The sequence below is a fragment of the Dechloromonas sp. ARDL1 genome (genome assembly GCF_051122455.1).
GTDB lineage: Bacteria > Pseudomonadota > Gammaproteobacteria > Burkholderiales > Rhodocyclaceae > Azonexus.
The window spans coordinates 3,826,743-3,881,471 of sequence record NZ_CP168939.1 but is presented as its reverse complement, the minus strand read 5'-3'; the positions used below and the strand labels follow the sequence as shown (position 1 = coordinate 3,881,471).

The window sequence follows — 54,729 nt, the reverse complement described above, 5'->3', positions numbered from 1 at the left end:
GGCCATCGGCGCATTGCTCTCGCTATACGCGGCCAGACGCCTGCTGCGGCCGCTGTCGGGTATCGTCCAGCGGGCACACCAGGTTGCCCTAGCAGGCTGCTGAAATACCGCCCTGCAACTGCAGACGGTGGCATGGAACGGAGTCGTTTTTCGTAAGGCGAAGCGGATTTTCGGTCGTTCGCACGTGTTTTACAGGGATTCCGAGGTGTTTTCCTATCATATTGCCCCCAGCGGACGGATTGCTCCCAAGGAGCGCATGCGCGTCAGGTTGTAGGCGGCCATGGTCAGCACGAACAACTGATCGACCTTCTCCAGTCCGCGCACCATCACCTGGCGTATCGGCCCAATGAACTTGGCCCAGCCGAATCCCTGTTCGATGAGTTTGCGCTTTTGCTGGGAGATCGCGTAACCGTCACTGCCGGCAATGTCGTCCGGCACGGCAGAACGGCGATGGCTGGTGTTCTGCGCCACATGGGGAATGACATTCAGTTCGATGAGTGCCGCAATGAATTCCTGGGCATCGTAGCCCTTGTCCGCGCCGAGGGTGATTTCAGCCGTTTCGCCGGCGACTTGGCGGGCATCGGCGATCAGGGCCTTGGCAACTTCCCGCTCGGCATAGCCATCGGCCGTGGTCACGACCGCACTGGCAATGAGTCCGTGGCGGTTGTCGCTCAAGGTGTGTCCCATGTAGCGCAACTCACTGGCGGTATTGCCCTTGCGGTACAGTCGGGCATCCGGGTCGGTACGTGAGGCGTGGGTGTCATTGCTGCGTGACTGGCCCTTGAAATTGCCGCCGCCTTCATCATCTCCGCCGTCCTTGCGCAGGAAACTCTTGTGTCCCGCCCAAGCCTGGATGAGCGTGCCGTCGACACTGAAATGTTCGCCTGATAGCCAGTTCTGCTTCTCGGCAATGGCCAGTACCGCATTGAAGAGTTCGATCACGGCATCGTGGGCAATCAGGCGTTCGCGATTCTTGGTGAAGACGGTGGGCACCCAGACTGCATCGTCCATCGATAGGCCGATGAACCAGCGAAAGAGCAGGTTGTACTGGGTCTGCTCCATCAATTGCCGTTCCGAGCGAATGCTGTAGAAGATTTGCAGCAGCATGGCACGCAGGAGTTTCTCCGGGGCAATGCTGGGGCGACCGCCTTTGACGTCGGCGGCATACATGCCGCTGAGCAGGGGTTCGATATCCTTGAGCGCCCGATTCACCATCGCCCGGATCGGCCGCAACGGGTGCTGCGCCGGCACAAAGTCGTCCAGGCGACGCATCGTAAACAAACTCTCGGTGAAGGTGTCGGCTCCGCGCATGATCCGCTTTGTGCTCTCGGTAATCTCGGTGAATCTCTATAACGATCAAACCCGCTGTTTCGTCGACAGGATGGGGAAGTATTTCAGCAGCCTGCTAGGACAAACGGCCAAACAGTGGCCACGGGGACGGATCGTGGAATTCAACCGACTCTCTTCCGACATCGGCCACATGGCCGACGCCATCCTGACCCGCGAACAGGAGCTGCGCGACCTTAATACCCAGCTCGAGGCGCGCGTCACCGAACGTACCGTGGCCCTGTCCAAGGCCAAGGAAACCGCGGAGCAGGCCAATCGTGCCAAGAGCATCTTCCTGGCCAACATGAGTCATGAAATCCGCACTCCGCTCAATGCCATCAACGGCATGGCACTGCTGATCCGGCGTGCCGGGCTGGCTCCGGAGCAGAGCGGCCGCCTCGGCAAGCTGGAAGCCGCCAGCGAACATCTGCTCGAAGTCATCAACATGGTGCTCGACCTCTCCAAGATCGAGGCCGGCAAGCTGGTGCTGGAGGAAACGGCATTCGAACCCGCCACGCTCTTCGAGAACATCCGCTCCATGCTGCACGAGCGCGTGCTCAAAAAACACCTGCAACTGACCTGCACCTTGCCCGACAACCTACCGGTGCATCTGATCGGCGACCAGACACGCCTGCAGCAATGCCTGCTCAACTATGCGTCGAATGCCGTGAAATTCACCGAGCAGGGTAGCGTGGCCTTGCGCATGCGCGTTGAGGCGGACGAGGCCGAACACGTCACCCTGCGTTTCGAGGTCGAGGATACCGGCATCGGCATCGCACCCGATGCCCAGGCACGTCTGTTCAATGCCTTCGAGCAGGCTGACGGCTCGACTACCCGCAAATATGGCGGCACCGGCCTGGGGCTCGCCATTACCGCCCACATCGCCACGGCGATGGGCGGTGAGGTGGGCGTCCGTAGCGAACCCGGGAAAGGCAGTATCTTCTGGTTCACCGCCCGCCTCAAGAAATCGCCCGACGCTGCCTTGCCCGACACGGCACATCCCGATGATTGCGAAGCCTTGCTGCGCCAGATGTATTCCGGAAGACCCATCCTGCTGGTGGAAGATGAACCGGTTAACCGCGAAGTCGCCCAGATCCTCCTCGAAGATATCGGTTTCCGCGTGGACACCGCCGAAAACGGGGTCGAGGCGGTGCGGATGGCCGGCGAACGCCGCTACGACCTGATCCTGATGGATATGCAGATGCCCGAAATGGACGGCCTCGAAGCAACCCGCCGCATCCGGGCGCTACCCGCCGGTAGCGACGTGCAGATCATCGCCATGACCGCCAACGCCTTCGCAGAAGACCGGGAGCACTGCCTGGCGGCCGGCATGAACCACTTCGCCACCAAGCCCATCGACCCGGCGGTCTTTCTCAAGCTGCTGCTGACCAGCCTGTCACAGCCACGCCCCCGCTCGCCGGAACAGGCCAACGCCTGAGCGCCCACACCCCAAAACCCCTCGCCTATAATGCGGGTCTGCACAGGAGACCCGCATGAGCTATTTCCAACACCACGTTTTTTTCTGCACCAACCAGCGCGAAGGCGGCGAGCAATGCTGCAACAACCTGGGCGGTTCCGACCTGTTCGCCTACGCCAAGGACCGCGTCGGCGCGCTGAAAAAGAACGGCCCCGGCGCCATCCGCATCAACAAGGCTGGCTGTCTCGGTCGCTGCGACAACGGCCCGGTAATGGTCGTCTATCCCGAGGAGACGTGGTACTCGTTCATCGACAAGGAAGATGTCGAGGAAATCATTCAGGAACACCTGATCGGCGGCAAGGTCGTCGACCGTTTGAAGATCTGACACCATGAAAGCCCCTGAAGAGAAACTCCTGATCGATGGCCCCGCAGGCAAGATCGAGGTCATCATGGAACGGCCGGATGCCCCCAAGGGCATCGCGCTGGTCGCCCACCCGCATCCGCTTGGCGGCGGGGCCAATACCAACAAGGTGGCCTACACCCTGGCACGCACCTTCGTCAGCCTCGGCTATGCGTCCTTCCGCCCGAATTTCCGCGGCGTCGGCGGTACCGACGGCGTGCATGACGAAGGCGTCGGCGAAACCGACGACCTGCTCGCCGTGCTCGACGAAGCCAGGCGCCGCTGCGGCAACCTGCCGGTCGTCCTTACCGGCTTCTCCTTCGGCGCCTATTGCCAGAGCCGGGTCGCCAAACGCCTCAAGGAAGCCGGCCACCCGGCCCAGCGCCTGGTGCTGGTCGGCACGGCGGCTGGCTACGTGGAAAGCACCCGCCACTACGACACCGAGGCCGTGCCGCACGACACCATCGTCATCCACGGCTCCGACGATACGCTGGTCCCCTTGAGCAACGTCTTCGAATGGGCCTTGCCGCTGGATCTGCCGGTAGTCGTGGTGCCCGGCGCCGATCACTTCTTCCACCGCCGCCTGCACGTTATCCGCGACATCATCACCCAAGCGTGGCGACACTAGACGTCCGCGACCTGCGCAAGGCCTACGGCGATCAGGAGGTGGTCGCCGGCCTCTCCTTCGCCGTCGATGCCGGAACCTGCTTCGGCCTGCTTGGCCCGAACGGCGCTGGCAAGACCACCACGCTACGCCTCTGTCTTGGTCTGACCGCCCCCGCCGGCGGCAGCATCGCCCTGAATGGCTACCCGATCCCCGCCCAAGCGCAGCAGGCGAGGGCACGGGTCGGTGTCGTACCGCAATTCGACAACCTCGACCCCGATTTCAGCTGCGCCGAGAACCTGCTCGTCTTCGGTCGCTACTTTGGCATGAAGGATGCGGATATCCGCAGCCGTATTCCGCAACTGCTCGAGTTCGCCGGCCTCGGCAACAAGGCCGACGCCCGCATCGCCACACTCTCCGGCGGCATGAAACGGCGGCTGACCCTGGCTCGGGCACTGGTCAACGACCCCGATATCGTCTTTCTCGACGAACCGACCACCGGTCTCGACCCGCAGGCCCGCCACCTGATCTGGGACCGCTTGAAACAGCTCAAGTCCGCCGGCAAGACGCTGATCCTGACCACCCATTTCATGGACGAAGCCGAGCGCCTGTGCGACTCACTGATTGTCATCGACCATGGCCGCAAGATCGCCGAAGGTAGTCCGCGCACCCTGATCGCCGAACACATCGAGCCGCAGGTCGTCGAAGTCTTCGACGAAGCGCGCGGCCAGTTGCCGCCCTTCGTCGAGCGCCATCGTGGTCTGTGCGAACGAGTCGAAACCAGCGGCGAAACCGCCTTCTTCTACTGCCGCGATCCGCGCCCCTTGCTTGCCCAACTGGCCGAGGTCGACGGCCTGCGCTACGTACACCGCGCCTCCAACCTCGAAGACGTCTTCATCAAATTGACCGGCCGCGAGTTGCGCGACTGAGCACCAAGCAAAATTAGAATAGAAGACTTATCGAATATTGATGAATATCAATATTCGAGCATCAGGGAGGCCTAATATTCCTTCAAGGATCCGTCGTCTGCGGGGCGAGCGGATTCCTGAGCCCACCGGCTCTTAACAGGGGGAATCATGAAACTGATCAAGCAAGCACTGGTCGTGATCGCCGCTCTGGCGCTCACGGGACCGGCCATGTCCAGCAATGACCCGGCCGCATCGCAACCAACACCCTAGTTGCTCAAGTCGACCGCCGACCACAGCAAGTTCAAGGAGCTCCAGCAGGGGTTTTCCTCGGGCCCGGAAGTCACCAAGACCTGCCTGGGCTGCCACACCGAAGCCGCCAAGCAGATACACCTGACCCAGCACTGGAAGTGGGAGTACCGCAATCCGGACACCCAGCAGTTGCTCGGCAAGAAGCACGTGGTGAACAATTTCTGCACCTCGGTGACCTCGAATTACAAGGCCTGTGCCAGTTGCCACATCGGCTACAACACCGACGGACCGAAATTCGACCTGACCTCGGAAAGCAATGTCGACTGTCTGGTCTGCCATGACCAGACCGGCAAGTACAAGAAACCCTCCGGCTTCGCCGGCAACCCGGTGACCAAGGACACCGAGTTCCCGCCCGGATCCGGCAAGATCGTCCGCGGCATCAACCTGAGCGAAATCGCGCAGAAGGTCGGCCCGACCAAGCGGTCGACCTGCGGCGCCTGCCACTTCTACGGTGGCGGCGGCGACGGCGTCAAGCACGGCGACCTCGACAGCTCTCTGGAAAAGCCGGAAAAGGCGCTCGACGTGCACATGGCGGCAGATGGCCTTAACTTCACCTGCGCCACCTGCCACATGACCAAGGGCCACCAGGTTCCGGGCAGCCGCTATGCGCCGACCGCCCAGGACAAGGAGGGCGCCCACATGCGCGGCAAGGCCGACGGCAGCAATCCGACAACCTGCCAAGCCTGCCACGGCCAGACACCGCACAAGAAAACGGCGAAGCTGAACGACCACACCGACAAGCTGGCCTGCCAGACCTGTCACATCCCGGCCTTCGCCCGTGGCGACCTGCCGACCAAGATGTCCTGGGACTGGTCCACCGCCGGCAAGCGCGACAAGAACGGCAAGCCGCTGGTCATCAAGAACGACGAAGGCCACGACATCTACCTCGGCATCAAGGGCGACTTCGTCTATGAAGACAACGTCAAGCCCGAGTACTACTGGTTCAACGGCACCGTCAAATACACCCTGGCCGACGACAAGATCGACAAGGCCAACCAGCCGGTGTGGATCAGCAAGTTCGAAGGCAGCGCCAGCGACGGCAAGTCGATGATCTGGCCGGTGAAGCTCTTCCGCGGCAAGCAGCCCTTCGATGCCGAGAACAAGACGCTGACCATCAACCATTTGGCCGGCCAGGACGACGATGCCTATTGGAAGAACATGAACTGGGACCGTGCCATCGCCGCCGGCATGGCCGCCGCCGGCAAGCCGTATTCGGGCAAGTACGACTTCATCGAAACCGCTGCGATGTGGCCGATCACCCACATGGTCGCACCGAAGGACAAGGCCGTCGGTTGTGCCGAATGCCATACCAGCAACGGTCGCCTGGAAAAGGTGGACGGCATCTACATCCCGGGCCGCAGCCGCGACCACCTCGGCCTGCTCGACACCGCCGGCTGGGCACTGGTCGGACTGACCGTTCTGGGCGTAGCCGGACATGGCATCGGCCGCATCGCCGCGTCGAAGAAGCAATAAGGGGAACAACATGGCACGCGTATACGTATTCAAGCGTTTCGAACGCTTCTGGCACTGGGCTCAAGCCGCCCTGATCATCACCATGCTGCTCACCGGCTTCGAGGTGCATGGCAGCTACCAGCTGTTCGGCTGGGAAAAGGCCGCCGAAACCCATACCACGGCTGCCTGGCTGCTCATGGGCCTGTGGGTCTTCGCCATCTTCTGGCATTTCACTACCGGCGAATGGCGCCAGTACATCCCCACCACGAACAAGATGCTCGATGTCGCGTTGTTCTACGCCTTCGGGATCTTCAAGGGCGAGCATCACCCCTACCTGAAGACAAAAAACCGCAAGCACAACCCCTTGCAGCGAGTCGCCTACCTCGGCGTCAAGCTGTTCATCAACCCGCTGATCTGGATCACCGGATTGTTCTATCTGTTCTACAACCAGCTCGGCGCCGCCGGTTTCGACGGGCTGAGCCTGGGCGCCATCGCCCTGGCGCACACCTTCGCCGCCTTCCTGCTGCTGCTCTTCCTGATCGTCCACGTCTATCTGGGCACCGCCGGTCACACGCCGACCGCCCACTTCAAGGCCATGGTCACCGGCTGGGACGACGATGTCCACGAAGAAACCCAGCCCGCCAAGGCGCAATAAGAACTCGTTTCAGGGAGATCACCCATCATGACTCACGCAAAAACCACACGCCGCCTACTCGCCACGCTGGTTGCCGGCCTGTTCATTCCGCTGGGCGCCCAAGCCACCGATGCTGAACTGCTCAAAAAGGTCGAGGCAATGGCCAAGGAAATCGAGACCCTCAGGGCACTGGTCCAGGCCAACCAGGAAACCAGCAAGCAGGCTGCCGCGGCAGTCAGCGACATCAAGGAAAAGGTGCAGAAGAATGAGGACAGGGCGCTCGACAAGTGGCTGACGGTCGGCGGCGACTATCAGTTCCGCGTCGACAGCCTACGCGGAGAAACCAAGCCCTTCACCGATGTCCAGGGTACCTTCCAGGCCGCCCAAACCTCGGCGATGAGTAGCGGCGTACCGCCGCTGGGAACGCTGATGGGCTTCTCGCAGAACATGGCTGCCGTTCAGACTTACCAGCAGGCGCGGGCCTTCATGAGCAACCCGGGCAACCAGGCCATCATGGGCGGCCTGAACAATTTCGCCGCCTCCGTTCCCGCCTACAAGCCTGAGAACGCCACGCTGTACACCAATCGCTTCGGACTCGACCTGAACGCCAAGGCAACACAGGACGTCTCGGTCACCGCCCGCCTGCTGATGTACAAGACCTTCGGCGCCAACGACGACAGCGCCATCACCAACGGCGGCGCAACGCCCTTCTTCGCCGACCGGGTGGGGGTCTTCGACGGCACGCTCGGCCACATCCCGTCGAGCAGCTATCTCAATGTCGACCGTGTCTATGCGACGTGGAACAACATTGCCGATCAGGATATCTGGTTCTCCGTCGGACGCCGCCCGTCCACCCACGGCGCACCGAGCAACCTGCGCAGCAACACCCCGCGTCCGGGTACTGGCGGCACGCCCGCCCTGCTGGTCGATTACGCCTTCGACGGCATGACCGTCGGCTGGGCACCGGACATCGATGCGCTCCCCGGCGCCTACGCCAAGCTCTGCTATGGCCGGGGCTACGAGGCCGGCTTCAGTAGAGCGCTCACCAACTCGCTGGAAGATACCGATATGATCGGCATCTCGCTGGTTCCCATCGACACCGATGCGCTGCGCGTCTGGGCCCAGTACAACCGCGGCATGAACATCTTCGACGCGCCGAAGATGGCCAACACCTACTTCGGCACGACGATGCCCAAGACCAATCTGGGCGATATCGACTGGTACGGCCTCGGCGCCATGGGCACGATCAAGCGTGTCGGGCCGGGCGAACTGAACTGGTTTGCCGATGTTGGCCTGAGCATCACCCACCCGAACGACAAGGTGTCGTCGCAGTTCGGCTTCCAAGGCCTGATGACCGGCGCTTTCTTCAATCCGGAAGCACCGACCAGCAAGACCGGCAACGCTCTCTACCTCGGCTTGCGCTATGACCTGCCGTCGAAGACCAAGCTCGGTTTCGAATACAACCATGGCTCGAAGAACTGGATCACCTTCGCCCCGGCCTCTGGCGATTCGTGGACCTCCAAGGTCGGTACCCGCGGCAACGTCTATGAGATCTACGCCATCCAGGAGCTCGACAGCAAGCCGATCTCTTCGCGCTTCGCCAAGTCCTTTTTCCGCCTCGGCTTCCAGTACTACGACTTCCAATACACCGGCAGCAACAACTGGGTCGGCGCCCCGGTCCGCCTTTCCGACGTCAACGGCAACATGATGACCACCGCGCCGCTATCCAAGGCCTACAACGCCTATGCCACCTTCGAAGTGAAATTCTGACATCTCGCCAAACAGGAGCACACCATGCGCACCCAATTCACTCAACTGCTTGTTTCCCTGGCCCTGGCCGCCACCGCACTGACCGTTTCCCCGCCAGCCCTGGCCGACGACGTGAAGATGGTCGGTGTCGTGACCAAGATCAAGATGGCGGGCGACGGCAAGTCTGCCCAGGCCACCCTGAAGGACGTCAAGTCGGGCGAATCCGTCACCATCAACATCACCGATGACGAAACGCTCGACAAGTTCAAGGACAAGCGCATCCAGGACGGCGACGAAATCCGCGCCAAGTTCGACAACAACGGCAACAAGAGTAAGTCGTTCAAGAAAACAGCCGGCTGCTAAGGCCTCATCCCGCTATCGCCGCCGAGCGTGGCCAGACACTACGCTCATCGGCGGCATATGCCGTCCCGCTCCCCAACGGAGGCCGGACGGATTGGCGTGCCTGCATTTTCGTGGGGCAATGACCAAGCAAGACCCTGTTGCGTGTATGACCAACGGCATATAATCGCAGGCTCATGACCTTGACCGAGCCACGCGTGGAAGAACGCCAGAACAAGCCGGCCGCCGATGCCGTCGAATCCCGGATGAAGATCGAACTTCGGGATATCGGCATTCCGCCACGTCCACTCATCCTGACCCAGATCGAACAGGAGACGGCCAAGGACGACCCCGATTTCATCTACCTGGCCAAGCTCCTCGGTCAGGATGTCGCGCTGTCGGCCGGTGTGATCAAGATCGCCAATTCGCCATTTTTCTCTTTCGGCAAAAAGGTACCCACCGTCCAGGAAGCCCTGCTCGTCCTCGGATTGAAACAGGTGCTGAGAACCATTGCCGGCTTGTCCCTGCAGCAGGTGTTCAAACACGTTCCGAACATGGACCGCTTCTGGGATGCCTCGGCAACGACAGCCAACGTCTCGGCCATGCTGGTCAGACAAATTGGCAACGGGATCGGCATACGCCCCGAAGATGCCCATACCTTCGCGCTATTCCGCGACTGCGGCATCCCGATGCTGATGATCCCTTTCCCGGAATACCGCGACATCCTGATCAAGGCCAATCACGAGGAAACGGCGAGTTTCACCGCTGTCGAGGAAGAAGCCATCGGTCTCAACCATGCCGCGCTCGGCGCCCAACTCGCCGAAGACTGGTTGCTGCCCGAGGAAACCTGCCAGGCCATCCGCCATCACCATGACCGCAGCGCCCTCGAAGGTGAATTGGCGCTGACCGAGCGTACCCGCCACCTGATCGCGGTTGCCCAGCTGGCCGAATACCTGATCCAGCAAAAGACGTCCCAGTCGCAGACCTGCGAATGGGTGAAGCTGGGCGATGCCTGCCTCCACTGCCTGAATCTGGGGCAGGAACAACTGCCCGAACTGGCCCGCACCTGCGTACCGGAAGCAGCCGGCTGAAAGGCGCTTGCCGGCAGCCATCCCGGCGCTGTCACAAAGCATTACGCGCGGCGGGGCATTGCGCCTCTAGAATGGCACTTCCTCTTGTTGCCTGTTTGCTACCCATTACCGAATAGCCAAGCAAACCCGATGCACGCCACCTTGCCCGCCCATCGCCCAAGCCTGACCGGCTTCCTGCCGGTGTGGCAACGCAATTTCCTCGTCTGGCGCAAGCTGGCGCTGCCGTCGATTCTTGGCAACCTGGCCGATCCGCTGATCTACATGCTTGGCCTGGGCTACGGCCTGGGTGCCATGCTGCCGACGATCGAGGGGCAACCCTACGTCGCCTTCCTGGCCGCCGGCACCGTTTGCGCCTCGACCATGAATGCCGCCACCTTCGAAGCCCTGTATTCGGCGTTTTCCCGAATGCACGTGCAAAAGACCTGGGACGCCATTCTCAACACGCCGCTCGGCCTCGCCGACGTGGTCGCCGGCGAACTGTTCTGGGCGGCAACCAAATCGCTGTTCTCCGGCGCCGCCATCCTCGTCGTCATCACCGCCATGGGGCTTACCAACGGCCCGCTGATGCTGTGGGCACTGCCGGCCATCGTCCTCACCGGCCTCGCCTTCGCTGCGCTGGGCCTGATCTGGAACGCACTGGCGCCGAGCTACGACTTTTTCATGTACTACTTCACGCTGTTCATCACCCCGATGACACTGATTTCCGGCGTTTTCTTCCCGACTGACCAGCTCCCCGCCTGGCTGGCCGCCATCGGCGGCTGGCTGCCGCTGGCCCAGGGGGTGGCGCTGGTTCGTCCGCTGCTCGCCGGCCAGGTACCCGCCGATGCCCTGATCCACGTCATGGCGCTCGTCGCGACTGCGGCGGTAGCCTTCGCCATCGCCCTGCATCTGACCCGCCGCCGACTCCTCAAATAGAATTTCCCCATGGAAACACTGACCGTCATCACCAACTGCCCCGACGAGGAAACCGCCAACGCCATCGCGCTGGCCATCGTCGAGGAAAAGCTCGCCGCCTGCGTGAATATCCTGCCGCGCGTGCAATCCATCTACCGCTGGCAGGGCAGCGTCGAGTCGGCGGCCGAGATTCCGCTGCTGATCAAGACGACCGCCGACAACTACCCGGCCCTCGAAGCCCGGATCACGACCCTGCATCCCTACGATGTGCCGGAAATCATCGCCCTGCCGATCGCCCGCGGCCTGCCGGCCTATTTGAACTGGGTAGCCACCGAGACGCTCCAATGACCATGCGTATTGTCCTCTTCCTGTTTTCCCTGCTCGTTTCGCTGGCTCATGCCGAAGAGTTCCTCGATCCCGCCGTCGCCTTCAAACCGTCGGTACGCGCCCTCGACGGGCAGACCCTGGAAGTCCGCTACGACATCGCCAAGGGCTACTACCTCTATCGCGACAAGTTCCGCTTCGTCATCGACGGCGATGCCGCCAAGGCGGGGTCGGCGATCTACCCCAAGGGCAAGGAAAAGGATGACGACACCTTCGGCAAGGTCGAGGTCTATTACAAGTCGGTCGCCATCCGCGTGCCGGTCGAGCGCAGCGCCTCGGGGCCGCTGACGCTGAATCTCAAGGTCACGTCACAAGGTTGCGCAGACGCCGGCGTCTGCTACCCGCCGCAAACCCAGCCGCTCAGTGTCCAGCTGCCCGATCCGGCCACCACGCCGAGCGCGGCGGCCGCCGCCGAAGCCGGGGAGGGCGACGAAAGCGGGATGATCGCCGCCACCCTCAAGAACGCCGGCTTCTGGGCCATTCTCGCCTTCTTCTTCGTCGCCGGCCTCGGCCTGTCGCTGACGCCCTGTGTCTTCCCGATGATTCCCATCCTCTCCGGGATCATTGCCGGGCAGGGTCACAAGGCGTCGCACGCTCGCGGCTTCGCGCTGGCGCTGGCCTACGTGCTGGGCATGGCAGTCACCTACGCCGCCGCCGGGGTCGCCGCCGGCCTGACCGGTACGCTGATTTCCAGCGCCCTGCAGAATGCCTGGGTGCTCGGCGGCTTCGCGCTGGTCTTCGTGGTGCTGTCGTTCTCGATGTTCGGCTTCTACGAACTGCAGTTGCCCACCGCGCTGCAAAGCAAGCTGTCGGAAGAGTCCGGCCACCTGCAGGGCGGACGCGGAGTCGGCGTTTTCCTGATGGGCGCGCTGTCGGCGCTGATCGTCGGTCCCTGCGTTGCCGCACCGCTAGCCGGTGCGCTGCTCTATATCGGGCAGACCGGCGATGCCGTGCTCGGCGGCACCGCGCTGTTCGTCATGGCGCTCGGCATGGGCGCGCCGCTGATCGCCGTCGGCGTGGCCGGCGGTTCACTGCTACCCAAGACCGGGCCGTGGATGGAAGGCGTCAAGAAGGCGTTCGGCGTGCTGCTGCTGGCGACCGCCGTCTGGCTGGTGTCGCCGGTCGTACCGCCGGTCGTCCCCATGCTCGGCTGGGCGCTGCTGCTCATCGTGCCGGCCATCTACCTGCATGCCCTCGACCCGCTGCCACCGCACGCCAAGGGCTGGCAACGCTTCTGGAAAGGTATCGGCATCGTCATGCTGCTCACCGGCGCGGCCCTGCTGATCGGCGCCCTGGCCGGCAGCCGCGATCCGCTGCAGCCGCTGGCCGGCCTGCGCGGCACCGCGGTCGCCGCCGAAACCAAGCACCTGCCTTTCACGCGCGTCACCTCGGTGGCTGACCTGGAGGCGAAAATCGCCGCCGCCGGCAAACCGGTCATGCTCGATTTCTATGCCGACTGGTGCGTGTCGTGCAAGGAAATGGAGAAATTCACCTTCTCCGACCCGACCGTCCAGGCAAGACTGGCGGCGTACACCCTGCTGCAGGCCGACGTGACCGCCAATTCGGATGACGACAAGGCCTTGCTGGCCCGCTTTGACTTGTTCGGCCCGCCCGGCATCATCTTTTTCGATGCCGAGGGCCGGGAAAACAAGGCCGTTCGCGTTGTCGGCTTCCAAAATGCTGAGTACTTCGTGAAATCGCTGCAGAAAACCGGCGCTGCCGGCTAGATTCGGCGCTCCGGCGCCGTACGTAAGGCGTGGTACAAACCCGCCAGACCGAAAATCACGCCGACCACGGTACCGGCCAGTACATCGAGGACGACATGCTGGCGCGTGGCGACGGTCGACCACAGGATGGCCAGGCAATGCAGCCAGCTCAGCCAGCGCACGAATGGCGGTGCACCGACGCAGTCGAATATCCGCCCCAGCCAGACCGCAGCGAATACCGCCGAGGCGACATGCAGCGACGGGCAGGCGTTGCCGCCGGTATCGACATCCTTGATGACTGCCATTTCCGGATACAGCCGCCAGTCGATGCCGGCTGGCGGCACGCCGGTGGGCAATAACCAGAAAATGCCCAGGCAAAGCAGGCACATCAGCGCCATCCACGCCCCAAATGCCAACATGGCGCGGATATCCTTCATGAAAGCGACTGGCAGCGAGACATAGACCCAGAGCGAGGCATAGAACGGAAAAGCCAGCGAGGTGACCGGTATCGCGGTATCGAGCCAGGTCAGCGGCATCACCGTAACCGGGCTCAGCGGGTTGCGCAGAACGGCGAAATAGGCCCAGAAAAAGACGATCATGAATGCCGCCGTGCCCAATGCCTTGAGCGGCCACAGGGTATACATCCGGGCGGCTATCTGGCGATACCAGGGCGATTCGCGAAACAGTTGCATCGGTGGCTCGGCGGCGGTCGGGAAGGGGGAAGTGCGGCAGTATGGTAGCAAATCGAACGCCCAATCGCCGGACCCATCGACAAAACCCGACATACCGGGGCAAGTCTTTGGAAAACATGGGCTTTCGGCTAAAATTGCCGACCTATGGATTCCATTGGCCTGATTCGCGAATTTCTCAAAGACCGCCTTGGCGTCGAGCCCGACACCGTCGTGCCGGAAGCGCCTTTGGCCGACCTCGGCGTCGACTCGCTGATGATGCTTGAACTGATGTTCGAATTCGAAGATCAATTCAACATCAAGCTCTCCAGCGACCTGAAGACGCCCCAGACCGTCGGCGAAATGGTCGCCCTCATGGACGGCCTGATCGCCAGCCAAAAGAACTGAGCCATGACGGAACGGCGGGTTGCAATCACTGGCCTCGGGCTGGTCAGTCCTTATGGCGGCGACCTCGCCGATTTCTTCGCCCGCCTGAGTGCCGGCGAATCGGCCATCCGCTACCTGCTGACCGACGACCTGCCGCGTCCGCTCTCCATTCCCTTCGTCAGTTGCCCCGCCTTCGACCCGGACGCCGCCCTCGGCAAACCCCTGGCCTCGATGATGGACCGCTTCGCCCAGCTCGGCATGGCCGCCGCGTTCAGCGCCTGGGATGATGCCGGCCTGCCGCGCAAGCGCGACGATGATGCCGAATCGCGCGACACCTGGGGTGTCTCCTGGGGCACCGCGCTGGGCGGCACGCTGGCCTATGAGAAGGGCTACCGCGAACTGTGGCAGAAGGGCCGCGAGCGCCTGTCGCCGCTCGCCGTCGTGCTCGGCATGAACAACGCCGCCAATGCCCACATCTCGATCCAGCTTGGCCTCGGCGGCATCAGCATGAGCCACACGGTGGCCTGCGCCTCGTCGGCCATCGCCATCGGCGAAGCGTTCCGCCGCGTGCGTTCGGGCGAAGCAACGATCATGGTCACCGGCGGCTCCGACGTCCCGCAGGCCTACGGTGTCGCCCGCGCCTGGGAAGCCCTGCGCGTCATGGCGCCTGGCGATGCCGATACCTCCCCGGCGGCCTGCCGCCCATTCGCCGCCGACCGCCGCGGCCTGGTACTGGGCGAGGGCGGTGCATCGCTGGTACTCGAGGACTGGGATCACGCCGTCGCCCGCGGCGCCCGCATCCACGGCGAAATCGTCGGCTACGGCACGAGCTGCGACCACAGCCACCTGGTTCGCCCGGAAGTCGAAGGCCAGGTCCGCGCCCTGAAGCTGACGCTGGCCGATGCCGGATTGACGCCCGACGACATCGACCACATCAACGCCCACGGCACGGCAACGACCGAAGGCGACCCGGTCGAGGTCGGCGCGCTGAAGGCGGTGTTCGGCGAGCGCGCCGGGCAACTGGCGGTCAGCGCCACCAAGTCCATGCACGGCCACCTGCTGGGTGCCGCCGGCGCCATCGAGGCCATTGCCACCGTGCTCGCCCTGCGCGAGCAGGTCGTCCCGCCGACGGCCAATCTGGAAAGCAACCTCGATCCGGCCTGCGTCGGCGTCGACCATGTGACTGCCGGCCGCCGGCAGTCTCTGCGCATCGCGCTCTCCAATTCCTTCGCCTTTGGCGGCAGCAACGCGGTTCTCGCCTTCCGCGCCATCGCCCCGTAAATTCCCGGAAGTTCCGTCATGTCGCAAGCAGCCATCGAAGCCCTGTTGCCGGAAGTCGCCGAATTGATCGTTTCGGCCCTCAATCTCGACATCGCCCCAGCCGAAATCGAGGCCGATGCGCCGCTGTTCGGCGATGGGCTGGGTCTCGACTCGATCGACGTCCTCGAAATCGCGCTGGTCATTTCCAAGAAATACGGCATCCAGCTCAAGTCGGACAACGAAGACAACGTCCGTATCTTCTCGTCGCTGCGCGCCCTGACCGCCTACATCGTCAGCCAGCGAACCCAATGACCCTCACCCCGGTCCAGCTGCTGCGCGGCCTGGCCGTGGTCGTCTTTCTCATCGCCTGGGCACTGCTCGCCCATTACGGCACCGCCGGTGACAGTTCGCCGGATTTGTCCGTCCTCCTCGGCGTATCGCCGATCATTGCGGCGGTTGGCCTGCTGCTTTGGCGCACCCGGCACCCGCTGCTGGCCGGTGGTGGCAACCTGCTGCTGCTCGGCAGCCTGATCTGGCTGTGGCCGACCCTGCGCCAGAACGTCCCGCTGGTCTTTTTCATCCAGCACCTCGGCACCAATCTGGCGCTCGCCACGCTGTTCGGGCGCAGCCTGCTGGGGGATGGCGAGGCGCTGATCACCCAACTGGCCCGTGCGGTGTACCACGGCAAAATTTCCGAGCGAAAACGCGTTTACACCCGCCGCGCCACGCTGGCCTGGACGCTGTTCTTCCTGGGCAACGCGTTCATTTCCGCCATCCTGTGGCTACTCGCTCCGCAGGCTGCATGGTCGGTCTTTGCCAACCTGCTGTCCTTCCCGCTGCTCGTCTGCATGTTCGTCGCTGAACACATCTGGCGGCTCTGCGCGCTGCCGCCGGAAGAACGCCCGAGCATCGCCCAGGTCGTCAGCGCCTATCGCCTGCACAGCAAACAAAGCCCGCCGCCGGCCAACCCCTCATGAATGCCGTTCCGCTACTCGTGCATGGCGATTCGGCTGCCGTGTTCGCCTGGCGCCCGGATGGACCGGTGACGGTCGGCGATTATCTGGCCGATGTCCGCGCCCTGGCCGCGCGACTTCCCGCCACCGGCTATCTGCTCAACCTGTGCCACGACCGCTACCGCTTTGCCGTCGGTTTCGCCGCCGGCCTGCTGCGCGGCATGACCAGCCTGCAGCCGTCGTCGCAGTCGCCGGAAACCTTCCGCCGCCTGCAGGACGAATATCCTGACCTGATCGCGCTGTGCGACAGCGACACCGACGTACCCGACCTGCCGCGCTTTGCCTTCCCCAGCCTCGACAGGGCTGCGAAAACGCCGTTCGCCGAAGGCATCCCGTCGATTCCGGCCGATCATCCGGCGGCGATCCTGTTCACCTCCGGCTCGACCGGCCAGCCACAGGCACAACGCAAAACCTGGGGCAAGCTGGCGCAGAACGGCCGGGCGGAAGCCGTCGCCCTGGGGCTCGCCATCAAACCGCATGTCCTGGTCGGTACCGTCCCGGTTCAGCACAGCTACGGCTTCGAATCGACCTTCCTGCTGGCCCTGCACGGTGGCTGCGCCTTCTGGGCCGGCAAGCCCTTCTACCCGCAGGACATCGCCAGCGCACTGGCTGCCGTGCCGCAGCCCCGCCTACTGGTGACCACCCCCTTTCACCTGTCGGCGCTGCTCGCGTCGGGCATCGAACTACCGGCCATCGACATCCTGCTCTCGGCCACCGCGCCACTGTCCACAACGCTGGCCGCCGAGGCCGAAGCCCGCACCGGGGCGCCGATGCTGGAAATCTACGGCTCCACCGAATCCGGCCAGTTGGCCAGCCGGCGCACCACCGACGGCGCGGCGTGGACGCTGTTGCCCGGCGTGCGCCTGGAACAGGCGGGCGACGAAACGGCAGCCTGCGACGGCCACGTCGAGGGCCGCATCGTACTCTCCGACGTCATCGAGCTGCTGCCTGACAATCGTTTCCTGCTCCATGGCCGCCACGCCGACCTGATCAACATCGCCGGCAAACGCACCTCGCTGGCCTACCTCAACCACCAGCTCGGCGCCGTACCCGGCGTTGTCGATGGCGCCTTCTTCCTGCCCGACGAGGAAGGCCCGGACGGCATCACCCGCCTGACCGCCTTCGTCGTCGCCCCCGGCCTGACGGCCCGCCAGATCACCGTGGCGCTGCGCGAACGCATCGAGGCCATCTTCCTGCCCCGGCCGCTGGTACTGGTCGATGCATTGCCGCGCAACAGCACCGGCAAGCTGCCACGCGGCGACCTGCAGGCGCTATACGCCGAAAAGGTGGAAAGGGCAGGGCATGGCCGAGGCTGAATTCCACTGGACCGTGCCGGCCGACCACCCGGCTTTTCCCGGCCATTTCCCCGGACGCCCCATCGTGCCCGGCGTCGTGCTGCTCGACCGCGCCATCCTGTTCGCCGAGGAAATGCTCGGCCGCCCGGGCCTGGCCTGGCAGATCGGCAATGCCAAATTCTTCAGCCCGGTCGCCCCGGAGGAAGCGCTTACTTTCGCCTTGGTACAAAAACCGAGCGGCGCGATTGCCCTCGCGGTACGCGCAACGAATCGCGAGGTCGCGACCGGCAGCCTGACGCCACCCGTGCCATGAGCCAGGACAAACCGACCGAAGCCGAGTGGCGGCGCCAGCAGGAACGCAGCAACCTGGCCATCCTCAAGCTGATGGTGTGGATTTCGCTGACCTTCGGCCGCGCCGTCGGTCGCATCGTGCTGCACGGCATCGCCGCCTACTTCGTGCTGTTTTCGCCCAAGGCCCGCCGCTTCAGCCGCCATTACCTGCACCGGGCGCTGGGCCGCTGGGCCGAATGGTCGGACGGCATCCGCCATGTCTTTTCCTTCGCGAGCACCATCCACGACCGCATCTACCTGCTCAACGACCGCTTCGACTTGTTCGACATCGAGGTGATCGGCGCCGAAGCGGTTACCGAGGCGGCCCGCAGCCATCCCGGCGCGCTGCTCATCGGCGCCCACCTCGGCAGCTTCGAAGTGCTGCGCGCCGTCGGGCGAGGCCGGGAGGGGCTGCCGGTGGCGATGCTGATGTACGAGGAAAACGCCCGCAAGCTCAACGCCACGCTGGAAGCGATCAACCCGGCCGCCAGCCGGGATGTCATCCCGCTTGGCCGCATGGATTCGATGCTGCAGGCCCGCGACAAGCTCGACGCCGGCTACGCGGTGGGCATGCTGGCCGACCGCAGCCTGAGCGACGATGCGACCGTCGATTGCGACTTCCTCGGCCAGCCCGCGCCCTTTCCGCTCGGCCCGTGGCGCATGGCCGCCATGCTGCGCCGGCCGGTCTTCTTCATGACCGGGCTCTACCTGGGCGGCAACCGCTACCGGCTGCACTTCGAGCCGCTGGCCGATTTCACGCAGACGCCGCGCGCCGAACGCGACGCCGCGATCCGCGTCGCCATGCAGCATTACGCCGACCGTTTGACGCATTATTGCCGTTCGGCCCCGTACAACTGGTTCAACTTCTTCGATTTCTGGCAGAAAAAATGACCAAGCGCCTACTCGCCTGCCTGCTATACCTCGCCGTCGCGCTGCCGGCCAGCGCCGCCTTCGACATCGCCCAATTGATGGGCGACCTCGCCAAGCACAAGGGCGGCCGCGCCAAGTTCGTCGAAAGGAAATACCTCGCCATTCTCGACAAGCCCGTGGTGTCGACCGGGGAAATGACCTACACCGCGCCGGACCGCCTGGAAAAGCGCACGCTGACGCCGAAGGTGGAAACCCTGCTCCTCGACAAGGACATCCTGTCGATCGAGCGCGACAAGCAGAAACTGAGCATCAACCTCGCCAACCAGCCCGAAGCGCTGGCCTTCGTGGACAGCATACGCGGCACGCTGTCCGGCAACCGGGCAGCGCTGGAGAAAAACTACGCCCTGCATCTGGCCGGCAACTCGGACAAGTGGGTGCTCACACTCCTGCCCAGCGACCAGAAAATCGCCAGCATGGTCCAGCGCATCACGGTGACCGGCAACAAGAACCAGGTGCGCATCATCGAATACCTGCAGGCCGACGGCGACCGCGCAGTGCTCAATATCGACCCCGTCGATCCCGGTAGCGGCAAATGACCCGTCCAGCCGGCCGCGCGCTCGCCCTGTGGTTGCTGGCCATGCTGGCCGGCGCCGTCATTGTCTGGAACAGCCGCTTCTCGGCCGACATGTCTTTCTTCCTGCCGGCCAAGCCAAGCGCCGAGCAGCAGGTTCTGGTCGACCAATTGAAGGAAGGCGTCGTCTCGCGCCTGCTGATGGTCGCCATCGCCGGTGGCGACGCGGCCGACCGTGCGACGGCCTCGCGCGCGCTGCGCGCCCGTCTGGAAAAATTGCCGGAATTCGTCTCGATCCAGAACGGCGAAGCCGGCAGCACGGACGCCGACCGCGACTACCTGTTCAAGCACCGTTACCTGCTCAGCCCGGCCGTCACGCCCGAGCGCTTCACGGTCGATGGCCTGCGCCAGGCCGTCGGCGACAGCATCGACCTGCTCGCCTCGCCGGCCGGCATGATGCTCAAGCCGCTGCTGCCGCGCGACCCGACCGGCGAACTGGTCGCGCTGCTTGCCGGCCTCAACACCGGCGCCCAGCCCAACGTCCGCGACGGCGTATGGGCCTCGCGCGACGGCGAACGCGCCATGCTGCTGATCCAGACCGCCGCCCTCGGCTCCGACACCGACGGCCAGGAACGCGCCATCGGCCTGATCCATAGCCAGTTCGCCGAAGCGGCAGCGGATGGTCGGTTGAGCCTGCAACTCTCCGGCCCCGGCCTTTTCGCGGTCAAATCACGAGCGACGATCAAGCACGAGGTCAGCCTGTTATCCACGCTCAGCACCGTCGCCATCGTCGCCGTGCTGTTCTTCGTCTACCGTTCGCTGCGCCTGATGACCCTCGGCCTGCTGCCGGTTGTCAGCGGTGCGCTGGCCGGCGTGGTGGCGGTCAGCCTCGCCTACGGCACCGTCTTCGGCATCACCGTCGGCTTCGGCTCGGCCTTGATCGGCGAGGCCGTCGATTACTCGATCTATTACTTCGTGCAATCCGGCCGGCTCGGCGTCGATCACTGGCGCGCCCGTTTCTGGCCGACCATCCGCCTCGGCGTGCTGACCTCGGCCTGCGGCTTCGGCGCGCTGCTTTTCTCCGGCTTCCCTGGCCTCGCCCAACTCGGCCTTTACTCGCTGAGCGGCGTTGTCGTCGCTGCGCTGGTCACCCGCTTCATCCTGCCGCCGCTGGCCGGCAGCAACCTGGGCATGCGCGACCTGAGCCACATCGGCCCCCGTCTGAAGCGCGGTGTCGCCCTCCTGCAGGGGCTGCGCTGGCCCATCCTGATGTTGTCGCTGGCCGCGGCCGTCCTGCTCACGGTCAATCGCGAGCGCCTGTGGCACCCCAACCTGTCGGCGCTGAGCACGGTCAGCGCGGCCGACGGCGAAATCGACCAAGCCTTGCGCGCCGACATCTCGGCACCCGACGCCCGCTACATGGCGGTAATCACCGCACCCGACCGCGAATCGGCGCTACAGGCTGCCGAGCGGGCGGGGCAGAAGCTCGACCGGCTGATCGCGGAAGGGGTCATCGGCGGCTACGACAGCCCGGCCCGCTTCCTGCCCAGCGAAGCCATGCAGGCCAGCCGCCGCGCCAGCCTGCCGCCCCCGGACGCGTTGCAGGCACGCCTGCAGACGGCATTGACCGACTCGCCGCTGGCCGCCAACAAGCTCGCCGGCTTCCTCGACGATGTCGAAACCACCCGCCGCCAGGGCCAGGTCAGTCGCGAATCGCTGAACGGCACCGCCCTCGCGCTGGTTGTCGATTCGCTGCTGGTCCAGCGCCCGGCTGGCTGGAGCGTGCTGCTGCCGCTGCGCCCGCCGGGAGGCGACAAGGGCGTCGATATCGCCATCGAACCGGTGCGTGCCGCGCTGGCCGGCTCCGGCGCGCTCTTCGTCGACATGAAGAACGAATTCGACACGCTGTACAACGATTACCTGCACGAAGCCACGCTGCTGTCGCTGGCCGGCTTCGTCGCCATCGTCGGCCTGCTCGCCGTCACGCTGCGCTCGCCGCGCCGCCTGGCCCGGCTGCTGCTGCCACTGCTGCTCTCGGTCGTGCTCGTCATCGCCGGCTTGCACCTGGCCGGTCAGCAACTGCATCTGTTGCACCTGATCGGCATGCTGCTGATCGTTGCCGTCGGCTCCAACTACGCGCTGTTTTTCGACGATGCCAGCCAGTCGGCCCGAGGCTTCGAGGATTTCGACGACGCCACGCTGGTCTCGATGGCCGTCGCCAACCTGACCACCGCCATCGGCTTCGGCACGCTCGCCCTGTCCAAGGTGCCGGTGCTGCACGCCGTCGGCATCACGGTCGGGCCGGGCGCGATCCTCGCGCTGCTGCTCTCGGCTTGCTTTGTCAGCCGGAAGGGCGAGGCATGACGGCGCCCGTTTCACGTGGAACCACGGCATGACTGAAGGTTTGCGCACAGTCCGCCGCCACCGTGGCGCCGACACACTGCTCGTCATGCTACCCGGCGCCTACATGACGGCCGAGGATTATGCAGCCCGCTTCTTTCCGCTGCTCGACCAGCGCGCTCTCGCGCTCGATGTGCTTGCAGTCGATCTCGGCCTCGATGCCGTCTCGGCCGGCGACGCCTTGCCGGCCGTTCGCGACCAGATTCTCCGCCCGGCACGTCAGACTTATCGGTGGGTCTGGCTTGGCGGCATCTCGCTCGGCGGCCTGTTGGCGCTGAGCCTCGCCGCCGACCACCGCGAGGCCATCGACGGCCTGTGCCTGATCGCGCCCTACCCGGGCAGCCGGCTGACGACCAACGCCATCGCCCGTGCCGGCGGCCTCGATGCCTGGCAACCCACGGCGGAGCAACTGGACGACCCGGAATACCGGGTCTACAACTGGCTCAAGGCACCGCCGGCCGGTCTGCCCAGCTTCGTCGGCTACGCCAGCGAAGACCGCTTCGCCGACGGCATGCGCGCCATTGCCGAACGCTTTCCGCCCACGGCACGCCGCACCGTCCCCGGCAACCACGACTGGCCGGCCTGGTGCGAATTGTGGGAATATTTTCTGGATTCCGGCCTTGTTTCCGCCTAATTCCACCTGACCATGCCGCCCCCCTGGAAGCCCACTCCCGCCATCCGCGCCACGCTGGCCATCCACGCCGGTGCCGCGGTCGGCTGCCTGCTGGCCCCGGCATTCTGGCCCTGGGCGCTCGGTGCGCTGGTCATCAATCACGCGGTAATCACCACCGCCGGCCTGCTGCCGCGCTCGACGCTGCTCGGCCCCAACCTGACCCGCTTGCCGCCCGCGGCCATCGCCCACCGCGAGGTGGCGATCACCATCGACGACGGCCCCGATCCCGAAGTCACGCCGCAGGTGCTCGATCTGCTCGACGCCGCCGGCGCCAAGGCCACCTTCTTCTGCATCGGCTGGCGCGCCCGCGAAAACCCGGCGCTGTGCCGGGAAATCGTCACCCGGGGCCACCAGGTCGAAAACCACGGCGACAGCCATTCCAAGGCCTTCGCCTTCTTCGGCCCCCGGCGCATGCAAGCCGACATCGCCGCCGGGCAGGCGACCCTGGCCGATATCACCGGCCGCACACCGCGCTACTTCCGCGCCACGGCCGGCCTGCGCAACCCCTTCCTCGACCCCGTGCTGCACCGCCTCGGCATCAAGCTCGCCGCCTGGACGCGCCGCCCCTACGACACCCGCTGCGGCGACCCGGATACCGTCCTCACCCGCCTGACCCGCGGCCTGGCCCCCGGCGACATCCTGCTCATGCATGACGGCCACGCCGCCCGCACGGCGGACGGCCAAGCAGTTATCCTCGCCGTCTTGCCACGCCTGCTCGCCACGCTGCACGAACAAAACCTCAACCCCGTCACGCTGAACGACGCCACCACATGACCAAGCGTTTCCTGAGAACCCTGCTCGACGACGCCAGCCGCCCATTCATCGGCGGCGGCCATTTCGCCTACCGCTACGCGCGCGGCAAACTCTCCTCCGACAGCATCTTCCGCGAAATCCTCAAGCGCGGCCTGTTGCCCGCCGAAGGCCGCTACCTCGACCTCGGTTGCGGCCAGGGCAGCCTGTTCGCCTGGCTGCTCGCCGCCCGCAAGCTCTACGAGGCCGGCCACTGGCCCAAGGACTGGCCGGCCGCGCCGAAACCCCTGCACCTGCGCGGCATCGAGCTGATGCAGAAAGACGTGGACCGCGCCGCCCGGGCCTTCGGTACCGACCACCCGGTTGTCCACATCGAGCAGGGCGACATGACCCGGGCCGACTTCGGCCAGGTTGACGTCATCACCATCCTCGACGCCCTGCATTACTTCGACCACGCCCACCAGAAGGACGTGCTCAAGCGCATCCGCGCCGCATTGCCGCCGGGCGGCCTGTTCCTGACCCGCGTCGGCGACGCCTCGGCCGGCCTGCCGTATCACATCTGCAACTGGGTCGACCACGCCGTCACCTTCGTACGCGGCCACCGCCTGCCACGCCTCTACTGCCGGCCCCTCGCCGAATGGGTCGCGCTGCTGCAAAGCCTCGGTTTCACGGTCGAGAGCGACCCGATGAACGAAGGCAAGCCCTTCGCCAACGTCATGCTGGTTTGCCGCGTTCCCGGCTGACGCCACGCCATGTTCCCCGCCTATCGCCTCGCGCTCCCGGCTGTTGCGTTGCTCGCCACCCTGGCCGGCTGCTCGACCTTCGACGAAGGCGAGGGCGATGGCCCGGCACTACCGCCCGACATGGCCCGCCGCGCCGACGGCAAGACCGCCACCGCCTGGCCCACCTCACTGGGCGACGCCGAAGTCCGCAAGCGCATCGCCCAGTTGCTGCCCGGCTACGTGAAAGACAGGGCGGGCTGGGCCGAAGACCTGCATACCGCCTTCAAGACGCTGGCTGTGCCGCACGCCGCGCAGACCTACTGCAGCGTCATGGCCGTCATTGAGCAGGAATCGAGCTTCCAGGCCGACCCGGTGGTGCCCGGCCTGCCCGGCATCGTACGCAAGGAGCTGGAAACGCGGGCCGGACGCTACGGCGTACCGTCGCTGATCATCACCGCCGCGCTGAGCAAGAGTTCGCCCGACGGCAAGAGCTACAACGAGCGCATCGATGCCCTGAAAACCGAAAAGCAGCTCAACACCCTGTTCGAAGACATGATCGGCGAGCTGCCCTTCGGTCGCCAGCTGTTCGCCGACTACAACCCGGTACGCACCGGCGGCCCGATGCAGGTCAGCATCGAATTCGCCAACCAGCACGTCAAGGAACGCAACTACCCGTACCCGATCGCCCGGAAGCTGCGCGACGAGGTGTTCACCCGGCGTGGCGGCGTCTACTTCGGCAGCGCCATCCTGCTCGATTACGAAGTCCCCTACGACCAGGTCGTCTATCGCTTCGCCGACTTCAACGCCGGCCGCTACAGCAGCCGCAACGCTGCCTTCCAGCTGGCGCTCGCCCGCATCAGTGGCAAGCCGCTGGCGCCGGATGGCGACCTGCTGCGCTACGAAAACGGCCTGCCGGCCAACGTCGCGAGCAGTGTCGAGGATGCCGCGCTGAGCATCGCCTACAAGCTGGACATGAGCCGCCCGCAGATTCGCCGCGACCTGCTGCTGGAAAAGACCGCTTCCTTCAGCCGCAGCCCGCTATTCACCCGCGTCTTCGAACTCGCCGACAAGCAGGGCAAGCCCATGCCCCGCCAGGCCATGCCGCAGATCGACCTGAAAAGCCCGAAGATCACCCGCAAGCTGACCACCGAATGGTTCGCCAAGCGGGTGGAAGGCCGCTACAAAACCTGCCTGGCACGCGGCGCGTCGTAGGGCAGGCTGCTCCGCCGCGAGCGCCTCAGCGGCTCGGAACGGCCGCCTCGATCTTTCGGCGGTCCAGATACCTCTCGAAAGTACTGAACGAGGCCGTCACCTCGGGGTTGGACATCAGCTCCTGCATCGCCAGCCCGCCCAGCGCGCGAAACGCCGTCTGCATGGCCACCTGCCCCTCGTTCCGTATCGCGGCCTGCGCCTGCTTCGCACAATCTTCGCTCAGCAAGCGGGTAACCAGCACCCCCATGGTATTCGACGTCTGGTCGCGCACCTTGTCCGTCACCACGGCAAACTCGCGAATCTCCGGGTGCGTCGACATGGCCGCGAACACCCACTTGGCGAGGTTCTTGCGGTCCTTGCCGCTGGTGTTGTCGGTCAGGCAGCTGGTCAGCGCAACGGCATCCGGGCCGGCCAGCGCGGGCAGGGTGGTGAAGAGCGTGCATAAGGCAATGGCGAGGGATTTTTTGTTCATGGTGTCGTAAAAGTAAGGAAAAAAGAATCAGGCAGACGGCAGCACACTCGTAGCGTTAACGATGGGCTCCAGGAATAGGGGCCGTTTCGCCAAACCAGGTTTTCCCACAGCCTCAAGGCCCGGTGGACTCATGGATTGGGTCTCATGGCTTGGAGGATGCCTGGAGCGCCAGGGCCAGATACTCGCGCACATGCTTCCCTACGATATCCCCGGCCGACAAAAGCTTGATATGGCGGCGCAACTTGCCTTCACCCTCAAGCACCCTGTATTCGTCCGGCAAGGATGCGCCCGCGCCAAACTCCAGCGAAACGTGCCTGGCGTAGGAGAAAACGCCACAGAAAGGCTGCCCCGCTGAAGCAAACAAGATACCGCCATACTTCACCTCCTCGGAGATGGAAGGCGCCAAACCCAGGATAATTTCCCGTAGCGACTGAACCAGCTCGAATCGGGCTTGATCGAGGAAGCGTATGTCTTCGAGAAGGTTGGCGATGCGCTCGGCAGGCATGGCGTCAGGACTTGTAGTATGGCTTGAACTCGGCGCTGGGCTCTCGCTCCGAGTAAATGTAGAGAACAACGCCATTGGGGTCCTGGACGGCGAAGCCACGATCGCCCCACGGGTGGTCTTAGAGTGGCATGACCGGAACCAGCCCCGCTGCGGTAAGCAATAGGAACTCGGCATCGACATCGGGTACGCTGAAGCTGTACGTCAAGCCGACAGGATTGCAGGCCGGCTGATCCGGCTGTGGCGCCATGAACTGAAGCGATGCGCCTTTTCCAAATTCGAGGTTGACGTACCAACCGCAGTCGAACGTAACCTTTGCGCCCAAATACTTGACGTAGAAACTACGGGATTCCTCAACTTTCGTTGTGGTGATGCAGGGAGAGAGGTGGCCCCGCGCAGTTGGACAGAAATTTGGTTTTCTTAAGTGAGTTCTCTGCGGGTTAAGCCGCTGCGGCGAGCAGCGGCTGGTTGAAGTAAGCCGTATCCGGGGTTTGCCCGTCAAGCGTTGAGTGCGGGCGACGACGATTGTAAAAATCGAAGTAGCGGGCCAGCGCCTGTCGGACCTCGGAAACGGTGTCGTAGCCGTGCAGGTAAATCTCCTCGTACTTGACCGATTTCCAGAGGCGTTCGACGAATACGTTATCGCGCCAGCAGCCCTTGCCATCCATGCTGACCTGAATGCTGTGCTCCTGAAGCAAGCCAATGAAGGCCGAACTGGTGAATTGGCTGCCCTGGTCTGTGTTCATGATTTCCGGTCGGCCATACTTCATGATGGCCTCTTCCAGAGCATCGACGCAGGGATCAGCCGTCAGGCTGTTCGACAGGCGCCAACTCAGCACCCGACGGGTTGCCCAATCAAGCACCGCGCTCAGATAGACGAAGCCCCGGCGCATCGGGATGTAGGTCGTATCCATGGCCCAGACCTGATTCGGACGCTCGATGGCAAGGCCGCGCAGCAGGTAGGGATAGATGCGGTGTGCCTGGTTGCGCCGACTGGTGTTGGCCTTGCGGTAGATGGCCTGGATATCGAGCTTCTTCATCAGCGTACCGACATGTTTGCGACCGATTTCATGGCCTTCGAGCTTGAGCATATCGCGCAACATCCGCGCACCGGCAAAGGGATGCTCCAGGTGCAGTTCATCAATCCGCCGCATCAGCATCAAATCGATTTCGGATGTGGGCTGCGGCTGGTAATAGACAGAAGAACGCGAAAGCTCAAGTAACTGGACTTGCCTGACGACAGGCAGATCGTGGGCCTTGTCGATCATCGTTTTGCGCTCGCATCGCCGATGCGACCGAGCGCGACGGCCAAAAAATCAATCTCCAACGCCTGCTGGCCTATCTTTGCATGCAAATCCTTCAGGTCCGGCGTGGCCGCCTGCTTCTCGGCAGCCGTCGCAAAGACACCCGAGGCGTTCTCGAGCAATTGTGTCTTCCATTGCGTAATCTGATTCGGATGAACGTCAAACTTCTCTGCTAACGCAGCCAGCGTCTCATCGCCCTTGAGGGCGGCAATCGCCACTTTGGCCTTGAAGGCGGCTGTGTGGTTACGGCGGGGTCTTCTCATTGCTTCTGCTCCTAGGCAGGCGATTTCCATCGCCCATTGAAGCAGAGATTTCACTTAACTCGATGTCCGGATTCGCGGAACCACCTCTCAACTCACATACCCCAACAGAAGCAATTCATCTTCCGCCCAAGTGCCGAATGACTCTTCAAGGAAGGACAGATCGCCATCAGATTTTGGCAGGTGTTGCGCGATCGATGGCAATAGGAAATTCAGAAAGAGCGTTTCCTGATGCTCGGTATGCGTTCGCCAACGGAGCACATCGTCATGAAGATAGCGAACAGTGATCAGGGACGCCATGGGGCTCAACGTGCAAAGTAAATGGCGTGCCGCTTGCTGCACGTCCAAGCACCTGCAAGGCGCGGTTTGACTGGGATGTTGGATGTCACAACTAGAGCCACCACTTATAACGCTGCTTGTTGCTCTGATGAAGTGCAAGATCATCGCGCCAGTCGGCGCGATTTCTTCCTTGGCCGACTATGCCGATGTAGAAGCAAAACAAACCTAGGCTTGCGATAGTGATACCAGCGAATAGATTTGCGCGTGAATGTGCGATTCCCCAGCCGGCCCAGAGAAAAATCACTCCAGCACATACGCCAACGACTCGCCGAAACCATACCCAAAGGGTCGCAAAGAAACGCTCAGATCGGCTCGGCTCAGTGGAGCGATTGCGTGTACCGAAGTACCAAGGAATAGCGGCAAGAGCAGCAATGACTGCAACAGCGGTTACCGTACCGGAAGACACTCCCTGCTTGTACAGGAACAGCAGCCCCGCTAATCCGACAAAGGCGACAAACTCCGTGGTTCTCATGACGCCCAACGTTTGACGTGAGGGGCGGCCGGAGCCGCAGGCGAAGGGAACCGCAAGCGCAGCTTGCGGACGTCCCTCTCGACGGAATTGTTAGGCATATTCTCCCTCCCTGTATGGCAGCGGCCAATGCTCCAGCCCTTCTTTGCCGTACTTGCTCAAGTGTGGGTCTGCGTGCTTCGCAAGAGCCTCAAGTGCTACGCGAGATTCAGAACTACCAATTCGGGCCAACGCATAAGCGCACTTACGCTGAAATGCGTGGAGATTGTCCCACTCAACCAGATATCCGAAGGTTGTTTCCGCTGCCTTGGCAATGGCGTCGGTTGTGCTTGGCTCACCGATAAGACCCAATTCAAAAACGATGTCCTCGTGTGATTCATGCCATTCCGCTAGCAATATTTCTGCGAGAAATGGAGCGCTCTCGCGCTTGCTAACCTTCGCCAAAGCGGGCCACAACGCATCAATGTCTTGCGAGTCAATGGCAGCACGAATTGAGTTGATATCGGACATGGATGCCTAACGTTTGACGTGAGGGGCCGCCGTAGCGGCGAAGCCGCGAAGGAAACCCACAAGCGCAGCTTGTGGGCGGTCCCTCTCGACGGAATTGTTAGGCGAAATTTGCCGCACAGCCTTGGCCTTGCCTCTTTAATTTTGGCTGAGCTGCTTCTTCCCAAGCAGACCCAACTCATGGAATGTTTTATCAAAATCTCGAACTCGGACAGTTTCCGGATACGAGTACTCGGCTTGGAGAAGGACATCTCGCCAATCTGTCCTCGCCAAGGCGATGGCCTTCTTCAGTTTCTCAAGATCGCCTTGAGCCAAATACACCAAAGCCCGGATCAAACGCGGACTAACCAACCCTTTTGATTCTGCATCAAGCTCATCAAGAGCCTGTGAGGTGCCCCCCGTAATCAGTGCCACCGGCAATTTAGTAAAGTCCGTTTTCGAGAAGGAGAATGGACTTGAAGAAGCGGTTTTCAGAAGAGCAGATCATCGGTTTTTTGCAGCAGGCGGAAGCCGGCGTGGCGATCAAGGAACTGTGCCGGCAACACGGCTTCAGTGACGCCTCGTTCTACAACTGGCGGGCGAAATTCGGCGGCATGTCAGTTCCGGATGCGAAGCGCCTGAAGGAACTGGAAGCCGAGAACGCCAAGCTCAAACGCCTACTGGCCGAATCGATCCTTGATGCCGAAGCTCTCAAAGCGGCCTTGGGCCGAAAGCGCTGAGCCCCCAGCAAAAGCGTGAGTCAGTCATGGTGATGCGGAAAGCGACAGCAATTTCCCAACGCCGTGCCTGCCAGCTGGTGGGTTTGTCACGCACGGTCCTGCATTACGTATCGAAGGCGCAGCCGGAGAACGAGCAGTTGCAAGCCAGGCTGGTCGAACTGGCCGGCGAGCGCCGCCGGTTCGGCTATCGCCGCTTGCATGCGCTGGTTCGGCGAGAGGGCGTTCGAGCCAATCACAAACGGATTTATCGGCTCTACAGTGATGCCGGTCTGTCAGTTCGGCGCCGCAAAAAGCGACATGGTGTGGCTGTTGAGCGGCAGGCACTGGAACGCCCTACCGAGCCCAACCAAGTTTGGTCGATGGATTTTGTCAGTGACGCGCTGGCCAATGGCCGCCGGATCAAGGTGCTGACCATCGTCGATGATTTCAGCAAGGAGGCCATCGATCTCGCGGTCGACTTCGGCATTTCAGGCCATTACGTTACGCGTGTTCTTGATCAGGCGGCTCGCTTCCGGGGCTACCCCAAGGCCATTCGAACTGACCAGGGACCAGAATTTACCGGCAAAGCGCTCGACCAGTGGGCCTGCCAGCATGGCGTTCAGCTCAAACTGATCCAGGCCGGGAAACCCACGCAGAACGCGTTCATCGAGAGCTTCAACGGACGCTTCCGAGATGAGTGCCTGAATGACTATTGGTTTACGAGCTTGCCACAGGCTCGTATCCTGATCGCCGCCTGGCGCCGGGACTACAACCAGCATCGGCCGCACAGCGCATTGAATTATCAAACCCCGGCAGAGTTCGCGGCCGAGCATCGGGCAACCACCTCTGCCCAGCCAGCCGCCGAAGAATGTCTTTAACGGTACAACCCAAGGACTTTTACTAAAACGCCCTTGGCACTAAAACCGGGGGCACCTCACAGTGTCTGGATGCCAGTAATGGCATAAAGCATTAGCGCGAGAATTAGAAGTGCTGTAGCTTTTACCCAAGTGGCTGGAAGGTTTGCGCGGCCAACGCGGCTGTAGATGTCATTTACAACACTGTCAAATCCAAGCGATATAACCGTAAGAGCAGCAGAACCCAAAAATGAAATTCCTGGCTTAATCAGTTCCCACAATCCGGATCCGAGGGCACCCAGTACCAAAGTACCCAATATTCCTAAAATGGTTTGTTTCTTCATGGTGGTGTCAGGCTAAAGAGATGGCTAACGTAAAGTCGATGGCGATTTCGCCATCCATTCTGGAAAACCGCCGTCCATCCTGTCCAGCGCTTCAGCTGAAGATGGCCTATTTAAAAGGGTTTTCGGCTGGGTGGACAGATTATTTCCTGGGATGGATGGCACGAAAACATGGCGCGGTGCCAAGATATGCGGCGCAAACGCCGTGTATCCCCGATTCGCGCCGTCTACGCTGGCGAACATGGCGGCTCCAAAGGCACTTGCCGTAAGGTTAAAGATAAATTTCTGTGTTTATGCACCATGTATTTTCGTTGGCAGGTACGGCATGGAAAAAAACCAATCCTCGATCTCGCTTGGGCACGCTCGGGAATGTGATTTGCCATAAGCGCTACAGCATATCGACCGAGCATTGTTATGCCATATCGGTTCGGCGCTCGAGCGCATGAGAGCGGGGCGGCTTCGAGGGCAGTAGCGGGCGCGCCATCGAACAGCGCTGTCAGGAGGATGAGAGGCGGGCTTATCAACCATGCTCATGAGCTTACTGCCGAAGCATGACATGAGCAACAACAGACCCGCCGGTCATTCCTGGCGGGTCTGTTAAGGGTGAAACGTCGATCGCTCAGCGCATCAGCCGTCCGGAACTGCCGACGATGGTGACTTCGACGAAGTGCGAGCCGAGGCGATTCTTGCTGTAGTCCACGATGAAGTTGCCGACGTCGTATTTCTGCAGGCTGGCGAGAGCGGTGACCAGTTTGTCACGGGTGAGTTGCGGGCCCACCCGGCGCAGGCCTTCGGTCATGACCTTGGCAGCGATATAGCCTTCGAGGACGGTGTAGGTCGGACCGCTCTTCGGGGCGAATTCGGCCGGCAGGGCCTGGAATTCGCGGACGATGGTGGTGACGCCGCTCCACGGGTAGGGCACAACCTGGGCGATGGCGATGCCGGCCGCCGACTGGCCCATTTCGGCCTGCAGTGCCTTGTAGCCGACGACCGACAGGGCGAAGAACTGCGATTGCTTGCCGGCCTGACGCATTTCGCGGACGAAGGCGGCGGTCGGCTTGTAGGTGCTGATCATGACGACGCCTTGCGGGTCGGCGGCACCGATGGCCTTGACCGCGTCGCGCACGTCGTTCTTGGTCTTGTCGAAAGTACCGACGGCGACCATTTTCAGGTTGCGCTTGGCGAGGGCCTTTTCAACTCCGGACAGGCCGGATTTGCCGAAGGCGTCGTCCTGGTAGAAGACGGCGATCTTGTTGATGCCCAAGGTAGTCAACTGGTCGATGATCTTTTCGGTTTCGTCGCCATAACTGGCGCGCAGCCAGAAGGTGGTCGGCGATTTCTGGGCACGCAGGTCGTCGGAGCCGGTATAGGGCGCCAGCGAAGGAATGGCCCGTTCGTTGATCAGCGGCAGCAGGGCGCCGTAGTTGGCCGAGCCGAACATGCCGAGGAAGGCAAGAACGTCCTCCTGATCGAGCAGCTTCTTCGCGTTCTCGACGCTGCGCTCGACAACATAGCCGTCATCCAGGGTGACCAGTTCGACGCGGCGCCCGTTGATGCCCCCCTTGGCGTTCAGGGCATTGAAATAGGCGAGCATGCCGTCGCGGTACTCGCTGCCGAGTTCGGCCAGCGGGCCACTCAGCGGCAACGACTGGCCGAGGCGGATCGGCCCGCTCTGGGCTTGGCTGGTCAGCGCGGCCAGCGACAGGGCGGCCAGCGCCAGCCATTGTTTCAGGGTTGCAAACATTTTGTCTCCTCGAATCGTTTTTTTTGAATCCGCAGTCTAGGTCGCACCCCCCGCAAGGCATTGTCATCCGGATGACAAACGGAGGCTTTTCGGGGGCCTCTGCTAAAATCGGCTTTTGCCGATACAGACTGCAAAATCGTGATTCCGCTGCTACTTTCCGCCTATACCGCCACGACCTGTCTCGGGCGCGGCCTGGACGCCACGCGATCAGCCTTGCGCACCGGCCGCAGCGGGCTGGCCCCTTGCGCTTTCGAAACGGTGCAGCTCGACACCTGGCTCGGCGAAGTTGCGAGTGTCGACGACGAAAAACTACCCGCCGCACTGGCTGCCTACGATTGCCGCAACAACCGCCTGACCCGGATGGCGCTGGAGACCGACGGCTTCGCCGACCGCGCGCGCACGGCCATCGCCCGCTACGGCAAGACACGCGTCGGCGTCTTCCTCGGCACCAGCACGGCCGGCATCCTGCAAACCGAACTGGCCTACCGCCGGCGCGATCCGCAAACCGGCGTGCTGCCCGACGATTTTCACTACCGCACGACGCACAACTCCTTCTCGCTGGCCGAATTCACCCGCGACTACTTCGGCCTGGAAGGCATGGCGATGGCCATTTCGACGGCCTGTTCGTCGAGCGCCAAGGTATTCGCCGCCGCCGCCCGCCAGCTCGAACTCGGCACCATCGACGCAGCCATCGTCGGCGGCGTCGATACGCTGTGCCTGACCACGCTGTACGGCTTCGCCTCGTTGCAACTGACCTCGGCCCAGCCGTGCCGCCCCTACGATGCCGAGCGCAACGGCATCTCGGTCGGCGAGGGCGCCGCCTTCGCGCTGCTTGAACGCTGCGACCGGGTTGCCAACACACCGGCCGCCGGATCGGTACTGCTGCTCGGCACTGGCGAATCGAGCGACGCCTACCACATGTCCTCGCCGCACCCGGAAGGGCTGGGCGCCAGGCAGGCCATGGAGGCCGCACTACGCTCGGCCGGCCTGGGCATTACCGATATCGACTACATCAACCTGCACGGCACCGCGACCCCGGCCAACGATGCCGCCGAAGGCAAAGCGGTCGCCGCGCTTTTCGGCCAGACTGTCGCGTGCAGCTCGACCAAGGGCGCCACCGGCCACACGCTGGGCGCCGCCGGTGCCGTCGAGGCGATCATCTGCGCGCTGGCGATCACCGACGGCTTCCTGCCCGGCAGCCCAGGTACGCAGAACCTCGACCCGGTCATCCCGATCGATTACCTGAAGCAGGGCAGACCCGGCACCGTGCGCCGCGCCCTGACCAATTCCTTCGGCTTCGGCGGCAGCAACTGCAGCCTGATCCTCGGAGTCGCCCCATGACTACCCCCCTGACTGCCTGGATCGAAGGCATCGGCTTCCTCGCCCCCGGCCTGCCGGATTGGCAGACCGCCCGCGCCGTGCTGCGCGGCGAGCAGCCCTACGAAAATGCGCCGTCGATACTGCCCGCACCGGCCATCCTGCCGCCGGCCGAACGCCGCCGGGCCAGCCGCGTCGTCAAGCTGACGCTGGCCATCGGCCTCGAAGCCGCCGCGCATGCCGGCGCCGATGTGGCACAACTGGCCACCGTGTTTTCCGCTTCCGGCGCCGACGGCCACAACTGCCACGCCCTGTGCGAGCAGCTGGCCGGCGAGGATCGCCAGATTTCGCCGACCCGCTTCCACAATTCCGTCCATAATGCCGCCGCCGGCTACTGGGGTATCGCCACCGGAGCCATGGCGCCGTGCCAGGTTCTCTGCGCCTACGACGCCAGCTTCGGCGCCGGGCTGATCGACGCCTTGGGCCAGGTCGTCCTCGACCGCCAGGCGACACTGCTCATCGCCTACGACAGCGAGTACCCGGAGCCGCTGTTCGCCAAGCGCCCGGTGCCGGACGTGGCAGGGGTCGGGCTGCTGCTGACCCCGGAACGCACGGAACGCTCGCTGGCCCGGATCACCATCTCGCCCACCGCGTCCGCCGCCGAACCTCTGGCCGATACCGCGCTGGAAATCCTGCGTACCGCCATCCCGGCCATGCGCGCCTTGCCGCTGCTACGCCGCCTGGCGCTGGGCGAGGCTGGGGATATCTGCCTCGACTACCTGCCGCCGATGCAACTGGGCGCCGCCATTCAGCCGTGCTAGACCGCGCCTGGATCGCCGCCCACATCCCGCACCAGGGCGACATGTGCCTGCTCGATGCGGTGCATGACTGGTCGGCCGAGGCTATCACCTGCGCGGCGACCAGCCACACCGACCCGGCCAACCCGCTGCGTACCGGAGGTCGCCTCGGTGCTGCCAACGGCATCGAGTACGCGGCCCAGGCCATGGCCATCCACGGTGCATTGCTCGCGGGAAGCGAGGGCCAGCCGCGCCAGGGCTACCTGACCAGCGTGCGCGGCGTGACCCTGCACGCTGCCCGCCTCGACAACCTGCCGGGACCATTGACGGTTCGTGCCGAGCGCCTGTCCGGCGACGCCAACAACATCCTCTACCAGTTTGCCGTCAGCCACGCCGACCGCTGCCTGCTCGAAGGCCGCGCCGCCGTGGTCATCGACGCCAGTGTTTTGAGCAAGGAACAGCCATGAAACGCGCCCTCGTCACCGGCGGCAGCGGCGGCATCGGGGCCGCCATCAGCCGGCGCCTCGCCGCCGACGGCCACCACGTCATCGTCCACGCCAACCGCAGCCTGGACAAGGCCGAAGCCGTCGTCGCCGCCATCCACGCCGCCGGCGGTAGCGCCGAGGCTGTTGCCTTCGACGTCACCGATCGCGCCGCCACGGCTACGTCACTGGAAAAACTGCTTGAAGCCGGCCCTATCCAGATTCTGATCAACAACGCCGGCATTCATGCCGATGCGGTCTTCCCCGGCATGTCTGGCGAACAGTGGGATTCGGTCATCGCCGTGTCGCTGAACGGCTTCTACAACGTCACGCAGCCGCTGACCCTGCCGATGATCCGCACCCGCTGGGGCCGCATCGTCACCATTTCGTCCGTAGCCGGTATCGCCGGCAATCGCGGCCAGGTCAATTACTCGGCAGCCAAGGGCGCGCTGCACGCCGCCAGCAAGTCGCTGGCGCTGGAGCTGGCCAGTCGTGGCATTACGGTCAACGCCGTGGCCCCCGGCATCATCGCCACCGACATGATCGAAGGCGCCTTCGACGCCGATACCATCAAGCAGCTGGTACCGATGAAACGCGCCGGCAAGCCGGAGGAAGTCGCCGACCTCGTCGCCTTTCTCGCCTCGGACAGCGCGGCCTATATCTCGGGGCAAATCGTGTCGATCAATGGCGGGATGGTCTGAGCGCGCACCGTATTTACACGGAATTATTCAATCCCTAGAATGCGCCGGTAACTCTGGGGGAAACACAAAATAATGAATGCCGGAAAATGGCTGACAGGATCGGCGCTGCTGATCGCTTGTTCGGGCAGCGTCATCGCCGAAACCTATAAATGCACGCAGAACGGTAAAACACTGATCTCCGATGCCCCGTGCGCGCCCAACGCCAACCGCGTCGACCAGCAGCACGACAAGGTCGATCGCAGCCAGCAACGGCAAGCCGAATCGACGCATGTCCGCAACAGCGCGCAGCTGAACGAGCTGGAATGGAAGGCCCGGCATGATCGTTCAGTGCCGGGCGGCATACAAATCCTCCCCGGCCCGACCAGTCCCGCCGATACACCGCGTCGCAGCCGTTGAGGATTGAGCATGCAAAAGAACCTCTACGATCTGCTCGAAGTAAGCGCCACAGCCAGCCCGGATAGCATCGCCGCCAGCTACCGCCGCCTGCACGCCCGGTTTGCCGAGTTGCAGGGCGGCAGCGAGGGGGAAGATGCCACCAACCAGCTGATCGCACTCCGCGAAGCCTATTCGACGCTCTCCAATCCCGAACGGCGGGCAGCCTACGACGAAAAACTGGCCTCCCGGGCCATCGCCGAACAGGCGCAGATGAGCGAACCGCGTTCGCATGCCAAGTTGCTGGTGCTGCTCGCCCTGATTGGTGCCTGCGGATTCGGCTACGCTCGCTATCAATCCAACCTGGCACAGCAGGCAGTGCTTGAACGGGAGAAGGCCGCCGCCGAGGTGCGCCTTGCCGAAATCGAGGCGCAACGCGAGCGGGAACGACTGGAACGCGAACGCTACGCCGCCCGCCAAGCTGAAAGCCAGCGCGAGCAGGACGAGCGTCGCGCCCGATACGAGCGGGAACGCGATCAGGAATACGGACGACAGGTATCCCGCGACTTGCAGCGCCAGGAAGCGGCAGCGCAATACGAAAAGCAGCGTGATGAGCAACGCAAGGTGCGCGAGGAACAGCAGCGCCAGAACGAAGCCGAACGCCGACTGGCCCAGGACAAGGCGACCCTGCGCCGGATGGAAGCCGAGAACGCCCGTCGCTATTATTGAAATCCCGAAGTATCCGGGCAAACCGGGGCAGGGGCGGCGGCGTATCTGCTACATTGGCAGCACAACACCGCCACGGAGACGATCATGAGCGAGAAATCCATGCTGACCCTGCACGACGCGGCACTAGCACTGGGCGCTGCAGGCAGTGACCCGCATGCCCTGGAAATCGAGCTGGCGCACGCCATCGAACACGGCGACCTCCGCGCCAACGTCAAGCGCTGGGCAACCGAGCAGTGGGAAAGCAAACAGCTGCCCGGCAACATCAACCGCTTGGAAACCTGGATCGACCGTTCCGAACTCGACGCCTGGCGAAAAAAACGCCAGCCGGCCTGAGCATCGGCCTGATCCTCAGCCGGCCAGCAATCGCCTGAGGGCCGCCGCAACCTCGGCCTCGGCGCTCGGCCGGACCAGCCGTTCGACCTCCTGACCATCGCACAGGAAGATCAGCGTCGGCCACAGTTTGACCCGATACGAGCGCCCGAGGCGACGGCCCGGGCCATCCTCGATCTTGAGGTGGGCCAGATCGGAATGTGCCGTCATGGCGGCGGCAATGGCCGGCTGCGCGGCCTGGCAATGACCGCACCAGTCAGCGCCGAATTCGAGCAACGCCGGGCCGCTGCGGCTATCGATGTCGTCGCGCGAAGGCGCTTGCGCGGAATAGGTCGAAACGTAGACCATGGCTGTCTCCTCAGGCGGCGCGCTGAACCAGCGATTTCATGCGGGCCAGCTGCGGCGCCACCATCGGCACGGTGAGCATGGTGCTGGCCACCGCCATCAGCAGCAGGGCGGTAAAGGTTTCGCTGGTGATGATCTGCTTGTCGAGCAGGATGTTGGCGAAAATGATCATGATCAGCGCCTTGGTCTGCAGCAGCCAGCCGATGATGCGCGCCTCGCCCGGCGCCCAGTTGAGGATGCGGCCAGCGAGACGAACGCCCAGCAGCTTGCCGACGATCGACGCCAGCAGGAGCAGGGCGGCGGCAATGAAGACGGCCGATCCGCCGACATTCCAGTTGGTGCGCAGACCGGTGGACAGGAAGAAGACCGGCATGATGACGAGCAGCACGTGATGGCGCAGCAGGTCCATCTTTTCCTGATCGAACCATGCGGCCTCCATGCTCGCCCCGGCGAGGAAGGCGCCGACCATGAAATGCAGGCCGGCCCAGTCGGCAGCAAAGGAAACGACGGCCAACCAGATCAGCGCGACATACCAGCGGTCGCGCTCAAGCAGGCGCGCCATCAGCTTGTGGAACAGCCAGGCGGCGATGCCGAAGCCGACCAGGAAGGCGCCCTGGCGCCCGATGCGCTCCCAATCCATCAGGATCAAGGCCAGAACGCCCCAGATGGCGATGTCGTCCAGGCTGGCGTAACGCAGGATGCGCTGGCCGATGGGCTGGCGCAACACGTCCAGTTTTTCCATGAGCAGGATCAGGATGGGCAGTGCGGTCACCGCGCAGGCCATGCCGACACCGACGACGAACTGCCAGGTCAGTGCCTTCGGCCCCATCCAACCGTCGAAACCGAGCATCAGCGTTGCCGCCGCGCAGCCGAAGAGCAGCGGGACGCCCAGCGCCAGCCCGGCGGTGATGCCGCTTTCCCGGCGATGCGCCCAAGCCTTTTTCAGGTCGAGCTCGACCCCGGCGATCATCACGAACAGCATGACCGCCCACCAGGCGATGCCGTTCAGTGACTGGATCACGGCCGGATTGAAGACGAAGGCATAGTAGTCGGGGAATGCCTTGCCGAGGATGCCCGGCCCGAGCAGGATGCCGGTGATGATCTGGACGACGACCAGCGGCGCGAAATAGTCGGTCTTGCCGAGGCGCCAGATCAGGTAGGGTACGGTGAAAATGATCGCCATCGCGATCAGGAAAATTTCGCTGGTATTCATGAAATCCTCAGTGGCGGGCAGCCGATGCCGCCTGGCGGTGATAGAACGCCGCCAGTAAATCGGTCTGCGTCAAGACACCGGCCAGGCGCCGCTCGGTATCGACCACCGGCACGATGACCGGATGGTCCTGGCTGGACAGCAGGGACAGCATGTCGCCAAGCGGTGTTGAAACCGATGCCGTAGCGAAGCGCAGGCTCATGATCTGGCCAACTACTTCCGGTTTGTCGGAATAGGCGCTCGGCGTCGGCCGCAGTAGCCGACGGATGTTCTCGCCGATGCTCTGGCCGTTGTCGGGAACGACATGGCGCAGGTAGTTCTCCAGGGTCAGTACGCCGATCACCCGGTGGGCCGGATCGACTACCGGCAGGCCGTGCAAGTGATGCTCCTGCATCAGCGCCCAGGCCTCGTTCAATTCGGTGGCAAAGGTGACGGACAAGGCCGGCGTCGACATCACTTCACCGCAGGTCCGCCGTTCGTGCCGGCGATGCGCATGTGCCGTCGCCAGGTCGTAGATGCTGACCAAATCGTCTTCGCTGACATCGAGATAGGTGTCGAGCTTTTCCAGTGCGTACTGCAGATCGTCGTGGCGGATGCTGCGCCGTGGCGGTCTGGTCGTTGCCTGACGCACCGGCACGCATTGTGGATAGCGCCGGCCGGGCAGCAGGTTGTTGATAGCCAGCACGGCAATCAGCGCAGCGACGGTATTGAGCAGCGCGGTGAGCAGCGACACCGTGTGCTGCTGGACGGCAACGGCGAAGACCACGGCCATCGCTCCACCCGGCGGATGCAGGCAGCGGAGCAGGGCGGTTAGCCAGATGGCCAATCCGAGGGCGAGCCCGATCGCCAGCCAGGCCGGCTGTACCCACAGGCCGACACCGTAGCCGACCAGCGCGGAGATGAGCAACCCTCCGGCCAACGACCACGGCTGGGCCAGCGGGCTGTGCGGCAGGGCGAACAGGATCACCGTGCTGGCGCCGAGCGGTGCGAGCAGGTAGGCGACATTCGCCCCGGCCGGCAGCACGGCCAGGATGCCCTGCATGAGCAGGATGCCCAGACAACCGGCCAGCGCGCTGATCCAGCGTTCGCGCGCCGACAGCGGCACGGCATCGGCGATCAGGTAACGGGCGGCAAAACGGCGCAAGGCTTCCATGACTTCGGGGCCCAGCATCAGGGCTGAGTTGCGAACCGGAGGAGATGCATCTCGTCAGGATCTCAGGTAACGGACGAGGAGCATTGGCAGGCGGAGCACGAAGCCGATGAACAGGCGGGTGTGCATCCAGGTCAGCAGCGTGTTGTCGCGCAGGTATTTGAAGTGCGAGACGCCGCCTTCCTCGGCGGACAGATAGCGTACCGGCGCGTCGATGTTGATCGGGCGAACGCCGGCCCAGCAGAGCCGGACCACGGCCTCGGGGTCGAAATCGAAACGGCGCATGAAGCGGTTGGCCCGCATGATCTTGATCAACGGAGCGATGGGATACACGCGAAAACCATACAGCGAATCGCCGATGCCCATCCACAGGGTTTCCAGGTTGGCCCAGCCGTTCGACACCTTGCGGCCATTGACACGCAGGGCCGGGGCCTCGGGACCGAAGACCGGCTTGCCGAGCACCATCTTCTGCGCTTCGGCCTGCGAGGCAGCCATGAAGGCCGGGATCAGGTCCGCCGGGTGCTGGCCGTCGGAATCCATGGTCAGCGCGTGGGTATAACCCTGCGCTGCGGCCCGGCTGATGCCTTCGAGCACCGCCGACCCCTTGCCGCGATTCTCGGGCAGTACGATGACCGTCAGCCCCTCGTCGCCGGCTGCCAGCGCCTGGAGTAGCTCGGCCGTACCGTCGGTACTGCCGTCGACGACGACCCATACCGGCGCCCACTGCGCCCGGGCGGCGCGCACCGTGTCGAGCACCCCGGGGCCGGGGTTGTAGCTGGGAATCAGAACAAGATGGGTCGACGAGGGGGACGGCATGAAAGGACTCAGGCGGATACTTGAACGGAGGAGGCCGGGGAGGCAGCCGTTTTGCCCAGTTCGCTACGGAAATAGGCTTCGATCTCCGCCGTGAAGGTTTGGACATTGCTCGGCGGATCGAAGCGCCGACCCAAACGGATACGGCAACGCAGCGGCAGAGTCGGGCGGCGGAGAAGCGGCCAGGCCTTGCCCAGATAGGGCGTCGAGAATTCGATCAACACGGTCTGCACCGGCACCTTGGCGCGGTTGGCAACCAGGCCGGTGCTCGGCGAGCAGGGATCGAGCGGGAAATTCCCGGTTCGCGTGCCTTCCGGAAAGATCACCAGGCGGGCGCCGTCCTGCAGGGCCTGACGCGAATTGAGGATCATCTCGAGCGGTGCATCGTTGCGAATGTAGCGCGCCAGGCGGGCGGCGGCACCGAACAGCAGGTTGTCCATCAACGAAGCCTTCATGACGCAGACAGCATTGGGCAGGCGGGAAACGATCATCACCGCGTCGAGCAGCGACGGGTGATTGGCAGCAACGATCAACGGCCCGGCATCGCGCAGTTTGTCGAGTTCCTGCAGATCAAAGCGGCAGGCACAAAAGATTTCAAGGATGCGCAGGTAAAAGCGGAAGCCGTTGGAAATGAAGCCGCGCCCGATCGGCTGGCCCCAGGCCTGGGGCAGCAGGGGCTTGAAGATCAGCGCGAAGGGCAACCAGCCGAGGCAGATGAGCGCCAGCGTGCCCAGGCCGACGACCATGGCGAGGGTTTCGTAGGCAATCCACAGCGGATTGCCGGAACGATGGCGATCAGTCATCGACCTTAACGCGGGTCGACGATTCTCCAAGAATCCAGGTGATGGCGATGCCGCCGGCAACATAGTCTTTCTGACGCACCAGCGGGCTGTTTTCAAAAGTAGCGCCGCTCAGGTTGTCATAACGGACGAAGGCGCCGACCCAGTATTTCGGGAAGCGCTTGGAGACGGCAGCCAAATATTGCATGCCGGCATAGCCGGAACCCGCCTCGTAGGCCGGTCGCGCGGCGGTCGCATATTGTGGTGCCACCGCGTAATAGTAGGCGTGCTGGCGCTTGTCGCCGAACAGCGGGCCGGCGAGCAGGCCGAGGTTCCAGCCGGCCATGCCGGGAATGTCGGTGACGTCCACGTTCAGCTTGGGATGAAAAACCCAGCCGATATCCTTGGGCGAGCCCTCGACCGTGAAGGCTGCGCGCAGAGGCAGCAGCAGCTTGACGAAACGGGCCCGGTTCGCCGAGCGCCACAGGGTCAGGTCGATCTGCGGGCCGATCTCGAACGTTGCCTTGAGATCGGGCATGCCGCTGCGTGCGGCGATATCGTCGCTATTCGCCGGCGGCGACAGGGCGGCGGACACCGTCAGGTCGATGCGGTCAGAATCGAAGAAACTGCCGCGGATGCCATGGCGGTCGGCCTTCAGGAAATCGCCGTGATAGGTGAAATGCGGTACCGGCATCAGGAAATTGTTAGTCTGGTCCGAACCACGGTAGGAGGGAAAGCTGAACGCGGCGACGCCGGCGCCCAATTCCCACAGCGGCTTGTCTTCGGCGGCCTGTGCCGTGCCTGCCAGGCCCAGCACGGCCGCAACCGCCCAGTTCCAGTTGCCTGCAAAACGCTTCATGGCCATTTCAGTTCTCCAGCGCGTGTGAGGCAAAGGCCTCGATTTCGAGCAACAAGTCATGCCGGCAGATGTCGGCCTGCAGATAGACGACCTCGGCGTCGCCGATCAGCGGCCTCAGCGTATCGCGAACCTTGTGGAAGTCCCGGGCGTGGCGAACGTAAACGCGGTACGACAGTTCGCCCAGGGCAAAGGCCGGCGAGCGGCACAGGCGAGCGGCCTCGCCGACCACTGCGCCAATGTTGGCCATGGATTCGCGCGTCTGCCCGACGACATCGCCGGGATGTACCGTCTGATGGCCGACGATGCTTGCCGTGCCAGAGATGAACAGTATTTCCTGTCCTTCGGGATGGACCAGCACAGCACGCGAGAAGGTCGGGCTACGCGGACCGTAGTCGGCGGGATAGTTGTAGGCACTAACCTGACGCGGATTTTCGACCGGAACGGCCGGCATCGTACCGGCCATGAAGGCGATGTTCAACGAGCCGCCGGTCAAGCCGATGGCACAGGCTGCCGGCACGTTGCCGGTAGCCCCCCGCTGGCATTCGATGAAGGCGTCCTGGCGGCCGATGTTGAACTGCCGATAACGCTCCAGGCCGCCGGTTTCCAGGTTGATGTTGGCCAGGTAATTCCATACCCGCCACAGATGCGGCATGCCTTGCTCGTCGAGCAGCCGGAAAATCCGGCGATAGGCCTCGGCGCTTGCCGCCTGCAATGGAGAACTACCGGGCACCGCCGGAAAATCGGCCTCGTTCAGCGCGACGACCCCATAGAGCACACCGTCGGCCCGACGCCAGTCGATGTCTTCGCTGCAGCCCGTCTGCACCGGTAGATCGGTCAGCCAGGTTTCATGGATAACCGCCGATGTGGAACCGAGCAGGGGCGCGAAAATCCGTTGTACCGGCCAGGCAGGCAGGACACCGCTCGATGGTTCGCCGACCACGGCGCCACCCAATTCTCCGCTGGTTTCACGTGAAACCTCAGAGGCTGATGAGACAAATCGAAGCATTGTCAGGCGTTATAGACGACGTTGTCGTCGACCTTGCGAATATTGAACTTGCGACGTTTCCAGCCCATGAAGGCACGCTTCGGCTGGGTAATGTTGGCGATGTAGTAGAGCATCTTGAAGGCCCGGATCGACGACCAGATCGGCGTCTTGCCAAAAATGTCACCAGCCAGCATGGACAGCACGGCTTCCTTGGTCCGGAACAGATTGCGCGGCCCCATGAAAAAATCACGCATGATCGGATTGGTCACCCGATAGATGAACCACGAAAATTCCTTCGGCCCGTGTTTCATCAGGGTATCGAACTTCTTCAATGCAGCAGGTGCCTTGGCCGGCGTCTTCAGGCAGGTATCGATCGCTTCGGCAGCAATGACGCCGCTATTCATGGCCAGCAACACGCCGGACGAGAACACGGGATCAATGAAGGCATAGGCGTCGCCGAGCATGACGTAGTTGTCGCCGTGATTGCGCTCCGAGACGTAGGAGAAGTTGCCGGTCGCTTCGACCTCGTTGATCAGCTTTGCGTCGGTCAGGCGCTCGGTCAGTTTCGGGCACATGGCGATGCCGTCACGCAGAAATTGTTCGAGGCTGCGCTCACCCTTGGTCTTCATGTAGTACGGCCAGGTCACCATGCCGATGCTGGTGATATCGTTCTGCATCGGAATGAACCAGAACCAGCCGTGATCAAACCAGAAGATGGTGATATTGCCGGCTTCCTGCCCCGGATTGCGGCGGGCGCCGGTGAAATGGCCGTAGATTGCCGAGCTGTTGTGCTTCGGATTGCGGTGCTTGATCTGGAAACGGTTGGCCAGGAAGGTATCGCGCCCCGAGGCATCGACCAGGAAACGGGCGTGCCATTCGGTTTCACGGCCGTCGTCGTGCTGGGCGCGGATGATGACCGAGTTGTCGGGCTGGATTCCACCGCCTTTGCCTTGCAGCCTTCGTGGACCTCGACCCCCTTGCGCGCCGCGTTGCGGATCAGGATGGTATCGAACTGGTCGCGCTTGACCTGGTAAGCGTGCGGCATCGACTTGTTCCAGGCCTCGGCAAACCAGAAAACCGACGACTGGTCGTGGTTTGGCGAGACGAACTCGGCGCCCGGCTTGTGCATCCCGATGGCCTTCACCTCGTCGGCGATGCCCATGCGTTCGAACAGCGGCAGGTTGGCCGGCAAGAGGGACTCGCCAATGTGAAAGCGCGGGTGGTGCGCTTTTTCCAGGATCACCACCCGATGGCCTTTTTCTGCCAGCATCGGTGCCACCGTCGTCCCCGCCGGTCCGCCGCCAATGACCAGCACGTCGCATTGCCGACGTTCAATCGTCTGTGCCTGCTGTTCCATGATTACAACCTTCTATCGATCTCTGCGGCGGCGAAGAATGCTTACTTGCCTTTGTAGGTCATGTAACCCACGGTTTCGGAATGGCCTTCGATCTTGCTGACCGTTCCCTTGGCCCAATACACGTAGTACGGGCCGAAGCTCGACCACCAGTAACGCCAGTACGGACCGTCCAGTTTCGGATTCTCGTTGGTCTGCGGGTGACCGACCGACATGATGACCTGTTCCTTGGTCATTCCTTTCATCAGCTGGCCCTTGGCGATGGCGTTGCGCACGGCTGGTGCGAATTTGGCGATTTTCGGCTTGGGGTCGTCGAGTACGACGATCTTGCCCACCCATTGCTCGGTCGTTTCCTCGGCCCGGCCGTAGTCATGTCCCAGGCGCATCGGCTTGCCGTCGACCTCGGCGTAGACCCGGTAGCCGTCGATCTTCTTGACACTGATCGGCGTACCGGCCGCGATGAAGGGCAGTTGAGCCAGATTCGAATCGCTGATCCAGTCGCCGGAATAGTGCAGGTTGCAGCAGGCATAGCCGTTGCGAATCCCGGATTCCTTCTTCGCAGGTTCGGATGCAGCAGTGGCCGGTTTACCTTCTTCCGGTTTGCTTTCGTTGCTCTTGCAGGCCGCCAGCGCGAGTGCCATGCCGAAGCAGGCAACCAGCAGACGGACGCTTCCGAATTTCGCGAATTCCTTCATCACCGGTCCCCATTCCTGTACGAAAGACCGGCAATTATACCGCTGCCGTCACGGGCGACGGCGTGCCGCACGCATTGCCTTCGTAGACGACCGGAATAATAAGCTTGGCGGCGTCGCGCCGTTTCATCTTGATTCCGGACATCGACACGATGTTGTCGATCTGCAGATCCGTTGACAGTTGCGGCTTGAGTCCGACCGGCTGACGCGGATGCAGCTTGAATTCGCGCTTGGCCTTTTCCAGCTGCTCCTTGTTGGAGCTGAAGTAGCGCGCAGCGGCGATGGTTTCCGGCAGGTGCTTGAGAATGTGCCACAGGCTCCAGCGGTGCTGCCACAGGCGTCTGGCAAAGCGTCGGCGGTAACCCTTGCTGTCATAGAAACGCTTGATGTGCCAGTTGTACAGCGCATCCATTTCCTCGCGCGTCTCAAAACCTTCCGGCTTGTAGACGAAATTCAGGCAATTCATCAGGCGCCAGTCCTCGATGAAATCGCCGGTCGGGTCGTTGACGCATTCGTCCCAGATCGGCGCGCCGTGCAAGGGGCTGAATTTGGTCATGTTCATTTCATCGAGGCCGAGCGAGAGGATGAAGTCGCTGGTCGTGCGCACGGTGTCCGGCGTCTCGCCCGGCATGCCGAAAATGAACAGGCCCTTGGCGCGCAAGCCGGCCGCGTGAATCTGCCGCACCGTATCGCGTACCGCATCCAGTGTGACACCTGCCTTGTGACGCTCCATCATCATCGGGTCGGCTGACTCGATACCGATCGATACCATCAATGCACCGGCTTTCTTCAACTGGATGAGCATTTCATCGGAGGTATGCCCGGCCCGGATGGCACAATTGAATTGCATGCCGAGCGGTTTTTCGATCAGCAATGCGCACAGGTCGAAGACGCGCTGTTTCTTGGCGGTAAACAGATCGTCGTACATGTTGATGTGCCACACGCCGAACCTGTCCCGCAAGTACTTCATGTGATCGTAGATGTATTGCGGCGAATTGGTCTTGTATTGGCGTTCGAATACGGTGCGGTCGCAGAAGGAACAGGTGTAGGGACAGCCGCGCGAGGTGATCATCGTCGCGCCATGCTTCTTTTCGTAGGCAAAGAGCGGTAGATGGTAGTCGTGCGGGAAGCCAGCCAGCTTTTCGTAGGCCGGGAAGGGGAGTTCATCGAGGTCGACAATGCGGTTGCGCCGGGGATTAACGATGATGCAGTCGGCTTCGTTGCGCCAGATCAGGTTGCCGATTTCAGCCATCGGTTTGCCGTCAGCCAGTTCGAGCATGGCACCTTCGCCCTCGCCCATGATCAGGCAATCGATTTCCGGAAACTTTTCCAGAATAGGCGCGCCAAGCGAGGAAACATGCACATTGCCGAAAACGATCCGGATATCCGGACGCCGCTCACGGATGTAAGCAGCAATTTCGAATGCGTCCATGAAACCGGATGTCGTGGCCGAAAAGCCAACCATCTCGGGATCAGTCGCCAGCACGATTTCGGCATTCTCTGCCGTGGTCGGCGGAGCGTAGGGTCCGAGACAATCGTGTAGTTGCACCGAATGACCAAATTTTTCCAGCCACGAAGCCAGTTGCATGATGCCGATGGGCGGCATTCGGTTGGCCAGTACTGAAAAATCGGGTTGTCCTGGCACAAAATTGAAACCAGCAGGATGAACAAGTGTGACGCGCATGAACCTTCCCCGGACGAAGTGGCTGGATTTTATTAGAAATGTCCTGCTCTTCAGCAGTTCAACAACGCGATGCCATCAATACACCGCTTCCTCACTCCGGTGGATATCCCGTGATCGAAGACGCCATCGCTCTCTCCGGGAGAAATCGCTTTCCGCAAAAACATTTGCATAACCCGGGCAAAAAATTTATGCCATCATACTGGTTGCCGAATTATCGATCGTGTACTCATGGATCTGTTGATCGTTGCCATCCTCATCGCATCAGCCATTCTGGTCTATGTGCTGCTGCGAGGTCGCGACCGGTATTCGCCTGACGGTAAAAGAGAAGAATCCTTGATGCCTCCCGTCACACGCTCCAGAAATCCCGTATGGCCCATGTCAACGCTTGAGTTTGGTCCTCAAACGCGCGCTGGCGATGCGCCGATACAAAAGCCGTATCGCCTCCTTAACGATGCTGAACAGATTCTCTATTTCCGTCTATGCGAAGCCATGCCCAGGATGCTGATATTCGCTCAGGTTGGTGTGGCCCAACTGGCGCAATTGAGAGGTCGTCGGGAAGCCCGAAAATTGAGTACGATGCTGGGCAGAGGGGTTGATTTCGTTGTTTGTGGCAGCGATTTCAGAATTATGGCGGCGATCGACCTGGCCTGGCTTGGCAACGACGGCGGACAAAATTCGCCAGAGGAAGAAAAACGGCGTGCCTTGCAAAGCCTGGGTATTCCGCTGATTGTCTATCGTCCCAATCAGTTGCCGGACCCCGAAACGCTCAGCAAAGAGGTGACCAATGCAATCGTGCATCGAAAGCACCTTGAAGACGAACGTAGTTCGCTGCAATAAGCCAGCAGGCGTTTCCTTGGGGTTTACATATTAAAACTGTGTAAACAGTTACTACTGAGAATATATCGACGACAACTCTGTGGATAAAACTATTTTTACTTTTAAAATCATATAGTTGTATTGAAAAATCGGGCTCGGTAAACCCTCTGGATTGCCTGTGGATGAAATCGGGATAGTTTTTGGAAATTCCGGAAAACCTGATTTACCCACATTACCTGGACAACTTGTTCACAGCTTTATTGACAGTCTGGACGGTACTTATTTTCCGATGCAGAAACGGCTAAAAATGACGCCCAGCAGGTCATCAGCAGTAAATTCGCCGGTAATTTCCCCGAGTGCATGTTGAGCCAAGCGGAGTTCCTCGGCAAAAATTTCAAGCGCCGGAAGGATGCCTTCGACGACGCTCCGAGCCGCAGCAACATGTTCCTGCGCCATGGCGAGGGCGCGCAGATGGCGTTCACGGGCGATGAACACATCTTCGGCCTGATGCCAGCCGGCGATTCTCAACAACTCTCGACGCAGCAAATCGATGCCTTGATTAGCCTTGGCTGACAGGGAAATCGCCACGCCATCTGCTTCGTCGTGTCTTTCTGCTTCACGGTCGGCGAGATCGATCTTGTTGTAGAGGGTAATCCGTTGCAAGGTTTTCGGTAGCCGTTTCAGGATTTCCCGGTCCGTATCGGTGACACCCGTTCGCGCATCAACCAGGAGAAGAACGACATCGGAGCGTTCGATTTCCTTCCAACTGCGCTCGATACCAATACGCTCGACCTCGTCGTCGGTTTCGCGTAAACCGGCTGTATCGATGATATGCAACGGAATGCCTTCGATCTGGATAGTCGAGCGCAGGGCATCGCGCGTGGTACCGGCAATCGGCGTGACGATGGCCAGGTCGTCACCAGCCAGGCGATTGAGCAGGGATGACTTGCCGACGTTGGGCTGCCCCGCCAGAACGACGTGCAGGCCTGATTGCAGCAGTTTGCCTTGCCCCGCCCGGTCGAAAATTTCGGCCAGTTTCAGTTGCAGACGCTCAAGACGCCCGAAGGCATCGGCGGCCTTCAGGAAATCGATGTCTTCTTCGGGAAAATCGAGTGTTGCCTCGACCAGCATGCGCAGATTGATCAGTTCTTCGTTTAAGTCGCCGATGGCACGTGAGAACTCGCCCTGCAGCGAACGCACTGCCGAACGTGCGGCGCTGGCAGTGGCGGCGTCGATCAGGTCGGCAACGGCTTCGGCCTGGGCAAGGTCCATCTTGCCGTTGAGGAAGGCGCGACGACTGAATTCGCCGGGCTCGGCCAAACGGGCACCAAGATCAAGACAGCGGGCAAGCAGCATCTGCATGACTACCGGGCCACCGTGACCCTGCAATTCGAGCACGTCTTCACCGGTAAACGATTGCGGATTCTGGAAGTAGAGCAGCAGGCCGGTATCGATGCTGCTGCCGTCGGCGGCCCGGAAGTCGGCCAGCGTCGCGTAGCGCGGCCGAGGCGTCTTTCCGGTCAGCGCAAAAGCAAAGGGCAGCAAATTGCTGCCCGAGATGCGGATGACGCCGACACCCCCACGGCCGGGGGCCGTGGCGATGGCGGCGATGGTGCCTTTATTCACACCTTAGGCTTTCGCATCGTTGGCGGCCTTGCCGCCGGCGTCGATCATGCGGGTGATCTGCCACTGCTGGGCGATGGACAGCACGTTGTTGACCACCCAGTAGAGGACCAGACCGGCCGGGAACCAGAAGAACATCACGCCGAAGATCAGCGGCATCATCATCATGACCTTGGCCTGGATCGGGTCCGGCGGCGTCGGGTTCAGCTTGGTCTGCACGAACATCGACACCATCATGATGACCGGCAGGATGTAGTAGGGGTCGGCCGAGGCCAGGTCGGTGATCCAGCCGATCCACGGTGCGTCGCGCATTTCCACAGCACCGAGCAGAACCCAGTACAGTGCGATGAAGACCGGAATCTGAACCAGGATGGGCAGGCAGCCACCGAGCGGATTGACCTTCTCTGTCTGATACAGCTTCATCATCTCCTGATTCAGGCGCTGCTTATCGTCGCCGAAACGTTCCTTGAGCTGCATCAGGCGCGGCGTGAGCACCTTCATCTTGGCCATCGACTTGTACGACGCAGCGGATAGCGGATAGAACACGGCCTTGATCCCGATAGTCAGGATCACGATCGCCCAGCCCCAGTTGCCGACCAACTTGTGGATGGCTTCCAGCGCCCAGAAGATCGGCGCGGCAACGACGGTCAGCCAGCCGTAGTCGACCACCAGGTCGAGACCGTTGGCAACCTGCTTGAGGGAAGACTGCTCCTGCGGGCCGGCATAAAGGCCGATCGAGGTTTCGCCCTTGGCGCCTGGCGCGATTTCGGCGACCGGAACGATCACACCGGCCTGGAAAATGTTGCCGCCTTCGAGCTTGCGCATGTAGAACTCGCGCTGGGTCTTGTCCTTCGGCACCAGAGCGGCGACGAAGTAGTGCTGAACCATGGCCAGCCAGCCGTTGTCGGCCGTCTTGGCAAACTTGGCCTTGTTGTCGGCAATCGCGCTGAACTCGACCTTCTGGTACTTGTCGGCTTCGGTGTACACAGCCGGCCCGGTGAAGGTGGACACCATGGCCGTTTCGCCAGCGGGCGAAACATCGTTGCGCTGTAGTTGGAAGTAGGCATGCGGGGCGATTGCCTTATCGCCGTTGTTGGCGATTTCCCAGTTGACGTCAATCAAGTAGGAACCGCGCTTGAAGGTCAGAATCTTGGCAACCTTGACGCCGTTCTGCTCGGCTTCGAGGCGAACCTTGAGTTCATTGCTGCCTTCGGTCAGCTCCGATGCTCCGGCAACGCGCTTGAAAATCGTGCGGTGAGTTGGCAAGCCTTCGCCAATCAGGCCAGCCTGGGCCATGTAGTGATGCTTGGCATCGAACAGGACGAAATTCTTGTCCTTATTGTCGTGTTCCTTGTATTTCAGCAGTTCCAGGCTGACCAGATCACCACCTTGGGCGGAAATGGTCACCTTAAGCAGATCGGTGCTGATCGTGAAGGTTTCGGCAGTGGGAGCCGGCGTAGCGGCGGCCGGGGTCGGCGGAGCTGCCTTGCCTTGCAATGCGGCAGAGGGAGTGGGGGCGCCACTGGCGGCCTGATTGGCCGATGCGGTTTCCACGGCAGGTTTCGGCTGGTTGTGCTTCTGCCAGTTTTCCCACAGCATGAAGCTGGAGAAGGTGAAGATCAGAACCAGAATAAGGCGTCGAGTGTCCATGAACTGCCTACAAAAAATTGTTCGTCAGGGTACGGGATCATACCCGCCGGGATGCCACGGGTGACAGCGGCAGATGCGTTTTGCACCCAACCAGCCGCCGCGGATGGCGCCGTATTTCTGTACTGCTTCCACCGTATATTCCGAACAGCTAGGAAAATAGCGGCAACGTCGTCCGAGGAAGGGGCTGATCGCATATTGGTAGATGCGGACCAGGCCGATCAACAGACGCCTCATGATGTTTCCCGCTTTGGCCGGGGTCTTTGCAGCTTGTCGAGCAGAACGAGGAAATCATCGGCCAGCATTTTGCCATCAAGCGGGGACGGTTTTGTAGCAAGCCGAACGACCAGATCGACGGCCGGCAATGAGGAGCAACGCAAGCGGAACTGTTCACGAACAATGCGCTTGACACGATTGCGGTCTACCGCCCGCTTCAATTGCTTCTTGCCGACGACCAGACCCAGGCGCGCTTCGGTATTGCCTTCGGCACGTGGCTGGTAGTGCAACATCAGCCATTTGCCACGAATCGCCCTCCTGAAACCAAAAACGGATGAAAATTCATCCGTTTTGGTCAGGCGATAGCGTCTGGCGAAGCTTTGATTCACCTCGCCGTGTCCGGCTTAAACAGCCAGACGCTTGCGGCCCTTGGCGCGGCGAGCGGCGAGAACGGCACGGCCGCCCTTGGTGCGCGAACGGACCAGGAAGCCATGGGTGCGCTTGCGGCGCACGACCGACGGTTGATACGTGCGTTTCATGTCGTAATCCCTTGATGTGCTAAGAAAAACACGCGATTAGACTCCGTTGGCAGGGGGTTTGTCAAGATCAATTATTTTTCAAAGCTGTGGATAACTTGTTTGAGGGCGGGTAAAATTGCCCGTTCGTCAGCAACCGGACCGGTTTTTGGCGTATCCAGAAAATTGCAAATAAATCATATATCTAATAACCGCCATCGAGTCATTGCTCGAATGCGCGGGGAGGAGTGTTTTCGTCAATGGCCGGTTTTTGGGAATCCTGTTTGCAACGCTTCGAGCAGGAACTGCCCGCGCAGCAATTCAACACCTGGATCAGGCCGCTTCGGCTCGAAGGTGAAACCACGGCCCTGGAAAATGGTTTGCGCCTGATCGCGCCCAACGGATTTATTCTGAAGTGGGTACGTGATCGCTATCTATCGCGTATCGAAGATTACAGCCGCAACTTTTTTTCAGGCCCAGTCACCATTGCCTTGGTCATCGGTTCAGGCAAGGTCGCCCCGGCCCGTGTCGAGGCAACAGCCGAAACCATTGAAAGCAAGCCTGCCAAGCCGAGCGGCCCGGTCGAACGCAAGGGCAGCGCCCAGGAAAAACCGGGGACGCGCAAGAACAACTACGAAAAGTCGCGCCTGTTCCCAACCTTCACCTTTGACAATCTTGTCGTTGGCAAGGCCAACGATCTGGCGCGCGCGGCGGCCGTGCAGGTCGCCCACAATCCGGGTGGCGCCTATAACCCGTTGTTCATCTACGGCGGCGCCGGCCTCGGCAAGACCCACCTGATCCACGCTATCGGCAATACCATCCTTGCCGAAAATCCGGAAAAGGTCGTCCGCTATGTGCATGCCGAGGACTATTACTCCGACGTCGTGCGTGCCTACCAGCAGAAATCGTTCGACACTTTCAAGCGCATGTACCGCTCGCTCGATGTGCTGCTGCTCGACGACGTGCAGTTCTTCAACGGCAAGAACCGTTCACAGGAGGAGTTCTTCTTCCTGTTCAACGCACTGATCGAGGCGCGCAAGCAAATCATCATCACCTGCGATACCTATCCGAAGGACATCAACGGCCTGGACGACCGGCTGGTCACCCGCTTCGATTGGGGCCTGACCGTGCAGATCGAGCCGCCGGAACTGGAGATGCGCGTCGCCATTCTGAAGAAGAAGGCCGAGGCGGAAGGTATCCAGCTCGACGACGAAGTCGCTTTCTTCATTGCCAAGCATCTGCGCTCCAATGTGCGCGAGCTGGAAGGGGCCTTGAAGAAGGTACTGGCCTATTCGTCCTTCCATGGCCGCGCCATTGCGCTGGACCTGGCCAAGGAAGCGCTGAAGGATGTCATCGGCTCGGTGCGCAACGTCGGCATCGACAACATCCAGAAAACGGTTGCCGATTACTACAAGATCAAGGTCGCTGACCTGTTCTCCAAGAAGCGGACGCGCGCCATTGCCCGTCCGCGTCAGGCGGCGATGTGGCTATGCCGCGAAGTAACCTCGCACAGCTTCCCGGAGATCGGCGATGCCTTCGGGGGGCGCGACCACACGACGGTCATTCATGCGGTGAAGACCATCGACAGCCTGCGTACCAAGGAAAACGAGTTGAACCACGATCTGCATGTCTTGCTGCAAGTATTGAAAGGATGAGGCTGTCGATAATCCTGTGAACAAGTTGTCGACGCTTTGTGAGTCATCAGGTGAAACCCGCTTTGTGGGAAAATTATCCGGATTTCATCCACAGCCAATCCAGAGACTTTCGCAGACTGCCAAATCAAGTTTAATTTTTTGAAATAAAAGATAAATTTTCAGTTGTCCACAGAATTGTTCCCGATATAGTCTATAAAGGAATTTAATTTATGGTTCTTATTAAAACCCAAAGAGACACGCTTCTTGCCCCGCTGCAGTCTGTGTCGGGAATTGTCGAACGTCGTCATACGCTGCCTATCCTGTCCAATGTTCTGTTGGAAAAGAAAGGCGATCGCCTGACGCTGCTGGCGACCGATATCGAAATTCAGATCACCACCGCTACCGAAGGTGCAGGTGGCGATGGCGATGGTGCTGTTACAGTCGGTGCCCGTAAGCTGCAGGAAATTCTGCGTTCGCTGCCGGATACCACCGAAGTCAGTTTGGTCCTCGAAGACAAGCGCCTGCAGGTACGCGGCGGCAAAAGCCGTTTCAGCCTGCAGACGCTGCCGGCCGATGACTTCCCACGCATGACCATCAGCGAAGGCGAAACCAAGCAATTCTCGATTTCGCAGAAGGCTTTCCGCCAGCTGATCAGCAAGACCCAGTATTCGATGGCGGCTCAGGACGTGCGCTACTACCTGAATGGTCTGTTGTTGCTGGTCGAAGGCAAGGAACTGCGTGCCGTGGCCACCGATGGTCATCGTCTGGCCTTTGCCAGCGTCGAGATCGAAACCGAACTGCCGCGCCAGGAAATGATCCTGCCTC

Annotated in this window: 64 protein-coding genes and 1 pseudogene (2 of these 65 running past the window's edge); 37 read left to right on the top strand and 28 right to left on the bottom strand. The window is 62.2% G+C overall.

The genetic code is table 11. The features are described 5' to 3' along the window. Positions 1-103, top strand: partial view of a cache domain-containing protein gene (locus AB6Q56_RS19200; RefSeq protein WP_434514632.1) — the 3' end only. The gene continues 869 nt to the left of window position 1, outside the view; 103 of the gene's 972 nt are visible here — the last part of the coding sequence; its start codon lies off the left edge, out of view; its stop codon occupies positions 101-103. Between the two features lie 113 nt (positions 104-216). Here AB6Q56_RS19200 and AB6Q56_RS19195 read toward each other — a convergent pair whose 3' ends face one another. After that, positions 217-1,311, bottom strand: coding sequence for an IS5 family transposase (locus AB6Q56_RS19195; RefSeq protein ID WP_046535740.1), 1,095 nt, complete (start codon positions 1,309-1,311; stop codon positions 217-219). A gap of 133 nt (positions 1,312-1,444) precedes the next feature. Here AB6Q56_RS19195 and AB6Q56_RS19190 point away from each other — a divergent pair, with 133 nt between their 5' ends. The 12 genes from AB6Q56_RS19190 to dsbD all read left to right on the top strand — a co-directional run bounded on the left by AB6Q56_RS19190 (position 1,445) and on the right by dsbD (position 13,234). Then, entirely contained in the window at positions 1,445-2,764 is a 1,320-nt protein-coding gene (locus AB6Q56_RS19190) for a response regulator (RefSeq protein WP_434514631.1), read from the top strand. A 55-nt stretch (positions 2,765-2,819) separates the two neighbouring features. Next, positions 2,820-3,128, top strand: coding sequence for a (2Fe-2S) ferredoxin domain-containing protein (locus AB6Q56_RS19185; RefSeq protein ID WP_434514630.1), 309 nt, complete (start codon positions 2,820-2,822; stop codon positions 3,126-3,128). Between the two features lie 4 nt (positions 3,129-3,132). Beyond that, on the top strand, positions 3,133-3,771 hold the full coding sequence (locus AB6Q56_RS19180; RefSeq protein ID WP_434514629.1) for an alpha/beta hydrolase: 639 nt from the start codon (positions 3,133-3,135) through the stop codon (positions 3,769-3,771). Beyond that, positions 3,759-4,676, top strand: a complete 918-nt coding sequence (locus AB6Q56_RS19175) for an ATP-binding cassette domain-containing protein (protein ID WP_434514628.1) — start codon at positions 3,759-3,761, stop codon at positions 4,674-4,676. The genes AB6Q56_RS19180 and AB6Q56_RS19175 overlap by 13 nt, the downstream gene beginning before the upstream one ends. Before the next feature lie 249 nt (positions 4,677-4,925). Further along, positions 4,926-6,437, top strand: a complete 1,512-nt coding sequence (locus AB6Q56_RS19170) for a tetrathionate reductase family octaheme c-type cytochrome (RefSeq protein ID WP_434514627.1) — start codon at positions 4,926-4,928, stop codon at positions 6,435-6,437. Positions 6,438-6,447: 10 nt separating this feature from the next. Continuing rightward, positions 6,448-7,071 carry a cytochrome b/b6 domain-containing protein gene (locus tag AB6Q56_RS19165; RefSeq protein WP_434514626.1) on the top strand — a complete coding sequence of 208 codons (624 nt, stop codon included), beginning with the start codon at positions 6,448-6,450 and terminating at the stop codon, positions 7,069-7,071. A gap of 27 nt (positions 7,072-7,098) precedes the next feature. Further along, positions 7,099-8,820: a DUF3373 domain-containing protein gene (locus AB6Q56_RS19160; RefSeq protein WP_434514625.1), complete on the top strand. Its 1,722-nt coding sequence runs from the start codon at positions 7,099-7,101 to the stop codon at positions 8,818-8,820. A 24-nt stretch (positions 8,821-8,844) separates the two neighbouring features. Continuing rightward, positions 8,845-9,162: a hypothetical protein gene (locus AB6Q56_RS19155; protein WP_434514624.1), complete on the top strand. Its 318-nt coding sequence runs from the start codon at positions 8,845-8,847 to the stop codon at positions 9,160-9,162. Positions 9,163-9,341: 179 nt separating this feature from the next. Next, a complete protein-coding gene (locus tag AB6Q56_RS19150; RefSeq protein WP_434514623.1) occupies positions 9,342-10,229 on the top strand; it encodes an HDOD domain-containing protein in 888 nt (295 codons plus the stop codon). A gap of 129 nt (positions 10,230-10,358) precedes the next feature. Next, positions 10,359-11,144: an ABC transporter permease gene (locus AB6Q56_RS19145; protein WP_434514622.1), complete on the top strand. Its 786-nt coding sequence runs from the start codon at positions 10,359-10,361 to the stop codon at positions 11,142-11,144. Between the two features lie 9 nt (positions 11,145-11,153). After that, the gene (gene cutA, locus AB6Q56_RS19140) at positions 11,154-11,471 is read left to right on the top strand and encodes a divalent-cation tolerance protein CutA (protein ID WP_434514621.1); all 318 of its coding nucleotides are present in this window, start codon (positions 11,154-11,156) and stop codon (positions 11,469-11,471) included. 2 nt (positions 11,472-11,473) lie between these two features. Next, positions 11,474-13,234, top strand: a complete 1,761-nt coding sequence (gene dsbD / locus AB6Q56_RS19135) for a protein-disulfide reductase DsbD (protein WP_434517181.1) — start codon at positions 11,474-11,476, stop codon at positions 13,232-13,234. On the opposite strand, the gene AB6Q56_RS19130 is transcribed toward dsbD, so the two are convergent. Next, positions 13,231-13,905 carry a phosphatase PAP2 family protein gene (locus AB6Q56_RS19130; protein ID WP_434514620.1) on the bottom strand — a complete coding sequence of 225 codons (675 nt, stop codon included), beginning with the start codon at positions 13,903-13,905 and terminating at the stop codon, positions 13,231-13,233. The genes dsbD and AB6Q56_RS19130 overlap by 4 nt on opposite strands. 144 nt (positions 13,906-14,049) lie before the next feature. Here AB6Q56_RS19130 and AB6Q56_RS19125 point away from each other — a divergent pair, with 144 nt between their 5' ends. Genes AB6Q56_RS19125 through AB6Q56_RS19065 form a run of 13 tightly spaced genes read left to right on the top strand, consistent with a single transcriptional unit; the run spans position 14,050 to position 25,364 of the window. Beyond that, a complete protein-coding gene (locus AB6Q56_RS19125; protein ID WP_434514619.1) occupies positions 14,050-14,289 on the top strand; it encodes an acyl carrier protein in 240 nt (79 codons plus the stop codon). Positions 14,290-14,292: 3 nt separating this feature from the next. Then, on the top strand, positions 14,293-15,549 hold the full coding sequence (locus AB6Q56_RS19120) for a beta-ketoacyl-[acyl-carrier-protein] synthase family protein (protein WP_434514618.1): 1,257 nt from the start codon (positions 14,293-14,295) through the stop codon (positions 15,547-15,549). Between the two features lie 18 nt (positions 15,550-15,567). After that, positions 15,568-15,840, top strand: a complete 273-nt coding sequence (locus AB6Q56_RS19115; protein ID WP_434514617.1) for a phosphopantetheine-binding protein — start codon at positions 15,568-15,570, stop codon at positions 15,838-15,840. Beyond that, positions 15,837-16,505, top strand: a complete 669-nt coding sequence (locus AB6Q56_RS19110) for a hypothetical protein (protein WP_434514616.1) — start codon at positions 15,837-15,839, stop codon at positions 16,503-16,505. The genes AB6Q56_RS19115 and AB6Q56_RS19110 overlap by 4 nt, the downstream gene beginning before the upstream one ends. Continuing rightward, positions 16,502-17,857 (top strand): AMP-binding protein, encoded by a 1,356-nt coding sequence (locus AB6Q56_RS19105; RefSeq protein WP_434514615.1) that lies wholly within the window; start codon positions 16,502-16,504, stop codon positions 17,855-17,857. The genes AB6Q56_RS19110 and AB6Q56_RS19105 overlap by 4 nt, the downstream gene beginning before the upstream one ends. Continuing rightward, positions 17,844-18,149, top strand: coding sequence for a hypothetical protein (locus AB6Q56_RS19100; RefSeq protein WP_434514614.1), 306 nt, complete (start codon positions 17,844-17,846; stop codon positions 18,147-18,149). Before AB6Q56_RS19105 ends, AB6Q56_RS19100 begins: the two co-directional genes overlap by 14 nt. Beyond that, positions 18,146-19,057 (top strand): acyl-CoA synthetase, encoded by a 912-nt coding sequence (locus AB6Q56_RS19095; protein ID WP_434514613.1) that lies wholly within the window; start codon positions 18,146-18,148, stop codon positions 19,055-19,057. Before AB6Q56_RS19100 ends, AB6Q56_RS19095 begins: the two co-directional genes overlap by 4 nt. Then, positions 19,054-19,632 (top strand): LolA-related protein, encoded by a 579-nt coding sequence (locus tag AB6Q56_RS19090; RefSeq protein WP_434514612.1) that lies wholly within the window; start codon positions 19,054-19,056, stop codon positions 19,630-19,632. Before AB6Q56_RS19095 ends, AB6Q56_RS19090 begins: the two co-directional genes overlap by 4 nt. Further along, complete coding sequence (locus AB6Q56_RS19085; RefSeq protein ID WP_434514611.1) at positions 19,629-21,971, top strand: MMPL family transporter; 2,343 nt, start codon at positions 19,629-19,631, stop codon at positions 21,969-21,971. The genes AB6Q56_RS19090 and AB6Q56_RS19085 overlap by 4 nt, the downstream gene beginning before the upstream one ends. A 28-nt stretch (positions 21,972-21,999) precedes the next feature. Then, a complete protein-coding gene (locus AB6Q56_RS19080) occupies positions 22,000-22,641 on the top strand; it encodes a hypothetical protein (protein ID WP_434514610.1) in 642 nt (213 codons plus the stop codon). Positions 22,642-22,653: 12 nt separating this feature from the next. Then, a complete protein-coding gene (locus tag AB6Q56_RS19075; protein WP_434514609.1) occupies positions 22,654-23,454 on the top strand; it encodes a polysaccharide deacetylase family protein in 801 nt (266 codons plus the stop codon). Next, positions 23,451-24,173 carry a methyltransferase gene (locus AB6Q56_RS19070; protein ID WP_434514608.1) on the top strand — a complete coding sequence of 241 codons (723 nt, stop codon included), beginning with the start codon at positions 23,451-23,453 and terminating at the stop codon, positions 24,171-24,173. Before AB6Q56_RS19075 ends, AB6Q56_RS19070 begins: the two co-directional genes overlap by 4 nt. A gap of 9 nt (positions 24,174-24,182) precedes the next feature. After that, on the top strand, positions 24,183-25,364 hold the full coding sequence (locus AB6Q56_RS19065; RefSeq protein ID WP_434514607.1) for a DUF1615 domain-containing protein: 1,182 nt from the start codon (positions 24,183-24,185) through the stop codon (positions 25,362-25,364). A gap of 25 nt (positions 25,365-25,389) precedes the next feature. On the opposite strand, the gene AB6Q56_RS19060 is transcribed toward AB6Q56_RS19065, so the two are convergent. The 7 genes from AB6Q56_RS19060 to AB6Q56_RS19030 all read right to left on the bottom strand — a co-directional run bounded on the left by AB6Q56_RS19060 (position 25,390) and on the right by AB6Q56_RS19030 (position 29,631). Continuing rightward, positions 25,390-25,836, bottom strand: a complete 447-nt coding sequence (locus AB6Q56_RS19060) for a hypothetical protein (protein ID WP_434514606.1) — start codon at positions 25,834-25,836, stop codon at positions 25,390-25,392. 142 nt (positions 25,837-25,978) lie between these two features. After that, positions 25,979-26,341, bottom strand: coding sequence for a DUF1801 domain-containing protein (locus AB6Q56_RS19055; RefSeq protein WP_434514605.1), 363 nt, complete (start codon positions 26,339-26,341; stop codon positions 25,979-25,981). A 437-nt stretch (positions 26,342-26,778) separates the two neighbouring features. Then, positions 26,779-27,905 (bottom strand): IS3 family transposase gene (locus tag AB6Q56_RS19050; RefSeq protein ID WP_374755713.1). Its coding sequence is split into 2 segments (ribosomal slippage): positions 26,779-27,647 and positions 27,647-27,905, totalling 1,128 coding nucleotides; the frame shifts between segments, so codons are not numbered across the junction. An 87-nt stretch (positions 27,906-27,992) separates the two neighbouring features. Continuing rightward, positions 27,993-28,202 (bottom strand): hypothetical protein, encoded by a 210-nt coding sequence (locus AB6Q56_RS19045; RefSeq protein ID WP_434514604.1) that lies wholly within the window; start codon positions 28,200-28,202, stop codon positions 27,993-27,995. A gap of 91 nt (positions 28,203-28,293) precedes the next feature. Further along, positions 28,294-28,713, bottom strand: coding sequence for a hypothetical protein (locus AB6Q56_RS19040; RefSeq protein ID WP_434514603.1), 420 nt, complete (start codon positions 28,711-28,713; stop codon positions 28,294-28,296). Between the two features lie 90 nt (positions 28,714-28,803). After that, positions 28,804-29,220: a hypothetical protein gene (locus AB6Q56_RS19035; protein ID WP_434514602.1), complete on the bottom strand. Its 417-nt coding sequence runs from the start codon at positions 29,218-29,220 to the stop codon at positions 28,804-28,806. A gap of 135 nt (positions 29,221-29,355) precedes the next feature. Next, positions 29,356-29,631, bottom strand: a complete 276-nt coding sequence (locus tag AB6Q56_RS19030) for a hypothetical protein (protein ID WP_434514601.1) — start codon at positions 29,629-29,631, stop codon at positions 29,356-29,358. Between the two features lie 41 nt (positions 29,632-29,672). On the opposite strand from AB6Q56_RS19030, the gene AB6Q56_RS19025 reads away from it, so the two are divergent. Next, positions 29,673-30,793, top strand: a protein-coding gene (locus tag AB6Q56_RS19025) for an IS3 family transposase (protein WP_434517116.1) whose coding sequence is annotated in 2 segments (ribosomal slippage) — positions 29,673-29,922 and positions 29,922-30,793 — 1,122 coding nt in all. Because the reading frame shifts where the segments join, the coding sequence is not laid out codon by codon here. A gap of 56 nt (positions 30,794-30,849) precedes the next feature. On the opposite strand, the gene AB6Q56_RS19020 is transcribed toward AB6Q56_RS19025, so the two are convergent. The 3 genes from AB6Q56_RS19020 to AB6Q56_RS19010 all read right to left on the bottom strand — a co-directional run bounded on the left by AB6Q56_RS19020 (position 30,850) and on the right by AB6Q56_RS19010 (position 32,854). Then, complete coding sequence (locus tag AB6Q56_RS19020) at positions 30,850-31,113, bottom strand: hypothetical protein (RefSeq protein ID WP_434514600.1); 264 nt, start codon at positions 31,111-31,113, stop codon at positions 30,850-30,852. A 24-nt stretch (positions 31,114-31,137) separates the two neighbouring features. Further along, the gene (locus AB6Q56_RS19015; RefSeq protein ID WP_434514599.1) at positions 31,138-31,353 is read right to left on the bottom strand and encodes a hypothetical protein; all 216 of its coding nucleotides are present in this window, start codon (positions 31,351-31,353) and stop codon (positions 31,138-31,140) included. Positions 31,354-31,729: 376 nt separating this feature from the next. Then, the gene (locus tag AB6Q56_RS19010) at positions 31,730-32,854 is read right to left on the bottom strand and encodes an ABC transporter substrate-binding protein (protein ID WP_434514598.1); all 1,125 of its coding nucleotides are present in this window, start codon (positions 32,852-32,854) and stop codon (positions 31,730-31,732) included. A gap of 138 nt (positions 32,855-32,992) precedes the next feature. Between AB6Q56_RS19010 and AB6Q56_RS19005 the strand changes: the two genes are divergently transcribed. The 7 genes from AB6Q56_RS19005 (at position 32,993) to AB6Q56_RS18975 (ending at position 37,585) form a co-directional block, all read left to right on the top strand. Continuing rightward, the gene (locus AB6Q56_RS19005; RefSeq protein WP_434514597.1) at positions 32,993-34,195 is read left to right on the top strand and encodes a beta-ketoacyl-[acyl-carrier-protein] synthase family protein; all 1,203 of its coding nucleotides are present in this window, start codon (positions 32,993-32,995) and stop codon (positions 34,193-34,195) included. Beyond that, positions 34,192-34,992 (top strand): beta-ketoacyl synthase chain length factor, encoded by an 801-nt coding sequence (locus AB6Q56_RS19000; RefSeq protein ID WP_434514596.1) that lies wholly within the window; start codon positions 34,192-34,194, stop codon positions 34,990-34,992. Before AB6Q56_RS19005 ends, AB6Q56_RS19000 begins: the two co-directional genes overlap by 4 nt. Further along, positions 34,986-35,435, top strand: coding sequence for a 3-hydroxylacyl-ACP dehydratase (locus AB6Q56_RS18995; protein ID WP_434514595.1), 450 nt, complete (start codon positions 34,986-34,988; stop codon positions 35,433-35,435). The genes AB6Q56_RS19000 and AB6Q56_RS18995 overlap by 7 nt, the downstream gene beginning before the upstream one ends. Further along, complete coding sequence (fabG, locus tag AB6Q56_RS18990; protein ID WP_434514594.1) at positions 35,432-36,151, top strand: 3-oxoacyl-ACP reductase FabG; 720 nt, start codon at positions 35,432-35,434, stop codon at positions 36,149-36,151. Before AB6Q56_RS18995 ends, fabG begins: the two co-directional genes overlap by 4 nt. 72 nt (positions 36,152-36,223) lie before the next feature. After that, positions 36,224-36,547, top strand: a complete 324-nt coding sequence (locus AB6Q56_RS18985) for a hypothetical protein (protein ID WP_434514593.1) — start codon at positions 36,224-36,226, stop codon at positions 36,545-36,547. A gap of 9 nt (positions 36,548-36,556) precedes the next feature. After that, the gene (locus tag AB6Q56_RS18980; RefSeq protein ID WP_434514592.1) at positions 36,557-37,252 is read left to right on the top strand and encodes a J domain-containing protein; all 696 of its coding nucleotides are present in this window, start codon (positions 36,557-36,559) and stop codon (positions 37,250-37,252) included. A gap of 84 nt (positions 37,253-37,336) precedes the next feature. After that, positions 37,337-37,585: a hypothetical protein gene (locus AB6Q56_RS18975; RefSeq protein ID WP_434514591.1), complete on the top strand. Its 249-nt coding sequence runs from the start codon at positions 37,337-37,339 to the stop codon at positions 37,583-37,585. 15 nt (positions 37,586-37,600) lie between these two features. On the opposite strand, the gene AB6Q56_RS18970 is transcribed toward AB6Q56_RS18975, so the two are convergent. The 11 genes and pseudogenes from AB6Q56_RS18970 to AB6Q56_RS18920 form a co-directional block, all read right to left on the bottom strand. Next, positions 37,601-37,930, bottom strand: coding sequence for a thioredoxin family protein (locus tag AB6Q56_RS18970; protein WP_434514590.1), 330 nt, complete (start codon positions 37,928-37,930; stop codon positions 37,601-37,603). Positions 37,931-37,940: 10 nt separating this feature from the next. Beyond that, positions 37,941-39,140: a cation:proton antiporter gene (locus tag AB6Q56_RS18965; protein ID WP_434514589.1), complete on the bottom strand. Its 1,200-nt coding sequence runs from the start codon at positions 39,138-39,140 to the stop codon at positions 37,941-37,943. A 7-nt stretch (positions 39,141-39,147) separates the two neighbouring features. After that, a complete protein-coding gene (locus tag AB6Q56_RS18960; RefSeq protein WP_434514588.1) occupies positions 39,148-40,308 on the bottom strand; it encodes an HPP family protein in 1,161 nt (386 codons plus the stop codon). Positions 40,309-40,344: 36 nt separating this feature from the next. Beyond that, the gene (locus AB6Q56_RS18955; protein ID WP_434514587.1) at positions 40,345-41,103 is read right to left on the bottom strand and encodes a glycosyltransferase family 2 protein; all 759 of its coding nucleotides are present in this window, start codon (positions 41,101-41,103) and stop codon (positions 40,345-40,347) included. 8 nt (positions 41,104-41,111) lie between these two features. Further along, positions 41,112-41,903 (bottom strand): lysophospholipid acyltransferase family protein, encoded by a 792-nt coding sequence (locus AB6Q56_RS18950; protein ID WP_434514586.1) that lies wholly within the window; start codon positions 41,901-41,903, stop codon positions 41,112-41,114. Further along, positions 41,896-42,744 carry a MipA/OmpV family protein gene (locus tag AB6Q56_RS18945; RefSeq protein ID WP_434514585.1) on the bottom strand — a complete coding sequence of 283 codons (849 nt, stop codon included), beginning with the start codon at positions 42,742-42,744 and terminating at the stop codon, positions 41,896-41,898. Before AB6Q56_RS18945 ends, AB6Q56_RS18950 begins: the two co-directional genes overlap by 8 nt. A gap of 1 nt (position 42,745) precedes the next feature. Beyond that, positions 42,746-43,678 (bottom strand): hypothetical protein, encoded by a 933-nt coding sequence (locus AB6Q56_RS18940; RefSeq protein ID WP_434514584.1) that lies wholly within the window; start codon positions 43,676-43,678, stop codon positions 42,746-42,748. Between the two features lie 68 nt (positions 43,679-43,746). Continuing rightward, positions 43,747-44,583, bottom strand: coding sequence for an NAD(P)/FAD-dependent oxidoreductase (locus AB6Q56_RS18935; protein ID WP_434517180.1), 837 nt, complete (start codon positions 44,581-44,583; stop codon positions 43,747-43,749). 128 nt (positions 44,584-44,711) lie between these two features. Next, positions 44,712-44,993 (bottom strand): annotated as a pseudogene (locus AB6Q56_RS18930) (NAD(P)/FAD-dependent oxidoreductase); the annotation flags it as partial. A 128-nt stretch (positions 44,994-45,121) separates the two neighbouring features. Next, positions 45,122-45,772, bottom strand: a complete 651-nt coding sequence (locus AB6Q56_RS18925; RefSeq protein ID WP_434517179.1) for a hypothetical protein — start codon at positions 45,770-45,772, stop codon at positions 45,122-45,124. A gap of 34 nt (positions 45,773-45,806) precedes the next feature. Further along, complete coding sequence (locus AB6Q56_RS18920) at positions 45,807-47,453, bottom strand: B12-binding domain-containing radical SAM protein (protein ID WP_434514583.1); 1,647 nt, start codon at positions 47,451-47,453, stop codon at positions 45,807-45,809. 228 nt (positions 47,454-47,681) lie between these two features. On the opposite strand from AB6Q56_RS18920, the gene AB6Q56_RS18915 reads away from it, so the two are divergent. Further along, complete coding sequence (locus AB6Q56_RS18915) at positions 47,682-48,290, top strand: DUF2726 domain-containing protein (RefSeq protein WP_434514582.1); 609 nt, start codon at positions 47,682-47,684, stop codon at positions 48,288-48,290. Between the two features lie 258 nt (positions 48,291-48,548). On the opposite strand, the gene mnmE is transcribed toward AB6Q56_RS18915, so the two are convergent. Genes mnmE through rpmH form a run of 5 tightly spaced genes read right to left on the bottom strand, consistent with a single transcriptional unit; the run spans position 48,549 to position 52,294 of the window. Beyond that, complete coding sequence (gene mnmE, locus AB6Q56_RS18910) at positions 48,549-49,895, bottom strand: tRNA uridine-5-carboxymethylaminomethyl(34) synthesis GTPase MnmE (RefSeq protein ID WP_434514581.1); 1,347 nt, start codon at positions 49,893-49,895, stop codon at positions 48,549-48,551. Positions 49,896-49,898: 3 nt separating this feature from the next. Then, positions 49,899-51,542 carry a membrane protein insertase YidC gene (yidC, locus tag AB6Q56_RS18905; protein ID WP_434514580.1) on the bottom strand — a complete coding sequence of 548 codons (1,644 nt, stop codon included), beginning with the start codon at positions 51,540-51,542 and terminating at the stop codon, positions 49,899-49,901. A gap of 24 nt (positions 51,543-51,566) precedes the next feature. Continuing rightward, positions 51,567-51,776 carry a membrane protein insertion efficiency factor YidD gene (gene yidD, locus AB6Q56_RS18900; RefSeq protein ID WP_434514579.1) on the bottom strand — a complete coding sequence of 70 codons (210 nt, stop codon included), beginning with the start codon at positions 51,774-51,776 and terminating at the stop codon, positions 51,567-51,569. Further along, a complete protein-coding gene (gene rnpA / locus AB6Q56_RS18895; RefSeq protein ID WP_434514578.1) occupies positions 51,773-52,144 on the bottom strand; it encodes a ribonuclease P protein component in 372 nt (123 codons plus the stop codon). Before rnpA ends, yidD begins: the two co-directional genes overlap by 4 nt. 15 nt (positions 52,145-52,159) lie before the next feature. Beyond that, positions 52,160-52,294 carry a 50S ribosomal protein L34 gene (gene rpmH / locus AB6Q56_RS18890; RefSeq protein ID WP_027457001.1) on the bottom strand — a complete coding sequence of 45 codons (135 nt, stop codon included), beginning with the start codon at positions 52,292-52,294 and terminating at the stop codon, positions 52,160-52,162. 236 nt (positions 52,295-52,530) lie between these two features. Here rpmH and dnaA point away from each other — a divergent pair, with 236 nt between their 5' ends. Together dnaA and dnaN are read left to right on the top strand one after the other, a co-directional pair. Next, on the top strand, positions 52,531-53,925 hold the full coding sequence (gene dnaA, locus AB6Q56_RS18885) for a chromosomal replication initiator protein DnaA (RefSeq protein ID WP_434514577.1): 1,395 nt from the start codon (positions 52,531-52,533) through the stop codon (positions 53,923-53,925). A gap of 209 nt (positions 53,926-54,134) precedes the next feature. Next, a protein-coding gene (dnaN, locus tag AB6Q56_RS18880; RefSeq protein ID WP_434514576.1) for a DNA polymerase III subunit beta crosses the window boundary here: on the top strand, positions 54,135-54,729 show its 5' portion. The gene runs 512 nt beyond the window's last position; the window shows 595 of its 1,107 coding nt (coding positions 1-595); the start codon lies at positions 54,135-54,137; the stop codon falls past the right edge of the window.

Coding starts and splice junctions, on each gene's coding strand:
- AB6Q56_RS18965 (WP_434514589.1), bottom strand. CDS start 39,140: ATGAATACCAGCGAAATTTTCCTGATCGCGATGGCGATCATTTTCACC.
- AB6Q56_RS18945 (WP_434514585.1), bottom strand. CDS start 42,744: ATGGCCATGAAGCGTTTTGCAGGCAACTGGAACTGGGCGGTTGCGGCC.
- AB6Q56_RS19020 (WP_434514600.1), bottom strand. CDS start 31,113: ATGAAGAAACAAACCATTTTAGGAATATTGGGTACTTTGGTACTGGGT.
- AB6Q56_RS19180 (WP_434514629.1), top strand. CDS start 3,133: ATGAAAGCCCCTGAAGAGAAACTCCTGATCGATGGCCCCGCAGGCAAG.
- AB6Q56_RS19155 (WP_434514624.1), top strand. CDS start 8,845: ATGCGCACCCAATTCACTCAACTGCTTGTTTCCCTGGCCCTGGCCGCC.
- AB6Q56_RS18980 (WP_434514592.1), top strand. CDS start 36,557: ATGCAAAAGAACCTCTACGATCTGCTCGAAGTAAGCGCCACAGCCAGC.
- AB6Q56_RS18915 (WP_434514582.1), top strand. CDS start 47,682: ATGGATCTGTTGATCGTTGCCATCCTCATCGCATCAGCCATTCTGGTC.
- AB6Q56_RS19115 (WP_434514617.1), top strand. CDS start 15,568: ATGTCGCAAGCAGCCATCGAAGCCCTGTTGCCGGAAGTCGCCGAATTG.
- fabG (WP_434514594.1), top strand. CDS start 35,432: ATGAAACGCGCCCTCGTCACCGGCGGCAGCGGCGGCATCGGGGCCGCC.
- AB6Q56_RS19055 (WP_434514605.1), bottom strand. CDS start 26,341: ATGCCTGCCGAGCGCATCGCCAACCTTCTCGAAGACATACGCTTCCTC.
- AB6Q56_RS19035 (WP_434514602.1), bottom strand. CDS start 29,220: ATGTCCGATATCAACTCAATTCGTGCTGCCATTGACTCGCAAGACATT.
- AB6Q56_RS19160 (WP_434514625.1), top strand. CDS start 7,099: ATGACTCACGCAAAAACCACACGCCGCCTACTCGCCACGCTGGTTGCC.
- dsbD (WP_434517181.1), top strand. CDS start 11,474: ATGCGTATTGTCCTCTTCCTGTTTTCCCTGCTCGTTTCGCTGGCTCAT.
- AB6Q56_RS19090 (WP_434514612.1), top strand. CDS start 19,054: ATGACCAAGCGCCTACTCGCCTGCCTGCTATACCTCGCCGTCGCGCTG.
- AB6Q56_RS19110 (WP_434514616.1), top strand. CDS start 15,837: ATGACCCTCACCCCGGTCCAGCTGCTGCGCGGCCTGGCCGTGGTCGTC.
- AB6Q56_RS19010 (WP_434514598.1), bottom strand. CDS start 32,854: ATGTTTGCAACCCTGAAACAATGGCTGGCGCTGGCCGCCCTGTCGCTG.
- AB6Q56_RS18925 (WP_434517179.1), bottom strand. CDS start 45,772: ATGAAGGAATTCGCGAAATTCGGAAGCGTCCGTCTGCTGGTTGCCTGC.
- AB6Q56_RS19095 (WP_434514613.1), top strand. CDS start 18,146: ATGAGCCAGGACAAACCGACCGAAGCCGAGTGGCGGCGCCAGCAGGAA.
- AB6Q56_RS19075 (WP_434514609.1), top strand. CDS start 22,654: ATGCCGCCCCCCTGGAAGCCCACTCCCGCCATCCGCGCCACGCTGGCC.
- yidC (WP_434514580.1), bottom strand. CDS start 51,542: ATGGACACTCGACGCCTTATTCTGGTTCTGATCTTCACCTTCTCCAGC.
- AB6Q56_RS19015 (WP_434514599.1), bottom strand. CDS start 31,353: ATGTTCGCCAGCGTAGACGGCGCGAATCGGGGATACACGGCGTTTGCG.
- AB6Q56_RS19100 (WP_434514614.1), top strand. CDS start 17,844: ATGGCCGAGGCTGAATTCCACTGGACCGTGCCGGCCGACCACCCGGCT.
- AB6Q56_RS18920 (WP_434514583.1), bottom strand. CDS start 47,453: ATGCGCGTCACACTTGTTCATCCTGCTGGTTTCAATTTTGTGCCAGGA.
- AB6Q56_RS19070 (WP_434514608.1), top strand. CDS start 23,451: ATGACCAAGCGTTTCCTGAGAACCCTGCTCGACGACGCCAGCCGCCCA.
- AB6Q56_RS19080 (WP_434514610.1), top strand. CDS start 22,000: ATGACTGAAGGTTTGCGCACAGTCCGCCGCCACCGTGGCGCCGACACA.
- AB6Q56_RS19085 (WP_434514611.1), top strand. CDS start 19,629: ATGACCCGTCCAGCCGGCCGCGCGCTCGCCCTGTGGTTGCTGGCCATG.
- AB6Q56_RS19145 (WP_434514622.1), top strand. CDS start 10,359: ATGCACGCCACCTTGCCCGCCCATCGCCCAAGCCTGACCGGCTTCCTG.
- AB6Q56_RS19165 (WP_434514626.1), top strand. CDS start 6,448: ATGGCACGCGTATACGTATTCAAGCGTTTCGAACGCTTCTGGCACTGG.
- yidD (WP_434514579.1), bottom strand. CDS start 51,776: ATGAGGCGTCTGTTGATCGGCCTGGTCCGCATCTACCAATATGCGATC.
- AB6Q56_RS19065 (WP_434514607.1), top strand. CDS start 24,183: ATGTTCCCCGCCTATCGCCTCGCGCTCCCGGCTGTTGCGTTGCTCGCC.
- AB6Q56_RS19195 (WP_046535740.1), bottom strand. CDS start 1,311: ATGCGCGGAGCCGACACCTTCACCGAGAGTTTGTTTACGATGCGTCGC.
- AB6Q56_RS19045 (WP_434514604.1), bottom strand. CDS start 28,202: ATGGCGTCCCTGATCACTGTTCGCTATCTTCATGACGATGTGCTCCGT.
- AB6Q56_RS18960 (WP_434514588.1), bottom strand. CDS start 40,308: ATGCTGGGCCCCGAAGTCATGGAAGCCTTGCGCCGTTTTGCCGCCCGT.
- AB6Q56_RS19120 (WP_434514618.1), top strand. CDS start 14,293: ATGACGGAACGGCGGGTTGCAATCACTGGCCTCGGGCTGGTCAGTCCT.
- AB6Q56_RS19060 (WP_434514606.1), bottom strand. CDS start 25,836: ATGAACAAAAAATCCCTCGCCATTGCCTTATGCACGCTCTTCACCACC.
- AB6Q56_RS19185 (WP_434514630.1), top strand. CDS start 2,820: ATGAGCTATTTCCAACACCACGTTTTTTTCTGCACCAACCAGCGCGAA.
- AB6Q56_RS18950 (WP_434514586.1), bottom strand. CDS start 41,903: ATGACTGATCGCCATCGTTCCGGCAATCCGCTGTGGATTGCCTACGAA.
- cutA (WP_434514621.1), top strand. CDS start 11,154: ATGGAAACACTGACCGTCATCACCAACTGCCCCGACGAGGAAACCGCC.
- AB6Q56_RS19000 (WP_434514596.1), top strand. CDS start 34,192: ATGACTACCCCCCTGACTGCCTGGATCGAAGGCATCGGCTTCCTCGCC.
- AB6Q56_RS19040 (WP_434514603.1), bottom strand. CDS start 28,713: ATGAGAACCACGGAGTTTGTCGCCTTTGTCGGATTAGCGGGGCTGCTG.
- AB6Q56_RS18970 (WP_434514590.1), bottom strand. CDS start 37,930: ATGGTCTACGTTTCGACCTATTCCGCGCAAGCGCCTTCGCGCGACGAC.
- AB6Q56_RS18955 (WP_434514587.1), bottom strand. CDS start 41,103: ATGCCGTCCCCCTCGTCGACCCATCTTGTTCTGATTCCCAGCTACAAC.
- rpmH (WP_027457001.1), bottom strand. CDS start 52,294: ATGAAACGCACGTATCAACCGTCGGTCGTGCGCCGCAAGCGCACCCAT.
- AB6Q56_RS18985 (WP_434514593.1), top strand. CDS start 36,224: ATGAATGCCGGAAAATGGCTGACAGGATCGGCGCTGCTGATCGCTTGT.
- AB6Q56_RS19105 (WP_434514615.1), top strand. CDS start 16,502: ATGAATGCCGTTCCGCTACTCGTGCATGGCGATTCGGCTGCCGTGTTC.
- AB6Q56_RS18975 (WP_434514591.1), top strand. CDS start 37,337: ATGAGCGAGAAATCCATGCTGACCCTGCACGACGCGGCACTAGCACTG.
- AB6Q56_RS19130 (WP_434514620.1), bottom strand. CDS start 13,905: ATGCAACTGTTTCGCGAATCGCCCTGGTATCGCCAGATAGCCGCCCGG.
- dnaA (WP_434514577.1), top strand. CDS start 52,531: ATGGCCGGTTTTTGGGAATCCTGTTTGCAACGCTTCGAGCAGGAACTG.
- AB6Q56_RS19125 (WP_434514619.1), top strand. CDS start 14,050: ATGGATTCCATTGGCCTGATTCGCGAATTTCTCAAAGACCGCCTTGGC.